The sequence below is a fragment of the Streptomyces cylindrosporus genome, from assembly GCF_022698165.1.
Taxonomy (GTDB): Bacteria; Actinomycetota; Actinomycetes; order Streptomycetales; family Streptomycetaceae; genus Streptomyces; species Streptomyces cylindrosporus.
Genome location: NZ_JALDAY010000001.1, coordinates 287,307 through 343,964, shown reverse-complemented (window position 1 = coordinate 343,964; position 56,658 = coordinate 287,307). Strand labels below are relative to the sequence as shown.

Below are 56,658 nucleotides of genomic sequence, written 5' to 3'. Positions count from 1 at the left end.
ACTACACCCGCGGCCTGCTCGGCAGCGTGCTCTCGCTGGAGTCGGCCGAGGAACGGATGACCCAGATCAAGGGTGTCGTCCCTTCCCCCGCGGACTTCCCGGCCGGGTGCCGTTTCGCCGACCGCTGCCCGCTCGCCACCGAGCTCTGCCGGACCACCCCGCCGGACCTCCTCGGCACCCCCACCCACACCGCGGCCTGTCACCACCCGGCGGTCGAGCTCGTCACCTCGGAGGCCGTGCAGTGAACGCGATCGTCGAGCTGACCGACACCCATGTGGTCCACAAGGCCCGCAGCGGCGGCCTGTTCGCACGGGACCGGGTGTACGCCCTGACCGGCGCCGACCTCGCCGTCGCGCCCGGCGAGACGGTCGGTGTGGTCGGCGAGTCCGGCTGCGGCAAGTCGACGCTGGCCAAGGTGCTGGTCGGCATCCAGCGCCCGACCGCCGGCACGGTCTCCTACCGGGGCCGCGACCTGTGGTCGATGCCGCCCGCCGAACGCCGGGCCGCCGTCGGCGCCGGAACCGGCATGATCTTCCAGGACCCGTCCACCGCCCTGAACCGCCGACTCCCGGTCCGCCAGATCCTGCGCGACCCGCTGGACGTGCACGACCGCGGCACGAAGAGCCAACGCGAGGAGCGGGTACGGGAGTTGATGGCGCTCGTCGGCCTCCCCCGTGCCCTCGCGGACGCACTGCCCGGCCGGCTCTCCGGCGGCCAGCGCCAACGCGTCGCCATCGCCCGGGCGTTGGCCCTCGACCCCGGCCTGGTGGTCGCCGACGAGCCGACCAGCGCGCTGGACGTGTCCGTGCGGGCCCAGATCCTCAACCTCCTGCTCGACTTGAAGGAACGCCTCGGCCTGGCCCTGGTGTTCGTCTCGCACGACATCCAGACGATACGGCGGATGAGCGACCGCGTGATCACCATGTACCTCGGCCGGATCGTCGAGGAGACCCCGGCCGCCGACGTCACCGACCGGGCCCGGCACCCGTACACCCGTGCCCTCTTCTCGGCCACCCCCGGCCTGCTGCACCCGATCGATCCGATCCCGCTGACCGGCCCGGTGCCGTCGGCGACGCATCCGCCCAGCGGCTGCCCGTTCCGCACCCGCTGCTGGAAGGCGGACCAGGTCTGTGCGGCGGAAATGCCCGGTTTCTCGGCCGCGTCGACACCGCCTCACCGCTACCGCTGCCACCATCCTGTGGAGGAGGACGAGGCGACCCACGACCTCGTGCGCCAGAACGCCCCCAGGGAGCCCTCATGACCTTCCCCTCCCCGCTGACCGGTGTCGTACCACCCGTCTGCACGCCCCTGACACCGGACCGCGAGGTGGACGTCCCCTCCCTGCTCAGGCTGGTCGACCATCTGGTGGAGGGCGGGGTGCACGCGCTGTTCGTGCTCGGTTCGTCGTCGGAGGCGGCCTATCTGCGCGACCGGCAGCGCAGGCTGGTCGTGGAGTCGGTCGTGGCCCATGTGGGCCGGCAGCTCCCCGTGCTCGCCGGGGCCATCGACATGACGACCCCGAGGGTCCTGGACCACGTCGAGGCCGTGACGGCGGCCGGCGCGGACGCGGTGGTCGTGACCGCGCCCTTCTACACCCGCACCCACCCCGCCGAGATCGCCCGCCACTTCCGGCTGATCGCCGCCGCTTCCCCGGTCCCCGTCATCGCCTACGACATCCCGGTCGCCGTGCACAGCAAGCTGCCGGCCGACCTGGTGCTGGAGCTCGCGGCCGACGGGACGCTCGCCGGGCTCAAGGACTCCAGCGGGGACCTGGCCGGGTTCCGGGAGGTCGTCACCGGCGCCCGGGGGCTGCCCCGCTTCAGCGTGCTGACCGGGTCTGAGCTGGTCGTCGACTCGGCGCTCGCGCTCGGCGCCGACGGTGCCGTGCCCGGGCTCGCCAACGTCGACCCGCACGGGTACGTCCGCCTCGACCGGCTGTGCCGGGCCGGGGACCGGGAGCGGGCGCGGGCCGAACAGGAGCGGCTGTGCGCCCTGTTCAAGCTGGTGGGCGCCGGCGATCCCGCGCGGATGGGCGGCAGTTCGTCGGCGCTGGGCGCCTTCAAGGCGGCGCTGCACCTGCGCGGGATCATCGACTGCCCGGCGACGGCGGAACCCCAGGTGCCGCTGTCACCGGAGGAGACCGAGCGGGTCGGCAAGTTCCTCGCGGCGGCGGGTCTCCTCTAGAAGGTGTCCGCGGGCAGGCGCCGGAACTCGATCGTGTCGTACGGCCCCGACGCCCCCGTCTCGTACAGGACCCCGACCGTCTTCCAGCCCACCTGCACCAAGTCCGAGTACGCCGCCCGCTGCTGACTGAGCGTCAGCACCTTGGTGAAGGTCGCCCCCTGGTCCGTGCTGCGCCAGATCGCCATCGACTGGCGGACCGTCGGCACGGACGGGCCGGAGAACAGCAACGGGGCGTCCGGGGCACGGAGTTGGAGGACGCTGCCTTCCACCACCGGGACGTCGTTCAGGGTGGGCTGAATGGCGTAGGGGTGGTCGAGGCTCTCCGCGCCGTCGCTGGAGTAGGCATCGAGGCGGTTGCCGACGCTGGTGCCGCTCTGGTCGCGGGAGCTGAAGTAGAGGCGGCCGTCGGGGAGTTCGGCGGCCGTCGACTCGTTGGGGTTGGCGTATCCGTCGTGGGCGCCGTCGACGAAGCCGATGTGCCAGGTGTCGCCGCCGTCGTCGCTGTAGATGGCGTGGGCGCCGTAGTACCTGGCCTCCTGGCCGGTGTCGGTGGAGCCGGCCGGCGGGGCGACGGAGTGGTTGGCGGGGACGACCAGGCGCCCGGCGTGCGGGCCGCGGGTCAGCGCGACCGCGTGGCCGGGCCCGGTGGCGTACCACCGCCAGTCCGCCCGTTTCACCTCGGCCGTGATGTCCCGCGGCGCCGAGAAGCTCAGCCCGTCGTTCCGGCTCTGCTGCACGAACACCCGGCGACTCTGCTCCGCCGTGACCTCGCCGCGCATGATCTGACCCTCGGTCACGGCTCCGCTGTTGTACGAGGTGACGAGGACGATCGCACCGGTGTGCGGGTCGACGACGGGCGCCGGGTTGCCCCGGGTGTCGCCGTTCCCGGCGGCTACCACCCGCATCGGGTCCCAGGTGCAGCCACCGTCCCGGGAGCGGCGCAGGACGACGTCGATGTGGCCGGAGTCGGCGGCGCTGTTGTGGCGCCCCTCGGCGAAGGCGAGGACGGTGCCGCGCCGGGTGGTGACGGTCGCGGGGATGCGGTAGGTGTCGTAGCCGCCCTCCCCCGACACGTACGGGACGGAGGACGCGCAGCCCGTGGAGGCGGAGGCGGGCGTGGTCGCGGTGAGGGGGGTGAGGAGGGCGAAGGTGACGAGGAGTGTGCGGCTCAGGAGAATCACGAGCCCATGGTTCCCGGAGTCACCAGTCCCGACTCGTAGGCCACCATGACCAGCTGGGCCCGGTCCCGTGCCCCCAGCTTCCCCATGATCCGGCTCACGTGGGTCTTCGCCGTCAGCGGGCTGAGGTCCAACACGTCCGCGATCTCCGCGTTGTTGAGCCCCCGCGCGACCAGTGCCAGCACCCCGCGCTCCCGGTCGGACAGGCACTCGGGGCCGCCGGTCGCGGGCGTCGACGGGCTGCGCAGGAACCGCTCGATCAGCCTTGCCGTGGGCCCCGGCGAGAGCAGTGCCTCGCCCGCCGCCACGGTACGGATGGCGTCCAGGAGTTCGGCCGGACGGGTGTCCTTCACCAGGAACCCGGACGCCCCCGCCCGCAGCGCCTCGACGATGTTCTCGTCGGTGTCGTACGTGGTGAGGACGAGCACCTTGACGCCGGAGAGCGTCTCGTCGGCGGCGATCAGCCGGGTGGCCTCGATGCCGTCGAGGTCCGGCATCCGGATGTCCATCACCACCAGGTCGGGCCGCTCCCCGCGGGTCAGCTCGACCGCCTCCCGGCCGGTGCCGGCCTGCCCGACGACCGCCATGTCCCGCGCCGACTCGACGAGCATGGCAAACGCGGCCCGCACCAGGGTCTGGTCGTCGGCGAGCAGTACCCGGATGGTCATGCGGCCCCTTCCCCCGTCGCGTCGAGCGGCAGTACGGCGGTCACCTCGAAGCCGCCCGCCGTCCGTGGCCCGGCGTCGAGTGTGCCACCCACACTGCGGGCCCTCTCCCGCATGCCGACCAGGCCGAACCCGGGGGTGCCGCCAGGGGTCGGGCCGGTGCCGTCGTCGGTGACGGACAGGCGCAGGGCGCCCTGCTCCTCGTACAGCTCGACCCGTACGGCGGGTTCGGGCCCCGCGTGCCGTACCGCGTTGGTCAGCGCCTCCTGCACGATGCGGTAGGCGGCGGCGCCGACGGCGGGCGGGGCCTCGGACACGCGTACCGTCTGCTCCACGCGCGCCCCCGCGAGACGGGCCGCCTCCACCAGGTCGGGCAGGCCGTCGAGGCCGGGGAGGGGGCCGCGGCCGTCGGCTGAGTCGTTCTCGCGGAGCACCTCCAGGGTGGTGCGCAGCTCGCCGCGCGCGGTACGGCAGGTGTCCGCGATGTCGTCCAGCGCCTTCGCCACCGTCTCCCGGTCGAGGCGCTCGGGGTCGGCGGCCAGGACGTGCGCGGCGACCGAGGTCTGCACGCCGATGAGGGTGATGGTGTGGGCGAGCAGGTCGTGCAGGTCCCGGGCGATGCGCAGCCGCTCCTCGGCGACCCGGCGGCGGGCCTCCTCCTCACGGGTGCGTTCGGCGCGCTCGGCGCGCTCGACGATGCCGGCGACGTACTGGCGGTAGTAGCGGACGTCGACACCGCAGAAGAGGACGGCGAGGGCCCAGCCGGAGATGCGCAGGAGCTCGATGCCCTGGTGGTGGTTGGCGGTGAGCACCACGGTCACGATGACGCCCATGACGGCGATCCAGGTGAGGATCGTGCGCAGGGGACGACCGGTGACGGCGACCGTGTACAGCGCCACCCAGGAGGCGGGGAGGGGCGCGCTGTGGTTGTTGTCGAGGCCGTGGTACGGCGCGACGAGGGCCGCCACCAGGGCCAGCACGAGCAGTGGGTGGCGACGCCGCCACACGATCGGGACGTGGGCGGCGAGCAGCAGCGTCCAGCCGAGGGCGTCCGGGCGGCGGCCCGGGTCGGTGAACAGCGCCAGGCACACGCCCGCCGCGGCCAGCACCGCCGCGAGGATCGCGTCGTTGCGGGTGCCGTGCGGGGCGGTGCGCGGGTCGCGGTTGATCACCGCCATGATCCGCTCGCCCCACAGGGGCCGCGGAGCTGTCGTCTGCTGCACGGGGTCCAGCCTCACACAGTCTCCGGCTGGCGCTCCGCCCGCACCGGCTCCGGCGCCCGCGACAGCCGCCCCGGCCACCACACGCGCCGCTCCAGGAGCACGCTCGCGGTCGTGACCAGGTATGTCCGCACGAGGAAGGTGTCGAGGAGCACGCCGACCGCGATCACGAAGCCGAGCTCTACGAGCCCCACGAGCGGGAGGGTGGTCAGTACGGCGAAGGTGGCGGCCAGCACGACGCCCGCGGAGGCGATGACCCCGCCGGTGGTGCGCAGGGCGGTGAGTGCCGCTGCCCGGGGTTCGGCGCCGGCGAGGGACTCCTCGCGCATCCGGTGCATGAGGAAGATGCCGTAGTCGACGCCGAGGGCGACGAGGAACACGAAGGACAGCAGCCCGAGCCCCGGGTCCGTGCCGTGGAAGCCGAGCACGGGCCCGAACACCAGCCCGCCGATCCCGAGCGCCGCGCCCCACACCGCGACCACGGCGACGAGCAGCATCAGCGGCGCGACCAGGCTGCGCAGCAGTCCGACGAGGATCACGAACACGGCGGCGAGCACGAGCGGCACGACGACCTCGCGGTCCCGGGCCTGGCTGTCGGCGAGGTCGAGCTGCTGGGCGCTGGGTCCGCCGACATAGGTGCCGTAGGTGTCGTCGAGCCCGGCGCGCAGGGCCTCGATGGTGCGGGTCTCGCCCTTCGACTCGGGAGCCGCGGTCGCGTACACGGAGATCTCGGTCCAGCCGGAGCCGCTGCGCCCGGCGCTCGCCTGCGCGACACCGGCGGTCGTACGGGCCTCGGCGAGCACGGCGTCAGCCTTGCCGGCCGGGGCGATGACGGTGATGGGCTGGCTGCTGCGTCCGGGGTAGGCGCGGGCCAGGGTCTGGCTCGCGGAGATCGACTCGGGCTTCGCGGTGAAGGAGTCCTCCTGCTTGAGCCCGCCGGGCAGGTTGAGCGCGCCCAGAGCCAGCGCGCCGAGGAGCACCGCCCCGCCGGCCAGCACGACGACCGGCCGGCGCGTGGCGGACGTACCCATCGCGGCGAACAGCGACCGGCGCACCCTGGGTTCGCTGCCGAAGGCCGGGATCAGCGGCCAGAACACGCGCCGCCCGAGCAGCACGAGCAGCGCCGGCAGCAGGGTGGTCATGGCGACCAGGGCCGCCAGTACGCCCACCATCCCGACCGGCCCCATCCCGCGGCTGCTGTTGAGGTCGGCGGCGAGCAGGCACAGCAGCCCGGCCGCCACGGTCCCCGAGGAGGCGAGGACCGCCGGACCGCAGCCTTTGAGCGCGGCGCGCATGGCCTCGTACGGGCGCTCGTGGCGCCGTAGCTCCTCGCGGTAGCGGGAGATGAGGAGCAGGGCGTAGTCGGTGCCGGCGCCGAGCACGAGGACCGTCATCACGCCGCCGCTCTGGCCGGTGACCGTGACACCGAAGGCCTCGTGGAGGCCGTATCCGGCGGCCATCGCCATGCCCGCGGCGACTCCGGCGACGGCGAGCGGCACCAGCCACAGGAAGGGGCTGCGGTAGATCAGGATCAGCAGGGCGGTGACGACGCCGAGGGTGGCGTAGAGCAGGGTGCCGTCGATGCTGCCGAACACCTTGCTCATGTCGGTCTGCAGCCCGCCGGGCCCGCCGACCTCGACGCTGAGCCCGGCCCCGCCGTCGGCGATGTCCCGCACGCCGTCGACGAAGGCGTCCCGCGCCTTGTCGTCCTGGCCGGGCCGGGTGCTGGAGACCGGGTACATGAGCGTGCTGCCGTCCTTCGACGGCACCGCCCGCGGCTTCCCGGTCAGCGGGTACGCCGTCCCGATCTCGGCGACCTGCGCGGCGGCCCTGCTCCTGTCGGCGGCCGTGAGCCCGCCGTCGCGGTGGTACACGAGGATCAGGTCGGTGGCCTCGCCGCCCGGCAACCGGTCCTGGATACGCGCGACTTGGGTGGAATCCGCGCTGTCGGGGAGGTAGTCGACGGAGCGGTTCTGCTGGATGCCGGAGAACTTCCCGGCCAGCGGTCCCGCGAGCACGAGCGCGGCCAGCCACAGGGCGAGCACCACCCAGGGCACGGCTCGCCGCTGCCGTACGGACGTCCTTGCGGCCCCCATGGACGGGCCTCCCTCCGGTCGGGTGTCTGGGTCGGTTCCAGACTCCCGGCGGGCAGGGGCGGGGTCGTCGGGCGTGAGGGCGAGCCGGGGGCTACTGCCGGGGGTGGCCCGGGTGCCGGATTACTCCCGCGGGAGTACCGGTGCGGTGCACATGGTCCCGTTCACGAGGGTGTGCGCGCCGCCTCCAGCAGGCGTTTCACGTCGTCCGTGCAGATGGTGAGGGCGGCCCCGACCGTCGCCAGGACGTCCCGCTCGGCGGGCGTGTACGGGCCGTCCGCGAGGGCGATGCGGGCGCCCTGCAGCAGGATCGATTCGCGGCCGACGGGGGCGAGGTGCGGGGCGAGCGGGTCGAGGGCCTCGTGCAGCTCTATGGCGAGGCCCGCGCCGCAGGACTGGCCGTAGACGCGGCCCGCGTCGGCGGCCAGCGCCTCGACGAGCGCGGCCAGCTGCTCCTCCGTGCAGTCGTCGAAGCCGGCCGAGCGGACGGCGGCCGCGGCTGCCTCCAGGGACGTACGGGAACAGGTGCCGCCCGCCGCCAGCACCGCCAGGGCGACGGTGTGCACGGCGTCGCGGAGCATCGCCGAGAAGCGGGTGGTGGTCGGGTGGTCGAGGGCGTCGGTGCCGAAGTGGCGGCGGCAGGCCGCGCATTCGACGACCGGGCCGGTCTCGCCGCGCGGCAGCACCGGTACGCCGAGGAGGGTGAAGCGGCGGCGGCCCGTCAGACGCTGGTAGTTGCGGTCGCCCCCGCACCCCGGGCAGAAGAACTCGCCGTCTCCGACGGGTGTCCACGCGGTGCGGGTCCCCAGAAGGCGCGCAGGCCTGGCCGCTCGGCCGTTTCGTCCCCGTACTGGCAGCACGTCGCACCTCCGTAACCGCGCGGCAACATCGTCGCGCTGGCGTGATGTTAGCCACATAAGAGAGGCCTAGTCAGCACCCCGGACGAGACCTTTCCGTGACCTCCACGGACCGGTGGCCGAAAAGGGACGGGGCCCTGATCGCCGTATACGAAGATCAGGACCCCGAAACCGCCGGTCAGAAGGGTCAGCGGGCGGCGCGATTGACGGCGGAGACGACCGCCTTCAGGGACGCACGCGTCGTGTTCGCGTCGATGCCGATTCCCCACAGGACCTTGTCGTCGATCGCGCATTCGATGTAGGAGGCGGCCTGCGCGGAGGCGCCCTCGCTCATCGTGTGCTCCTGGTAGTCCAGCAGCCGGGCGTCGACGCCGATGCCCTGCAGCGCGTGGAAGAACGCGGAGATCGGGCCGTTGCCGGTGCCCACCAGCGTGGTCTCGACGCCGTCCACCTCGGCCTCGACGGTCAGCGTGTCGACACCGTCCTTGTCGGTGGTCGACTGGCCGTTGCGGACCTGGATCCGGCCCCACGGGTCATTCGGGTTCGGCAGGTACTCGTCCTGGAAGACCGCCCAGATGTCGGAGCCGGTGACCTCGCCGCCCTCGGCGTCCGTCTTCGCCTGGATGATCTTCGAGAACTCGATCTGCATCCGGCGGGGCAGGTCCAGCTTGTGGTCGTTCTTCAGGACGTACGCGATACCGCCCTTGCCGGACTGCGAGTTGACCCGGATGACCGCCTCGTAGGAGCGGCCGACGTCCTTCGGGTCGATCGGCAGGTACGGCACCGCCCACTCGATGTCGTCGACCGTGACGCCCTTGGCCTTCGCGTCCGCCTCCATCGCGTCGAAGCCCTTCTTGATGGCGTCCTGGTGGGAGCCGGAGAAGGACGTGTAGACCAGGTCGCCCACGTACGGGTGGCGCGGGTGGACCTCCATCTGGTTGCAGTACTCCCACGTACGACGGATCTCGTCGATGTCGGAGAAGTCGATCTGCGGGTCGACGCCCTGGGAGAACAGGTTCATGCCCAGGGTGACCAGGTCGACGTTGCCGGTGCGCTCGCCCTGCCCGAACAGACAGCCCTCGACGCGGTCGGCGCCGGCCATCAGCGCCAGCTCGGCGGCGGCGACGGCCGTACCGCGGTCGTTGTGCGGGTGGATCGACAGGCAGACGTGCTCGCGGCGGGACAGGTTGCGGCCCATCCACTCGAAGCGGTCGGCGTGCGTGGAGGGGGTCGAACGCTCCACGGTGGCGGGCAGGTTGAGGATGATCTCGCGGCCGGGGCCCGGCTGCCACACGTCCATGACCGCCTCGCAGACCTCCAGCGCGAAGTCCAGCTCGGTGTCGGTGAAGATCTCGGGGCTGTACTGGTAGCCGAACTCCGTCTCCGGGCCCAGCAGCTTCTCGGCGTACTCCATGACCAGCCGCGTGCCGTCGACGGCGATCTGCTTGATCTGGTCCTTGGAGCCGCGGAAGACGACCCGGCGGAAGACCGGCGCGGTCGCGTTGTACAGGTGGACGTTGGCGCGCCTGGCGCCCTTCAGCGACTCGACGGTCCGCTCGATCAGGTCCTCGCGGGCCTGGGTCAGTACGGAGATGGTGACGTCGTCGGGGATCGCGCCCGGCTCCTCGATGATCGACCGTACGAAGTCGAAGTCCGTCTGCCCGGAGGCCGGGAAGCCGACCTCGATCTCCTTGTAGCCCATCTTGACCAGCTGGTCGAACATCCGGCGCTTGCGCTCGGGCGACATCGGGTCGATCAGGGCCTGGTTGCCGTCGCGCAGGTCGGTGGAGAGCCAGCGGGGGGCCTGGGTGATCCGCTTCTCGGGCCAGGTGCGGTCGGGGATGTCGACCTGCTCGTACTTCCCGTACTTGTGGATCGGCATGCTGCTGGGCTGCTGGCGGTTCGCCATGATTGCGGGGCTCCTCTTGGTGTCCTGAAGGACGGCCGACGACGCAACGCGAAGCTCCGCGGGGAGGGAGTCGACCTGGACTACAGGCCCTCGCCGCGGCAGCTAAGAAGAAGCAGCCCGAAACGCATGATGCGAAGCATGCTAGCCGAGCCTCTTCGGGCGCGGGGCGCCGTATCAGTATGCGGGACCCGTGGAACGAACGGGACAAAAAGTGCGCCATACCACTTCGTCACGGAGCGTGCGGCTTGCTGTCCCGATATTTCACCAATCATGGTTGCTACTAGTGACACCGGGATGACTCAGTGCAAGGGTGCCGGGCATGACGAAGACCAACGGGGGCTTCGAGCCCGTCTTCTGCACCGTCGTTCCGCCGCACATCCTCGACAAGCTGGCCCAGCACGAGGATCCCGCGCTGGCGAACCCCGCCCGCAAGACCCTGGAGCGCGACGCCTTCGAGCGCACCCACCGCCGCCTGACCACGGTGATCGGCGCCCCGGCGGTCGCCGCACCCCCCGGCGCCGCCGAAGGCAAACCGCACCGCACGATCTACGACGCCCGCCACCACACCGACCTCCCCGGCAGGAAGGTCCGCGGCGAAGGCGAGGACCCCGGCAAGGACGCCACCGTCAACCGCGCCTACGCCGGCCTCGGCGCCACCTTCGAGCTCTACCTCAAGGCCTACGAGCGCTACTCGATCGACGGCAACGGCCTCCCGCTCGACGCGAGCGTGCACTACGACAACGACTACAACAACGCCTTCTGGAACGGCGAGCAGATGGTGTTCGGCGACGGTGACGGCGAGATCTTCCTCGACTTCACCATCCCGATCGACGTCATCGGCCACGAACTCACCCACGGCGTCACGCAGTACACCGCGAACCTGACCTACTTCGGCCAGCCCGGCGCCCTCAACGAGTCCCTGTCCGACGTCTTCGGCTCCCTCATCAAGCAGTACACGCTCGGCCAGACCGCCGCCGAGGCCGACTGGCTGATCGGCGCGGGCCTGCTCGCCCCGCGCGTGACGGGCAAGGCGCTGCGCTCCATGAAGGAGCCGGGCACGGCGTACGACGACGACGTCCTCGGCAAGGACCCGCAGCCCGCGACCATGGACGACTTCGTCCGCACCGGCCGCGACAACGGCGGCGTCCACATCAACTCCGGCATCCCCAACCACGCCTTCTACCTGGCCGCGACCGCGCTCGGCGGCCACGCCTGGGAGAAGGCCGGGCAGGTCTGGTACGACGTCCTGACCGGCGGCGAGCTGAAGAAGGACGCCCTGTTCGTGGACTTCGCGAAGCTCACGGTCGCCGCGGCGAAGGCCCGCTTCGGCGACGGCGAGGAACTGCAGGCGGTCCTGAAGGCCTGGGAACAGGTCGGGGTGCGCACGGCGTAGTTCCGTACTAGACAGTCACCCATGCGTATTCGAGTACGGCGCACGGGCGGTTTCGCGGGCATCGAGCGGCAGGCCGAGGTGGACACCTCGGGGCGGCCCGATGCCCGCGAGTGGCAGGCCCTGGCCGAGCGGGCGATCGCCGGCGGCCGGGGCAGGCCCTCGGTGGGGGTTCCCGACGGCTTCAACTACGAGATCACGGTGGACGGACGGACGGTGTACGCGGCCGATCCCCGGCTCACCGAGGAGCAGCGGACGCTGATCTCCAGAGTGTTGAAGGAAGGCGCGTAAGGCCCGTAACAGGTCGTTCACGCACGGGCGTTGACTTGCTTACTGGTGGGTAAGGATGATCCGCGCATGACGATCGATCCGCTCAAGGCGGCGAACCCGATTCCGCAGTTCCCGGCCGGCTTCCTGTGGGGCGTCTCGACCTCGGCCCACCAGATCGAGGGCGCGGCGGACGAGCGCGAGCAGTCCGTCTGGGACGCCTTCACGGCCGAGCCGGGACGGGTGAAGGACGGCTCCACCGCGGCGGTGGCCTGCGACCACTACCACCGCTACGCCGAGGACGTGGCCCTCCTGGCCGGCCTGGGCGTGGACGCGTACCGCTTCTCGATCTCCTGGCCGCGGGTGAACTCCCCCAAGGGCCTCGACTTCTACGACCGCCTCGTGGACGAACTGCTCACGGCGGGCGTACGGCCGGTCCCGACCCTCTTCCACTGGGACCTGCCGGTCACGCTGGACTGGCTGGAGCGGGACACCGCCGCCCGGTTCGCCGAGTACGTCTCCGTCGTCGCCGAACGCCTCGGCGACCGGGTGAAGAAGTGGATCACCCTCAACGAGCCCGCGGAACACACCCTGTTGGGCCATGCGCTGGGCGCCCACGCCCCCGGCAAGCAGCTGCTCTTCGACGCGCTGCCCGTCGCCCACCACCAGCTCCTCGCACACGGTCTCGCGGTACGGGCGCTGCGCGCGGCCGGTGCGAACGACATCGGGATCGCCAACTCGCACGGCCCGACCTGGCCGGCCTCCGAGGAGACGGCGGACGTGGAGGCGGCCGGCTTCTACGACCTGCTGCTCAACCGCCTGTTCGCCGACCCGCTGCTGCTCGGCCAGTACCCCGAGGGTCTGGGGGAGTTGATGCCCGGGGATGTCGAGGCCGACCTCAAGGTCATCTCCGAACCCGTCGACTGGTACGGCGTCAACTACTACGCGCCGACCCGGGTGGGCGCTCCGCAGGGCGAGGACATCGAGTTCGGCGGCCTGACCATCCCGGCCGAACTCCCCTTCTCGGTACGGCAGATCGAGGGCGTCCCGGTCACGGACTTCGGCTGGCCGGTGGTCCCGGCGGGCCTGACGGAACTCCTCACCACCTTCCGCGACCGCTACGGCGACCGCCTCCCGCCCGTTGTCATCACCGAGAACGGCTGCTCGTACGAAGGGATCGACGACCAGGACCGCATCGCCTACCTGGACGGCCACATCCGCGCCCTGCACGACGCCGTCGAGGCGGGCGTGGACGTGCGCGGGTACTTCGTGTGGTCGCTGCTGGACAACTTCGAGTGGGCGGAGGGGTACGAGCGCCGCTTCGGCCTGGTCCACGTCGACTACGAGACCCAGAAGCGCACCCCGAAGGCCTCGTACGACTGGTTCCGGGACGTGCTCAGGACACAGAGATGACGGCCACCCGGCCGTCGGAGGCTCTCGCCGAGCCGGTCGATCGGGTCGGGCGCGGCTGGACGGCGTCCCTGTCGCTCGCCAACGGGGCCATCTGGGTGGGCTGGTTCGGCCCCCTGCAGATTCTGCTGGCGTCGCAGGCGAAGGACTTCGCGCCCGGCTCCGGCATGTCCAAGGAGACGATGCTGGCCTGGGTGACGGGCATCGGCGCACTGGTCTCGCTGCTCGCCAACCCGCTCTTCGGCGCGCTGTCGGACCGGACGACCGCACCCTGGGGCCGCCGTACACCGTGGATCGTGGCCGGGGCGGCGGGCGGGGCGCTGTCGTTGCTGCTGCTCGCGGGCGCGGGCGGGCTGTGGACGATGACGCTGGGCTGGTGTCTGGTCCAGCTCACCCTGAACGCGGCCTTCGCGGCGGTCACCGCGGCCGTGCCGGACCGGGTGCCGCGGCTCCAACGCGGCTCGGTGGGCGGCTGGTTGGGGGCGGCGCAGATCCTGGGCGTGGTCGGCGGGACCGGACTCGCGACGGCGGCGGGTGGGATCGGGGCCGGGTATGCGGCGTGCGCGGTGTTCACGGTGGTGGGCGTGCTGCCGTACGTGCTGCGCCATCCCGATCTGCGGCTGGCCGCGGCGGACCGGCCGCCCTGGTCCTGGCGCGGCTTCCTCGCCGGGTTCTGGCTCAGTCCGAAGCGCTATCCCGATCTGGGCTGGGCCTGGCTGACCCGCTTCCTCATCAACCTCAGCAACGCCCTGGTCCTCCTCTACCTCCTCTACTACCTCCGCGACCGCCTGCACTACCACGACCCCGACCAGGGGGTGCTGATCCTCACCGCCGTGAACGGGCTGACACTGCTCGCCACGGTCGTGGTGGGCGGTGTCTGGTCCGACCGGGTCGGACGGCGCAAACCCTTCGTGGTCTGGTCCGGGGTGCTGATGGCGGTGGCGACGGCGGCGCTGGCCGCCTGGCAGACGTGGCCCGGCGCCGTCGTCGCGGCGGCGGTGCTCGGCATCGGCTTCGGGGTGTTCACCTCGGTCGACTTCGCGCTGATGACGGACGTGCTCCCGACGGCCCTGGACCGCGGCAAGGACCTCGGCGTCATCAACGTCGCCAACGCCCTCCCCCAGGTCGCGGCCCCCGCCCTCGCCGCCCCGATCGTGACGTACCTGGGCGGCTACCGGGTGCTGTACGCCGTGGCGGCGGTGATCGGGTTGGCGGGGGCGGTGTTCGTCGACCGGATCAGGGGCGTGGACTAGAGCGCTCCGGCGTCCCGGGCCGCGTACACCGACGGATGGATGGGCCGGTACCCCAGCTCCCTCCGGATCCGCTCCGTCGACATGATCACCAGCCACGGGTCGGGGTCGGTCCGGTCCTGGAGCTCGGCCGGGACCTCCACGCCGTTCAGCTGGTGCAGCTCGACCGCCGTCACGGGCGCGTCGTCCGCGATGTTGTAGATCCGGCCGGCGATGCCCGGTGCGTGCAGGATCCGCAGCAGGCCCTGGGCGACGTCCGCGTGGTGGCCCATGTGCAGCCGCTGGGTCGCCGCCCAGTTGCCGGCCCACATCAGGGACTGCGCGAGGTGCGGGTCGCCCTCGCCGTACACGAACGGCAGCCGGGCGACCCGTACGTCCATGCCGTCGAGCGCCAGCAGCTCCCGTTCGGCCTGCGCCTTCGACTCGGGATACGCGCCCCACATCGACCCGCCGGGCCGGCTCTCGTCCTCCTCCGTCACCGGCCGCCCCCGCCCCGTGCCGTACACCAGCCCCGTACTGACCTGCACGAACCGCCGCACGCCGGCCGCCTGCGCGGCCCGCCCCAGCTCGACCGCCGCGTCGCGGTTGACGGCCCGCGCCTCCTCGTCCGGCACGCCGCGGAAGGCGGCGGCGACGTTCACGACGGCGTCCACGCCCGCGACCGCCTTGCCGAGCGCCTCCGCGTCCCGCAGATCACCGACGACGACCTCCGCGCCCAGCTCCGCGAACCGCTCCCCGCGGGCCGCGTCCCGCACCAGCACCCGCACGCGTTCGTCGCCCCGGCTCTGGGCGATCAGCCTCGGCACGAATCGGCGTCCGACCTGTCCCGTCGTACCGGTCACCAAAGTCAGCATGTCCTGCTCCTCTCGTCACGGACCAGCATTCAGCGGGGATCCCGGTACCGGGAGAGACCCCTCGATCCGGGGATCGGCAGTCCCTGGATAAGCCGGGCGGCTTCGCGCAGGGTGGAGGGGTGAACCGAGCCGAACTCGCCGACTTCCTGCGCCGTGGCCGTGCCCGCCTCGACCCGTCCGACGTGGGCCTCACGGCCGGCGCGCGGCGCCGTACGCCGGGGCTGCGGCGCGAGGAGGTGGCCCAGCTGGCGGGGATGTCGGTGGACTACTACACGCGCCTCGAACAGTCCCGGGGTCCGCGGCCGTCGCGCCAGATGCTCACGGCACTGGCCCGCGCCCTGCGCCTGACGGACGACGAGCGGGACCACCTGTTCCATCTGGCGGGCGAGGAGCCGCCGCGCAGGGGCGGGGCGTCCTCACACGTCAACCCCGGGCTGCTGCTGGTCCTCGACCGGCTGTACGACACCCCGGCGCTGGTGACGAGCGACTGCGGGGAGGTGCTGGCGCAGAACGCGATGTCGCGGGCGCTGTCCGGGGACGTGTTCGCCCGCTCGCCCGGTGACCGCAACATGCTCCGCCGCTTCTTCCTGGACCCGTCCTCGCGCGGGCTCTTCCCGCCGGAGGACGTCCCCGAGCACGCGCGCGCCCACGTCGCCAACCTGCGGGCGGTGGCGGCGGCCCGCCCCGACGACCCTGAACCGGCGGCGCTGGTGGCCGAACTGCGTTCCGGCAGCGAGGAGTTCGCGGCGCTCTGGGACGAGCACGAGGTGGCGGTGCGCCGCCAGTCCACGAAACGCTTCCGGCACCCGCTGGTCGGCCTCCTGGAACTGGACTGCGAGATCCTCGCCACCCAGGACACCCACCACATGCTGGTCATCCACACGGCCCGCCCAGGCACGCCCTCCCACGAACGCCTGCAACTCCTCCGCGTGATAGGCCTCCAGAACCTGACCCCGTCAGAACCCCAGCCGACGTAGCTGCTTGGGATCCCGCTGCCAGTCCTTGGCGACCTTGACGTGCAGATCCAGGCTGTATCAATTTGCGGCTACCGCCGCGCGGCCGACGTACCCACCAGCGCCTCGATCTGCTTGCGGCTCTTGATGCCCACCTTCTTCAGGCGTTCGCCACGACGGCCACCGCCGTACCCCCACCCGCCCCTGCTCAGAACCCCAGCCGCCGCAACTGCTTCGGATCCCGCTGCCAGTCCTTCGCGACCTTGACGTGCAGGTCCAGGAAGACCGGCGTACCAAGCAGTGCCTCGATCTGCTTGCGGCTCTTGATGCCGACCTTCTTCAGGCGTTCGCCCTTCGGGCCGATGATGATGCCCTTCTGGCTGGGGCGTTCGATGAAGAGGTTGGCGTGGATGTCGAGGAGGGGCTTGTCGGCGGGGCGGTCCTCGCGCGGGAGCATCTCCTCGACCACGACCGCGATGGAGTGCGGGAGCTCGTCGCGGACGCCCTCCAGGGCCGCCTCCCGGATCAGCTCGGCGATCATGACCTGCTCGGGCTCGTCGGTGAGGTCGCCCTCGGGGTAGAGCGCCGGGCCCTCCGGGAGGAGCGGGACCAGGAGGTCCGCGAGGAGGCTCACCTGCTTGTCGCCGACCGCCGACACCGGCACGATCTCGGCCCACTCGAAGCCGAGCTCCTTGCCCAGCTGGTCGATGGCGATGAGCTGCTCGGCCAGGGTCTTGGAGTCGACCAGGTCCGTCTTGGTGACGATGGCGATCTTGGGGGTCTTGCGGATGCCCGCCAGCTCCTTGGCGATGAAGCGGTCGCCGGGGCCGATCTTCTCGTTGGCGGGGAGGCAGAAGCCGATCACGTCGACCTCGGCCCACGTCGTGCGGACCACGTCGTTCAGGCGCTCACCCAGCAGCGTGCGCGGCTTGTGCAGCCCAGGCGTGTCGACCAGGATCAGCTGGGCGTCCTCCCGGTGCACGATCCCCCGCACCGTGTGCCGCGTGGTCTGCGGCTGGTTCGCGGTGATCGCCACCTTCTGCCCGACCAGAGCGTTCGTGAGGGTGGACTTGCCCGCGTTGGGACGCCCGACGAAACAGGCGAAGCCCGCGCGGTGTGGGGCCGCCGCCGACGGCTCGGATGACTGACTGCGAACGCTCATGCGGCCATTCTCCCTGATCCAAGAAGCCCCGCCGCACCGTGAGGTTCCGGTAACCCACACGCAACGAAACATCACGGAAACATATACGTACCCAAGCAGAAATACACAGCGGTGACCCTCTGACGAGCCCCCACCCGTTGGAGACCCGCATGTCCCTCGCCGCCGCACAGGCTGCCGCGCGCATCGACACCGGCGACACCGCCTGGCTGCTCGCCGCCACCGCCCTCGTCCTGCTGATGACCCCGGGCCTCGCCCTCTTCTACGGCGGCATGGTCCGCACGAAGAGCGTCCTCAACATGCTGATGATGAGCTTCGTGTCGATCGCGCTGGTCACGGTGGTGTGGCTGGCCGCGGGCTATTCGCTCGCGTTCGGGGACGACATCGGCGCCGGGCTGCTCGGCGGCCTGAAGCACGCCGGGATGGCCGGCCTCGGCCCGGACAGCGTGCAGGGCACGGTCCCCACCCTCCTGTTCGCCACCTTCCAGCTCACCTTCGCGATCATCACGGCCGCGCTCGTCAGCGGCGCGGTCGCGGACCGCGTGAAGTTCGGCGCCTGGCTGGTCTTCGTGCCGGTGTGGGCGCTGCTCGTATACGTTCCCGTCGCCCACTGGGTCTGGGGCCCGGGCGGCTGGATCCTGGACCACCTCGGCGCCCTGGACTTCGCGGGCGGTCTGCCGGTCGAGATCACCTCCGGCGCCTCCGGCCTCGCCCTCTGCCTGGTCCTCGGCCCGCGGCTCGGGTTCAAGAAGGACGCGATGCGCCCGCACAACCTGCCGATGGTGATGCTGGGCGCCGGTCTCCTCTGGTTCGGCTGGTTCGGCTTCAACGCCGGCTCCGCCCTCGGCGCCAACGGCCTCGCCGCCGCCGTCTTCCTCAACACCCTCGCCGCCGGCTGCACCGGCCTGCTCGGCTGGCTCTTCGTCGAGCAGAAGCGCGACGGCCACCCGACGACTCTTGGCGCGGCTTCCGGCGCGGTCGCCGGCCTGGTCGCCATCACCCCGTCCTGCGGCTCGGTCTCGCTCCTCGGCGCCCTGGTCGTCGGCCTCGCCGCCGGCGTCGTCTGCTCGTACGCCGTGGGCTGGAAGTTCAAGCTGAATTACGACGACTCGCTCGACGTCGTCGGCGTCCACCTGGTCGGCGGCGTCATCGGCACCCTGCTGATCGGCGTCTTCGCCGAGAAGGCGATGACGGGTGGCACGCAGGGCCTGCTGTACGGCGGCGGGCTCGCGCAGCTCGGCAAGCAGCTGGTGGCCGTGGTCGCGGTGGCGGCGTACGCCTTCGTGGTCACGTACGGGATCGGCAAGGTGATCGACCGGGCGATGGGCTTTAGGGCGAGCGAGGAGCAGGAGCACACCGGCCTGGACCTTACGGTGCACGCCGAGACCGCATACGATCACGGCGTCCTGGGCCACGGCGCCCCGGTCAGCTCCTCCGTCGTCCCCTCCGCCCAGAAGGTCAAGTCCCAGGCATGAAGCTCATCACCGCGATCGTCAAGCCCTACCGCCTCGACGAGGTGAAGACCGCCCTCCAGGAGATGGGCATCAACGGTCTGACCGTGAGCGAGGCCAGCGGTTACGGCCGTCAGCGCGGCCACACCGAGGTGTACCGGGGCGCCGAGTACCAGGTCGACCTCGTGCCCAAGGTCCGTATCGAGGTCGTCGTCGACGACGCCGACTGCGACGCCGTGATCGACGCGATCGTCAAGGCCGCACAGACGGGGAAGATCGGGGACGGGAAGGTGTGGGCGCTGCCGGTCGAGACGGTCGTACGGGTACGGACGGGAGAGCGCGGGCCCGACGCGCTCTGAGCAGCAGGACCGTCCCCACCACGGCCACCACCAGCAGGATCACCGCGACCAGCCAGGGCAGGGCGAAGAAGGACGCGCTCGCCGATTCCTCGGTGTCCTTGGCGCTCGCGGTCAACGTGACGTCTCCCCAGTCGAGTTGGGGCGCGCCGCGCCACGGTTCGGTGAGCTGGACGCGCTGGCCGGGCAGCAGCTCGGCGGGGATGCGGGTGAGGTCGCGGGAGAGCAGCGTTCGGCCGAACAGTCCGCTCGCGCGCAGCTCCACCTTGGGGTTCAGGGTGACGTTGCCGGTGTTGTGCAGGGTGTAGGAGATCGTCGCCGTGCTGTCGCCGAGGCCGGGGACGAGGGGCTGGTGGTGGACGACGTGGACGTGCTCGACCGCGATCGCGGACAGGGTCGGGCCGCCGACGCGCAGATAGACGCGGGCGGCGACCGCCCGCTGGACGCCGAGCGCGAGTGAGCCGTCGCCCCGGTCGACCTGTTCGTCGAGGGCGACCAACGCGCCTGGGTGGTCGCCGGGTTCGGCGCCCTCGGGCACGGTGAGCGTGAAGGGGACGGTGACCTTGCCGTGCGCCGGGACGGTGATCCGGGACTTCGCGGGCTTCGCCCAGGCGCCCACGCCCCGCTGCTTCTCCTTGACCGTCTTCACGGCGAACCCGCCGTCCCGCGCGGTGTTGTAGGCGTCGGCGGCGTACATCCGGAAGGTCAGCGGCTTGCCGGTCTTGTTGGCGACGACCACCTTGTCGGAGATCGTCGTGCCGGGATCGGCGGAGAGATAGAAGTACGGCCGTGCGCCGAGCTTCGACGCGGCCGGGTAGACGGACCAGCTGCCGTTGTCGGCGGCGTGCGCGGGCGCGGCCGGCAGCGCGGCCAGGACCAGGCCCAGGAGGAGGACGTACAGCTTGCGCATGGGTGCGGACCCCCACGTGTGGATGAGGTGGACGGGCGGGTGCGGACGCCCGTGCGGCCGGTCAGCTGAGCGTGAGGGTGAGGACCCCGGAGTACGAACCCGGAGGTGTGAACGCCGGTACGTCGAGGGAGAGCCCCGCGTCCGCCGTGAACTCACCGCCGGTGAGCGTGCCGTTGGGGGTCGACGCCAGTGTCGCGCCCGCCTTGCCCACCACACCCGGCGAACCGGCCTGGCAGGTGCTCGGGCTGCCCGCCTTGGTGGCGCAGGCGGGGGTCCAACTCAGCTTCTCGGCATCGATCTTGGCGCCGGGCGCGGTGAAGTCGGTGACCTTCCCGGTCAGCGACCAGCCGGCCGGCCCGCCGCGGAAGTCCTTGACGGTGACCGTCTTCAGCGCGCCGGTCGAGGCCCCGCCCGTTCCGAAGTTCACCGCCGACAGCGCGACGGAGTCCCCGGCCTGGGACATGGACAGCGTGCCGGCGTTCACGGTCGTCGTGATCTTCTGACTGCCGTCCGGAACGGGCGTGTTGTCGATGACCGTGTACGCGGCGACCGGGGAACCGAGGGCCTCGGTCCACGCGCCGCCCTCGTACGCCACGATCCCGGTCGTCGTCTTGTCGTTGACGACGAGGGGAGCGCTGATCTTGCCGTCGGCGCCCGCGGTGGTGGTCGCGGTGTCCCCGGTCTGGCTGCCGCCGGACCGGCCGGCCAGGGTCACCGTCGCGCCCGCCGTGAACCCGGTGCCGCTGACGGTGACGCTGTCACCGGGGTTGCCGGAGGCCTTGTCGAGCGTGATGGCACGGTTGTTGACCGGTGTGCTGGTGTCCGTCGCCGTGAGGGTCTCGGAGACCGGCGCGGGCGGGTTGGTCACCGTGCACGGGGTGTCCAGCTCCAGGATGTAGCTGGTGTGGATGTTGTAGTCGCCGGGCGAGAGCGTGATCGACCCGGCGGTGGTGACCTTGAAGGTGCCGGTCATGGAGAACGACGGGAAGGCGCCGTTGCCCGGCACCGGGTCGTTCTTCTTCGGTCCCGCGACCGTGATGTCACCGGTCTGCGCCCCGCCGAGGGTGACCTTTCCGGTCGGCGTCATGATGTCGGCCGGCAGGGCGATCGCGGTGGGGTTGCTGGCGGCGGGCTTGACCACCGTGTAGGTCACGGTGACGGTGTCGCCGACGTCCGGGGTGGTGTCGCTCACCGCGATGTTGGCGGTCGTGGTGCCGTCGATCGGCGGGATGCCGGCGACCGCGGGCGGGATGCAGTGCGTGGCGAAGTCCACGTCCGTGGCGGCGCCGGCCGGGCAGGCCAGCGCACCGCCCGCGGTGACCGCGAGCGCGGTCGCCCCGAGCACGGACGCCCAGCGGCGTCTTCGGTTCTGCGTTCCCATGGGTGTGCCCCCTCTCTTCTGCGCCTCACTGGGGGCATTGATGTGTGGATCGCGTGAGAAGTCAATGGAGAGGGCGAAATGAACTGATGGACCGTCAGTTCCTGTATGGGGCCCAGGAACTGACGGTCCGTTTGCTGTGAACGAACCGGGAGCGGCTCAGTCGAAGACGAACGGGCCCGGGGACTGCGCCGCGGTCGCGGTGCAGGTGACGGTGATCCCGAAGACGGTCAGCTGCAGCGAGCCGCCGTACGCCTCCAGGCTGTCGCCGGAGGCGACGGTGCCGTCGAGGGGACCGACGGTGACGGGGTCGCCGGCCGCGATGGCCGGGTTCTCCGTGCCGGTGAAGACACTGGTCCCGCCGGTGGTGTTGTTGACGAGGGTGAGGGTGGAGGAGATCGAGTCCTCCGACAGGGCGATCGGCGCGGTGACGGCCGAGGTGACGGTGATGGTGGCCGCCGTGCCGTCCTGGGTGGCCGTGAGTGTGGCCTCACCGCTGCCGAAGCTGCCGCAGTCGGCGTTGATCGTCGCCGTGTCCGGAGTGACGGCCGCGGCCGTCGGCGCGAAGGCGAGTCCGGTGACCGCGAGGGCCCCGACCGCCAGTGCCGCACCCATACCGATGCGCTTGCGTCTCATGGGGGTTCAGCTCCCTTCCCGCAACGGGAATTTCTGGGGGGAAATGGGGGGTGGCTGGAGGTGCGCCCCGACGGAACGCCCACGGCAGGCGGGTGCGGTCGCACTGCGCGGCTCGAAATCTGACGGCCCGTCGGAACCAACGTTCCCATTGATACGCGAGGGAAGAGGAACTGCAAGCCGGAATTCCGGCCAAGTGTTACCGGGGGTATCAGCCCTGGGGCGTGGCGATCTGTGCGCGCTGCGTCGAACCCCTGTCACGAGCGCCGGAGTCCCGACGCCGGGCCCCCGGCCGACCTGCCTTTCTGCTGGGGGTCCGGGGGCCCGCGGCGAAGCCGCTGATGTCACAGCCCCCGGAATGATGCACCGGGGGTATCAGCCTGCGGTCACGGTGGTACGTACATTGCCGTCGACCCCCGCCAGCAGCACGGGAGTCCCCGCGCCGCCCAGGTCCCGGACGGCCGCGCGGTCCTCCTCCGTGACCGATTCCGCCTCGGTCACCACGGCCGCCGCCTCCAGCGACTTCGCGCCGGACGCCACCGCCATCGCGACCGCCGTGCGCAGCGCGCTCAGCTTCAGTGACGGCAGCTCGACGCTCCCGGCGACATACGTACGTCCCGTCTCGTCCCGTACGGCCGCCCCCTCGGGCACACCGTTGCGGGCCCGCGCGGAACGGGCCAGGGTGACGATCTTGCGGTCCTCGGGGTCGAGCGCGCTGCTGTCGGTCATGAGCCGAGCATACGTACCGGTGGGACCGCTATCCGGCCACGGGGTACATCGCCTCCGGGGAAGCGAGCCACTCCAGCTCGGCCGCCTCGACCGCAGCCCCTCGCCCATGCCCCGTCTGCCCGGCGCGACCTCGGGCGCGGGCGGGTTCAGCCCGGCCGGTACAGGTGCCGCCGCTCGGCGTCACCCATCCGTAGCACCCGCACGACCGAGTCGGGGCCGCGCGACGACACTGAGATGGCCCGCCCCACGGGGCGGGCCATCGCTTCACAGGTCTGTCGTCGTCCTCCCGGAGGGCGGGAGGTCCGAGACCGTGCCGAGAAATCCCTCCCAGGCGGCCGGTGTGAACGCTACCACCGGACCCGGCCGGTTCTTGGAGTCGCGAACCAGCACGGTACGGCCGGTCCAGGCGACTTCCACGCAGTCCTTGTCGCCTCCAGTGCTCGTGCTCCCCTTGCGCCACGACCATGAGCCACCCACGCCGTCCCCTCCAACCTGGGTGTGGACACGTAGCACCTCTTCCAGAATAGCCGCGCGCGATACGGATATGACTGAGAAGTTTCCCGCCAAGTTCCGCGAATGAAAAGGTATGCACTACTCCGTTTCCGCGAGCAGACTCACCAGGTCATCTCGCCCCTCCCCCAGCCGGCCGGCGAGGCGGAGCAGCAGAGTGTCCACGTCATCCTTGACGGCCGCGTCCTCCAGCTCCCAGAAACTCTCCAAGTAACGCCCGGTCTCCTCCGGGGAGTTGCTCAGGTACGAGTCGCCGCGGGGGTTCTCCAGATAGATCGAGTCCGGCATCTCCTCGGCCTCGAACTCGAAGAGCGTGAAGGGACCCTGCATGCCCGGGTGCGCGCCGACGCTGAACGGGAGGATCTGGATGCTGACCCGCGGACCGGCCGCGAGTTCCGCCAGCCTCTCCAGCTGGGTGCGCATCACACCACGGCCGCCGACCTGCCTGCGGACCACCGACTCGTCGATGACGAAGAACAGTTGGGAGCCCTCGTCCCCCTGAAGCAGGTCCTGGCGGGCGAGCCGGCCTTCGATGTACCGGTCCATCAGTTCTTCGGACATGCCCTGGCTGTAGGAGCTCATCACGGCGCGCGCGTACTCCTCGGTCTGCAACAGCCCAGGAACGACCAGGGGGTTGAAGTTACGGATGATCGAGGCCGACGACTCCAGCGCCAGATACTGGAGGAACTCCTTGGAGTAGATGTCACGGAATTCGGTGAACGGCATCTTCCGGCTGCCCCGGGCCAGATCGAGCAGTGTCTCGATCTTCCGTCGGTCCGTGATGTCGTAAGTCGTCAGCAGCGGCCGGAGATCGTTCACCGAGATGCCGACCTCGCCGGCCTCAATGCGGATCAACTTGGAGGGGCTCCACTCCATCTTCTGCGCAACCTCGCGCTGCGTCAGACCGGCCTTGATCCTGGCCTTGCGGAGTTCCGTACGGAGTCGCAGCCGCTGCAGGGCCGCGCTCGGCGCACCAGGCGCACTCATGATTGGTCTACCCCCAATGGGACCACTCGGTTTGCAACATAGCAGATTGACGTGCTACTCATCGACACCTCTCCCTAGGGAACTTTTCACCGGGAGCGACACAGACCTCCCAGGCCCTGCACGTGCAGCGGCACGTGCGAGCAGTCGAAGTGCTATGTCGCAACTGGCTGCCAACCTATCTGAGAACACACTTAGCGGATGCAGCCGTTAGGGCTATTCACCCGACTGCGAGCCAGCTACGCTGGTTCGGAGGTACGTTGTCGACTTGACGGCACCTCAACTCCGGTTCGCCCGAAGGAGGTTCGGTCACACATGTGGACCGCCGCGGTGTCCACAAGGTGTGGGACCACTGGAAGGAGGACAGGCCCCATGGCCACAGAGCCGGAGGGGCGCCGTAGCACGTGGACCGAACGGGTGACGAACGTCGTCCCGTGGATCACCCTCATCGTGCTGATCTACAAGATCGCCGAAGAGGTGCTCCGCCACGTGTGACGCAAGCGACCCCGGCTGAAAGAAGCCGGGGCCGGATGAGCGAGCGCCAGTAGAAGCAGGCTCCACTCCGAGTGTGCTTGGACCGCGTACAAGGAGTGGGCCTGTTAAGGACCCGCTGAACTCTCTATTCTGCCGCGATCCTTCGCGCCTGGCGAGGTCTCGGCATCACTTCCGTCGATGCACGGATTCACTTCCGGTCGAGCCGCAGCCGCTCCGCGCGCGGCAGCCCCGCCACCACGAGGTCGTACGAGTCCTCGATGAGCTCGCGCACCAGCCGGTCGGACAGCCCGCCGTCGACGGTGACGGTGTTCCAGTGCCGCTTGTTCATGTGATACCCGGGAACGATCAGGCCCGGGTGATCGGCCCGCAGCCGGACCGCGTCCTCGGGATCGCACTTGAGGTTGACGGTCAGAGGCCGCGCCCCGAGATTCGACAGAGCGAACAGCTTGCCCAGCACCTTGAAGACGGACGTCTCCGGGTTGAACGGAAAGTCCTCCACGACGGCATTGAAGGACAGACAGAATCCGCGCAGCTCCTCAGGGGTCATACGGGGGTCTCCTCACCGGTCTCCGGGCGGCCGTGCGCGCAGTCGACCTCGTCACCGAGGAGGTCGGTCACATACCCGTGTCCGCCGACGTGCACGGTCACCACCGCGGGTTCGTGCTCGACCTCGAAGGGTTCGTCGTCCTCGCCGAAGCCGTACGTCACGACCACGAACGTCTCTCCGGGGCGCAGCCAGTGGTCGCTGCCGTACGGCTCCAGGATCAGTTCCAGCATGTCCGTGCCCCGGTTGCTCACCCGCATCCGGGCCACCGGACCCCCGCCGGACTCCGTCACTCCTCTTTCGCCTCCTCCGCGGGCGGATCCGTCGGGCCCAGGGGCTCGACCAGGACCGTGACGATCTTGTTGCGGCGGCCGGAGCCGGCCTCCGCGGTCAGGCGGAGCTCGCGGCCGTCGGGGAGTTCCACGACGCTCGACGCCTCGGCGATGGGGACCCGGCCCAGGGCCTTCGCGAGGAGGCCGCCGACCGTCTCCACGTCCTCGTCGTCGTACTCGTCGAGGCCGTACAGCTCGCCCAGGTCCGTGATGTCGAGGCGGGCCGTGACGCGGTAGCGGTCGTCGCCGAGGTCCTCCACCGGCGGGAGTTCACGGTCGTACTCGTCGGTGATCTCGCCGACGATCTCCTCCAGGATGTCCTCGATGGTGACGATCCCGGCCGTGCCGCCGTACTCGTCGATGACCACGGCGACGTGGTTGCGCTCCTGCTGCATCTCGCGCAGCAGGTCACCGGCGTTCTTCGTGTCGGGCACGAACGCGGCAGGCCGCATGGCCGTCGAGACCAGCTCGGACTCGGCGTCGCGGCTGATGTGCGTCTTGCGGGCCAGGTCCTTGAGGTACACGATCCCGACGATGTCGTCCTCGCTCTCCCCGGTGACCGGGATGCGCGAGAAGCCCGAGCGGAGCGCGAGGGTGAGGGCCTGGCGGATGGTCTTGTAGCGCTCGATGACGATCAGGTCGGTGCGCGGAACCATGACCTCCCGTACGAGGGTGTCGCCCAGCTCGAAGACCGAGTGCACCATCCGGCGCTCCTCGTCCTCGATCAGCGACTCCTTCTCGGCGAGGTCCACCAGCGCCCGCAGCTCCGCCTCGGAGGCGAACGGGCCGCGGCGGAAGCCCTTGCCGGGGGTCAGCGCGTTACCGATCAGGATCAGCAGGTTCGGGATCGGGCCCATGATCCGGGCCAGCGGCAGCAGCACGTACGCCGCCGCCGTCGCGGTGTTCAGCGGATGCTGCCGGCCGATGGTGCGCGGCGAGACACCGACGGCGACGTACGAGACGAGCACCATCACGCCGATCGCCGCGAGCAGGGCACGGGTGGTGCCGGAGAACTGCTGGAGACAGGCGTACGTCACCATCGCCGCGGCCGCCATCTCGCAGGCGACGCGGACCAGCAGGGCGACGTTGAGGTAGCGGGTGGGGTCGGCGGCGACCTGCGCCAGCTTCGCGCTGCCGCGCCGCCCGGACCGTACCGCCTCCTCGGCGCGGAAGCTGGAGACACGGGCGAGACCCGCCTCCGCGCAGGCGGCCAGCCACGCCACAACGACCAGGGCGATGGCGCCCGCGACGATCTGAGGACTCATGAGGCGGCTCTACGAGACGGTGGGAGCCGGGGACGGGCCGGTCAGGCCCTTCTCGGCCCGCCAGCCGTCCACGATGGCCGCCTGCAGACCGAACATCTCGGCCTTCTCGTCGGGCTCCTCGTGGTCGTACCCGAGGAGATGCAGCACTCCGTGGACGGTGAGCAGCTGGAGCTCCTCGTCCATGGAGTGCTGGGTCTCGGCTTCCTCGCCCTGCTTCTTTGCGACCTCGGGACACAGCACGATGTCCCCGAGCAGCCCCTGCGGCGGCTCCTCGTCGTCCTTGCCGGGCGGGCGCAGCTCGTCCATCGGGAAGGACATGACGTCCGTCGGCCCCGGCAGGTCCATCCACTGGATGTGCAGCTGCTCCATGGCGTCGGCGTCCACGACGATCACCGAGAGCTCGGAGAGCGGGTGGATGCGCATCCGCGCGAGCGCGTAACGGGCGATGTCGAGGATCGCCTGCTCGTCGACCTCGGTTCCGGACTCGTTGTTGACGTCGATCGACATGGTGCTGGCTTGTCTACTTCCGCTTGTTGCGGCCGCCCTTGTGGGTGCCGTTCTCCGTGCCGTGCTTGCTGTCGTACTTCTCGTACGCGTCGACGATACGGCCGACGAGCTTGTGCCGTACGACGTCCTGCGACGACAGGCGGGAGAAGTGCACGTCGTCGAGCCCCTCCAGGATGTCCTGGACCTGCCGCAGCCCCGACTTCGTCCCGTTCGGCAGGTCGACCTGCGTCACGTCACCCGTGATCACGATCTTCGAGTCGAAGCCGAGCCGGGTGAGGAACATCTTCATCTGCTCGGGCGAGGTGTTCTGGGCCTCGTCGAGGATGATGAAGGCGTCATTGAGGGTGTTGTGGGTCAGCAGGTAGTCCTGGGTGACGTAGAGGGAGTCCTCGGCGGCCACCTGGATACAGACGGTCTCCTCCCTGCCCGCGGGCTCGATGCTGTCGATGAACCGCATCGGGCGTCCGCCGCCTCCGGCCGCGTGGTACTTGTCGCGCTTGCGGGCGAGGCGGAAGGGCTCGATGCCTTCGGGGAGGCGGATGTCGACGACGTGGCTGTCGTGACGGTGAGCCGCAAGGGCGGTCCCCTGCTTGCGGTCCTGAGCGAGACGGCGCCGAGTGTAGGCAACGCCACCGAGCGACTGGACCAGGGCGATGATGTCGTCCCGCAGGAGAATTGACGCGGTCGAGAACTGAACCCGGCAGGTGCGGTCCTTCTGTGTGACCGGTCCGCCGTCGGAGTCGAGCAGGCCCTGGAGAACGGCCAGCCGCACCTCGGCAGAGTTGTACAGGTAGTCATCCGGGACGAACTTGGTGTGCGAGCGCGTCCGCAGCAGATCCAGCTCACGCAGGACTCGCGTGACCGGATTCTCCAGCGTGACCACATCGCCGGGGGACTTGATCCGGTTGAGGACGTAGTCGGGCCCGCCCTTGTGCCGGACCGTGACGCCGGGCAGTCCGGCCTCCAGGGCCTCCGCCAGCTCACGATCCTCCGTCGCGAAGGACGGCGTGGTGGAACCCGTGAGGCAGCCATCGCCCAGCAGCAGTCCCAGCGCGTACGGGTCCATGGGAACCTCACGCTCGGGGAACTCCACGGGCGCGGTGAGCATGGGCAGCTCGTACCGGCGATAGTGCGCCGCCCGGAGGTTGCCGATCATCTCCTGGGTCTCCAGAACCCGCCACGGCTTGTCACGGCGCGCGTCATCACGGGTCCGGACCGTCCACAGGTGCTCACCGCAGGCCAGGGTCCAGGAACCGTCCTGGGCCGTGACGCGGTAGATGTCCCGCTCGCCCTGCGGATAGACGCCGAGGACCGGGGTCGGCTCGCCATTGGAGCCAATCACCAGGTCACCGACCTGAAGGTCGCCGATGGGGCGCCAGCCGTCCGGCGTAAGGACGTTCGTGAACACGGGTTGGCTGCGGCCACGCATATATGCCAGCGGCGCCACCTCGATCGTCCCCGCCGCCATCAGCCGTGGGATCGAGTCCGGGTCCAGCATGTCGTGCAGCGCGTCGTACAGCGGGCGCAGGTACGGGTCGATCTTCTCGTAGAGCGTGCCCGGCAGGAAGCCGAGGCGCTCTCCCGCCTCCACGGCGGGGCGGGTCAGGATGATGCGGTTGACCTGCTTGGACTGGAGGGCCTGCACCGCCTTGGCCATGGCGAGGTAGGTCTTGCCGGTACCGGCGGGGCCGATGCCGAAGACGATCGTGTGCTTGTCGATCGCGTCGACGTACCGCTTCTGGTTCAGGGTCTTGGGGCGGATCGTGCGACCGCGCGAGGAGAGGATGTTCTGGGTGAGGACCTCGGCCGGGGTCTCCTGGCCGTCGTTCGTCCCGTTCTCACTCGCTCTGAGCATCGCGATCGAGCGTTCCACTGCGTCCTCCGTCATCGGCTGTCCGGTGCGGAGCACCAGCATCATCTCGTCGAACAGGCGCTGGACGATGGCGACTTCAGCGGCGTCGCCGACCGCGCTGATCTCATTGCCCCGGACGTGGATGTCGGCCGCCGGGAAGGCCTTCTCGATCACGCGCAGGAGGGAGTCGCCGGAACCCAGCACGGTGACCATCGGGTGCTGGGCAGGGACCGTGAACTGTGCTCTCGCCTGCCCCTGCGCGGGGGTGTGAGCTGTGGGTGTCTGAGTCATGGGCCGGCTCTGTAGGCCTTGCTCGTCCTCCTGAAAACGGCACGCTGCCCCGGTGGGCCGCCTGGCGGTTTCAAGGGTACGCCGGGGGACTGACAACGCCGTAGGACTTTTCACGGCCCCAGCCACGGTCCCGGTTGCGGCCTCGGTCGCGGCCCGGGGAACTCCGGCCTACGCGCCTACGCGCCTACGCGGACCTGAACCCGATCGTCGGCACCGCCCGCCGCAGCGGCCACGGTCTCGCCGCCGTCTCCTCCGGGACCAGGTCGTCCAGGAACGCGTACCGCCGCAGCGCGGCCGGCTCCTGGCTCTCCACCGACTGCACCTTGCGCCACCAGGCCCCGATCTCCGACCAGCCGGGCGCCGACAGCGAGCCGCCGAACTCCTGGACCGACAGCGCCGCCGTCAGCCCCGCGAAGGCCAGCCGGTCGGCCAGCGGCCAGTCGGCGAGCGTGCCGGTGACGAAGCCCGCCACGAAGACGTCGCCGGCGCCGGTCGGGTCGAGGGCCGCCACCTCGATGGCGGGGACCTCGGCGCTCTCGCCGGTGCGCCGGTCCACGGCGTACGCGCCCTCGGCACCCAGGGTGACGACGGCGAGCGGTACGTGCTCGGTGAGGGCGTGGGCGGCGGCGCGCGGGGAGCTCGCGCCGGTGTACCGCATCGCCTCCTCCGCGTTCGGCAGGAAGGCCTCGCAGTGCTCCAGGTCGGCGAGGCCGGCCAGGTCCCAGGCGCCGGTGTCGTCCCAGCCGACGTCGGCGAAGACGCGGGTGCCCCTGCTCGCGGCCTGGGCGATCCAGGGGGCGCGCTTGCCAGGCGTGAGGGAGGCGATGGCGGCACGCGCGCGGGGCGGGCAGTCGGGGGCGGGCTCCTCCGGGGGCGGCTCGTGGCCGTGGGAGACCATCGTGCGCTCGCCCTCGTACGCCATCGAGACGGTGACCGGGGAGTGCCAGCCGGGCACGGTGCGCGAGGTGGCGAGGTCGATGTGCTCGCCGGTCTCCAGGGCGTCCCAGCAGTACTCGCCGTAGTGGTCGTCGCCGAAGGCCGCCGCGAGGGACGTCTTCAGGCCGAGCCGGGCCAGTGCGGTGGCCATGTTGGCGACGCCGCCGGGGCTGGAGCCCATCCCGCGCGCCCAGGACTCGGTGCCGCGCACGGGGGCGGAGTCGAGGCCGGTGAAGATGATGTCGAGGAAGACCGTGCCGGTCAGGTACACGTCCCAGGGGGGATCGTCCGGTGTGCGCAGGGCGGCGAGCGGGTCGACCTGGACCTGGCAGGCCGCTCCCTCGGCGGCGGACGACGGTCCCTTCCCGGTGGACGCGCTCGACGGGATCACGGTGCACTCCCTGGATGGTGCGGATCAGGCCAGTGTGCACCACCCCACTGACAACCGGCCGTCACGCACGCCGCGGCGGACGGCGTTCACCAGCGGGGCACCGTCGGCGTCACCCACTGCGGATCGGCCACCCGCATCGCCGCCGCGTCGTCGCGTTCGCGCAGCGACCCGTCGTCGTCGAGCCACCGCTGGTGCAGGACCCGCAGCTTCTCGCGGTCGAGTTCGACGCCGAGACCCGGCGCGTCCAAGACAGTCACCCTGCCGTCCTCGAAGGTGAGCCGGGACGTCAGCACGTCCTCCGACTGCCAGGGATAGTGCGAGTCGCAGGCGTGGTGGAGGTCGGGGACGGTGGACGCGACGTGAGTCATCGCGGCCAGGCTGATCCCCAGGTGGGTGTTGGAGTGCATGGACACGCCGACCCCGAACGTCCGGCAGATCGCGGCGAGTTGCTGGGTGTTGCGCAGGCCGCCCCAGTAGTGGTGGTCGGAGAGCACGACCTGCACGGCGTCCTTGACGAACGCCTCCTTGATCTCGGCGAAGGTCGTCACGCACATGTTGGTCGCGAGCGGCACGCCGGTGGCGGCGGAGACCTCGGCCATGGCGGGGGTGCCGAGCGCCGGGTCCTCCAGGTACTCCAGGACGTCCCCGAGTTCCTTGGCCACCTTCAGCGAAGTCTCCACGGACCAGGCGCCGTTGGGGTCGAGCCGGAGCGGATGCCCGGGAAAGGCCTCCGCAAGCGCCCGCACCGCGGCGATCTCCTCGTCCGGCGGGAAGACTCCGCCCTTGAGCTTGAACGAGGTGAACCCGTACCGCTCCTTGAACAGCCGCGCCTGCGCCACCACCCCCGCCGGATCGACCGCGGCCCCCCAGTCGTCCTTCTCGCTCGCCACGCCCTCGGGGTGGTCGGCCCACTTGTAGAACAGGTACGCGCTGTACTCGACCGCGTCCCGGACCTTGCCGCCGAGCAGCGCGTGCACGGGCAGCCCGAGTGCCTTGCCGAGGGCGTCGAGGCAGGCGACCTCGAAGCCGGAGACGACGGACAGGCGGAGCTTGTCGGCGGTCTGGACACCGCGCAGCCCGCCGACGTCGACCTGTCCGGAGACCCGGGCGTCGTCGACGGCGACCTCGTCGGCGACCGTGAACAGCCCATTCAGATCACTGACTTGACGACCTTTCAGCTTCTCGGCGAACGGCCGGGCGAGTTCCAGGTACTTGGTGTCCCCGTACGTCTCCCCGACGCCCGTGACCCCGTCGGCCGTCTCGACCTCGACGATCAGCCGGGGCGTGTACGGCTGGTGCACGCCCTGCGTGTTGAGCAGCGGCGGGTCGGCGACCAGGATCGGGGTCAGCCGTACGTCGGTGATCGTGAGGTTCACGGTCGGGCTCCTACGAGGTCGAGGCCGGTGGCGAGCAGGGACTCCAGTTCGGCCAGGTCGGCGGGGGACGGGTCGGTGAGCGGTGCGCGGACCGGGCCGACGGGTCGGCCACGGAGCCGGGCCGCCGCCTTGACCAGGGAGACCGCGTATCCCGGTACCCGGTCGCGGAGTTCGACCAGCGGGACGTAGAAGTCGCGCAGGAGCCGGTCCAGGGTCTTGTCGTCGCCGGCCCTCAGTGCGGCGAAGAAGGTGTTGGCGATCTCGGGTGCGAAGGCGTGCACGGCGGAGGAGTAGGCGGGGACGCCGACGGTGGCGTAGGCGCGGGCCTGGATCTCGGCGGTGGCGGCGCCGTTGAAGAAGAGGAAGCCCTCGGGGGCGGCCAGGGTGAGGCGCTGGAGCCGGTCGAGGTCGCTGTGGCCGTCCTTGAGGCCGATGACGTTCGGGAGTGCGGCGATGCGCCTCAACGAGGCTGCCGTATAGGCGACTTGGCCGCGCTGGTAGGCGATGAGCGGGAGCCGGGTGCGGGCGGCGAGCTGCTCCAGTTGGGCGACCAGGCCCTCCTGCGGGGCGGCGACCAGATAGTGCGGCAGCACCAGCAGGGCGTCGGCGCCGGCCTCCTCGGCGATGCGCGCGAAACGGGCGGCCTGCGCCCAGCCGTACCCGACCCCCGCGACGACGGGCACCCGCCCGCCCGCCTCCTCGACGGCGATGGTCACCACCTGCCGGTACTCGTCCTCGTCCAGCGAGAAGAACTCACCGGTGCCGCAGGCCGGGAAGACCGCGCCGGGCCCGGTGGCGAGCTGCGCGGCGGCATGGGCGCGGAAGCCCTCGGGGTCGAGGGAGCCGTCGTCGTGGAAGGAGGTCAGCGGGAAGGAGAGCACGCCGTTCGCCATCCCGTCCCGCAGCCTGCCCGCGGTCGTCTCCGCCGCACCGGCCATGAGGTCTCCCCATATAGATGTCATCTACGTATGAAGACAGAGCCTAGATATGCGAACCACGACAGTCAACGGGCGCGCACCGGCCGACTACCATCGCCCCATGTCGGAGACAGGTGGCGGCGTCCGTGAGGTGAAGTCGGCCGCGCGGACGGTGGAACTGCTGGAACTGCTGGCCGCGCGCGGCGACCGGCCCGCCCGGCTGCAGGAACTGGCGGACGCGCTGGGCGTGCCCCGCAGCTCGATGTACGCGCTGCTGCAGACCCTGATCGGCCGGGGCTGGGTGCGCACGGACATCACCGGCTCCCTCTACGGCATCGGCATCCACGCCCTGCTGACCGGCACCAGCTATCTGGACTCCGACCCGCGGGTACGGGCCGTACGCCCCTACCTCGACGAGGCGTCGGAGGCGCTCGGCGAGACGATCCACATGGGCCGCCTGGACGGCCGGGACGTGGCGTACCTGGCGACCCGCGAGTCGCACGAGTACCTGCGCACGATCAGCCGCGTCGGCCGCCGCCTCCCGGCCCACGTGGGCGCGCTGGGCAAGGCGCTGCTGGCCGAGCGCCCCGACACGGAGCTGCCCGAGGGCCCGTACGAGTCCCTCACCCCCAACACCCGTACGACCCGTGAGTCCCTCGCCGCCGACCTCGCGTCGGTGCGCACGCGCGGCTACTCGGTCGACCGCGAGGAGGGCGTCCTCGGCATCGTCGGCTTCGGCTTCGCGCTGCGTTACGAGACTCCGGCGCAGGACGCGATCAGCTGCTCGGTGCCCGTGGCCCGGCTGACCCCGGAGCACGAGGAGCGGATCGTGGCGGTCATGCGGGAGATCAGGGCGAAGATCGAGGCGACGGCCCCGGGAGCGGGCGGCTCGGCCCACTGGCGTTAGCCCACGGTCCCACGGCTGTTGACGCGCGCTTCTACCCGGCCCCTCTCACCCCAAACGCAACGTGTGCCACATCACACCCCCGGCCCTTCTTCCACAACCGGGTGCTTGATACAAATTCCTCGCGCGTTCCTGTCCGTCGACGGTCGTCGCCCAACCCCCTTTTCCGAGCCGTCTCTTTCGCATGCCCTGGGAACGCCCGTGTTCGCCCCCCGCACCATCGCCTGGCCCCTCGTCGCCCTTTTCACGGCCGGGTACCTCGCCCCGTACCTCCTCCCGACCACCGTCGGCCGCCTGGACTCGGGGCTTCCGCTGACCGCCACCCAGGCGGGTGCCATCGGCAGCGCGCTGCTGCTGAGTTCGGCGGCCGCCGGGTTCGCGCTGGCCTCCCGGGTCGACCCGATCGGCCCCCGCGCCCTCGCCCGCATCGGCCTCGCCCTCGCCGTCCTCGGCTACGGCACCGCCGCGCTGACCGGCAGTGTCTGGATCGTCGTCGCGGGGGCCCTCGTCGGCGGGTTCGGATCCGGTACGGCGACGACGGTGGCCGCGACGGGAATCGCCGCGCAGCCGGATCCGCACCGGACGACCACGCTCGGGCTGCTGGGGGTGTCCGCTCTGGCCGGCGCGGTCTATCTGACCGTCCCCCACCTCGGGGCCGGGCACGGGCAGCCAGTCGCCGCGATCGCCCTGACGGCGCTCGCGGTCTGGCCGCTCACCGGTCGGCTCCCGCTCCGTACGGCGGTTGCGCACATGCCGCTCGACGGCAGCCGGCTCCCCCATCGCCGCTCCGGTCTCGTCCTCGCCGCGGCGATGCTCTGCTGGTCCCTCGTGCAGAACTCGCTGTGGGGTGTCAGCGGGCGTATCGGGCTGGAGCAGGCGCATCTGGCGGAGGCGACCGTTGGTGTGGTCTTCGCGGTGGCGCTCGGGGCGGGGTTGTTCGGCGTGACGGTCGCGGGAGCGGTGGGACCGAGGTTCGGGCGGGCGGTGCCGGTGGGGGCGGGGACGGTGGTCATCGCTGGCTGCATTGTGCTGAGCGCGTCGGCGACCGGGCTTAAGTCCTTCGCGGTCGGGGAGATCGCGTGGAACCTGATCTATCCGGTGGTGCTTTCGTACGTCATCGGGCTGGCCGCTTGTTTGGATCCGCGCGGGCGTTGGGCTGTGCTGGTGGGGTCGGCTTCGTCGCTGGGGACGGCTGCGGGGCCGCTGACCGGGAGTTTGCTGGCGGCTCGGGCTGGGTTTGCCGTGATGGGTGTTGTGTTGGCGGTGGGGTTGGTGGTGATCGCCGTACCTATGACGGTTGTTGCCTTGCGTGCCGGTCGGTGGGGGCTTGTCGCGCAGTTCCCCGCGCCCCTATCGGGGCGCGAGACGGCGCCGGACGTTGCCAAGGCGGCCTAGAACTCGTACGCCTCTACCTCGGCCAAGTAGCGGGAGCGCCGTTCCTCGTCGTCCTCCAGGAAGGATGCGAGGAAGGAGTTGCGGGCCAGTTCCCGGAGGCGGTCCTCCGACAAACCCAAGCTCTTCTGAACGGCCTCGAAGTTGTCTCCCGCGTAACCCCCGAAGTACGCCGGGTCGTCGGAGTTGACCGTGCACATCAAGCCCGCGTCCAGCATTGCCGGCAAGGGGTGGTCGGCGAGGGTGTCGACAGTCCGCAGGCGGACGTTGGAGAGGGGGCACAGGGTCAGCGGGATGCGGTCGCGGGCCAGGCGCTCGACCAGTTCGGGGGACTCCATGCACCTGAGCCCGTGGTCGATCCGTTCGACGCCGAGGACGTCCAGGGCCTCCGTGATGTACTCCGGCGGGCCCTCCTCTCCGGCGTGCGCGACCCGGCGTAGGCCCAGCGCCGCCGCGGCCTCGTACACCTCGCGGAACTTCGCCGGCGGGTGGCCGACCTCGGCGGAGTCGAGGCCGATGCCGGTGATGCGGTCGAGGTGGGGCTTCGCGGCCTCCAGGGTCTCCAGGGCCGACTCGGCGGACTCGTCGCGCAGGAAGCACATGATCAGCCGGGTCGACACGCCGTGGTTCGCCTCGCTGCTCCCCAGCGCGCGCCACAGACCCTCCACCACCGTGGCCATCGCGACGCCCCGTGCGATGTGCGCCTGCGGGTCGAAGAAGATCTCCGCGTGCCGGACGCCCTGCGCGGCGGCGCGGGCGAGGTAGGCGTTCGCCAGGTCCTCGAAGTCCCGCTCGGTGCGCAGGACGGCCATGAGCTCGTAGTACAGGTTCAGGAAGGACTGGAGGCCGTCGAAGTCGTACGCCTTGCGGAGCGCGTCCGTGTCGGCGTACGGCAGCTCCACGTCGTTGCGGGCGGCGAGCTCGAAGGCGAGCTCGGGCTCCAGGGTGCCTTCGATGTGGAGGTGCAGTTCTGCTTTGGGGAGGGGCATCGCAGTATCGTACGGGTGTTTTACAGCCGTTTCGGAACCGGGATGCGGAGCAGGTCGTGCGCGACCGTCAGCTCGCCCTCGAAGCCGGCCGCTCTCGCCTGGCGCTCGAAGTCGTCGGGGTCCGTGTAGCGCTGGCTGAAGTGCGTGAGCACGAGATGCCGTACGCCCGCCTCGCGCGCGACCGTCGCCGCCTGGCCGGCGGTGAGGTGGCCGTGTTCCACCGCGAGGTCGGTGTCCTCGTCGAGGAAGGTCGACTCGATGACGAGCATGTCGCAGCCGTCCGCGAGGGCGTACACGCCGTCGCACAGCCGGGTGTCCATGACGAAGGCGAAGCGCTGGCCGCGGCGGATCTCGCTGACCTCGTCGAGGCGGACGCCGTTCAGCACGCCCTCGCGCTGGATGCGGCCCACGTCCGGGCCCTTGATGCCGTGCGCGGCGAGGCGGTCGGGGAGCATGCGGCGGCCGTCGGGTTCGGTGAGGCCGTAGCCGTAGGACTCGACGGGGTGCGAGAGGCGGTGGGCCTGGAGGGTGTAGGAGGGGGTCACCGCGAGGTCGCCGTCCTTGTCGACGGGGGCCTCCGTGAGGTCGACCGTCTCGCGGTACGCCGTGGCGTGGCGGAGGCGGTCGAAGAAGCGCTGGCCGGACTTCGGGTAGTGGGCGGTGACCTCGTGCGGGACCCGGTCGAGGTTGATGCGCTGGATGACGCCCGCGAGGCCGAGGGAGTGGTCGCCGTGGAAGTGGGTGACGCAGATCCGGTTCAGGTCGTGCGCGGCGACACCGGCGCGGAGCATCTGGCGCTGGGTGCCCTCGCCGGGGTCGAAGAGGATGCCCTCGCCGTCCCAGCGCAGGAGGTAGCCGTTGTGGTTGCGGTGCCGGGTGGGAACCTGGCTGGCTGTGCCGAGGACCACCAACTCGCGTACGGACACGGCGGGTTGCCTATCCGGGAGGCCACTGGAGGCCGCGGCCGCCGAGGACGTGGGCGTGCGCGTGGAAGACGGTCTGGCCCGCGCCGGCGCCGGTGTTGAAGACGATGCGGTAGCTGTCGAGCTTGTCCTCGTCGGCGACGGACTGGGCCTCGCGCAGGACGTCCGCGGCGATCGCCGGCTCGGCGGCGGCGAGGGTCACGGCGTTGGGGTAGTGGACCTTGGGGATCACCAGGACGTGCGTGGGGGCCTGGGGGTTGATGTCCCGGAAGGCGACGGTGGTCTCGGTCTCACGGACGATGGTCGCGGGGATGTGCCCCTCGACGATCTTGCAGAACAGGCAGTCGTCCTGCGGTTCCCCGGCCATGTGGATTCCTCCAGGTGGTTGATCGTCTGTGGGGGCATCGTATCGTCGTCAGGTCGGCACGCCGGGCGGGGTTTTCGCGGGGTTGTTCTCCAGTGCCTCCAGCGCCAGCCGCACCGCCTCGTCCAGCTGGGTGTCCCGGCCCGCCGCGTGGTCCTGCGGCGTCTGGACCACCTCCACGTCCGGCTCCACCCCCCGGTTCTCCACCCCCCACCCGTAACCCTCCAGCCAGATCGCGTACTTGGGCTGGGTGATGAGCGTGCCGTCGACCAGGTGGTAGCGGCTGTCGATGCCGATCACCCCGCCCCAGGTGCGTGTGCCGACCACCGGGCCGATGCCCAGGGCCTTGATCGCCGCGTTGACGATGTCGCCGTCGGAGCCGGACCACTCGTTGGCGACGGCGACCACCGGGCCGCGCGGGGCGTCCTCGGGATAGCTGTACGGGCGCATGCCGCGCGGCACTCCCCAGCCGACGATCCTGCGCGCGAGCTTCTCCACGACGAGCTGGGAGGTGTGGCCGCCCGCGTTCTCCCGGACGTCCACGACCAGGCCCTCGCGGTTCACCTCGACGCGCAGGTCGCGGTGGATCTGGGCCCAGCCGGGGGCCTGCATGTCGGGGACGTGGAGGTAGCCGAGGCGGCCGCCGGAGCGTTCGTGGACGTGGGCGCGGCGGTCGGCGACCCAGGCGTGGTAGCGCAGCGGCGTCTCGTCGGCGACCGGCACGACCACGGCGTGGCGGACGTCGCCGCCGCCGGAGGGCGAGATGGTCAGCTCGACCGGCTTGCCCGCCGTGCCGACGAGGAGCGGGCCGGGGCCGGTGACCGGGTCGACGGGGTGGCCGGCCACCGCGACGATCGCGTCACCGGGGCGGACCGCGACGCCCGGCGCGGCGAGCGGGGAGCGGGCGTCGGGGTCGGAGGTCTCCGCGGGCAGGATGCGGTCGACCCGCCAACTGCCGTCCTCGTGGCGGGAGATGTCCGCGCCGAGCAGGCCCTGCCGGGCACCGTTGCCGTGGCCGCCGTGCGCGACGACGTACGCGTGCGAGGTGCCCAGCTCGCCCTGGACCTCCCAGAGCAGGTCGACGAGGTCGCCGTGGGTGGCGATGCGGTCGAGGACGGGCCGGTAGCGCTCCAGGACGCCGTCCCAGTCGACGCCGCCCATGTCGGGGCGCCAGAAGTGGTCCCGCATGATGCGGCCCGTCTCCTCGTACATCTGCCGCCACTCGGCGGCCGGTTCGACGGTCTGGCGGACCCGGGTGAGGTCGACGGTGACGTTGGTGTCGCTGTCGTCGTCGCCCGAGGCGCGCCGGTCGCTGGGCACGACCTTGAGCCGGCCGTCGGTCATCAGCAGCACCCGCTTGCCGTCGCCGCTGACCTCGAAGTGGTCGGCGTCCGAGGCGAGGTACTCGACGCGCTGCTGGACGAGGTCGTAGCGCTCCAGCTCGGTCTTGGGCTCGGGGGCGTCCGGGGTGGCCCGGGAGGAACCGAGGACGCCGCGCACCGGGTGGCGCAGCCACAGCACGCCGTCCTTGGCGGCGCGCAGGCCGGTGTAGCGGGCGGCCTCGACCGGGAAGGGCACGATCCGGTCGGCGAGGCCTTCGAGGTCGATACGGGTGGCGGGGGTGCCCTCGCTGTCGGGGGTCTCGTCCTTGTCGGGGGCGTCGAAGGGGCGTCCGTGCCGCTGCGGGCCGAAGGGCGAGGGGGTCGTCGCGGCCAGCGTGATCAGGTGCGGGCGGTCGCCGGTCACGAAGGCCAGGTCGAAGACGTGCTCGTCGTAGACCGGGTCGAAGGAGCGGCTGGAGAGGAAGGCGAGGTGCTTTCCGTCGAGGGTGAAGGCGGGGTCGTAGTCCTGGAAGCGCAGCGGGGTGGCCTCGGTGACGGAGAGGTCGGTGGTGTTGGCGAGGCGGAGCTGGCACAGGGGGCGCGGGCCGGGGTGGGACCAGGCGAGCCACGCCGAGTCGGGTGAGAAGGCGAGGCCGGAGACCTCGCCGTCGGCGCTGCGGTCGACCTCGCGGACCTCGCCGGACTCGCGCTCGACGAGCAGCAGCCGTCCGTCGTGCGAGGCGACGGCGGTACGGCTGCCGTCCGGGGCGACCTGGAGCTCCAGCACCCGGCCGAGCTGCCCGGCGGCGATCCGGCGCGGCCGGGATCCCGGCGCGAGCCCGGTGGCCGGGGCGAACTCCAGGGCGTCGTCGCCCTCGGCGTCCGTCACCCACACCACCCACTCCTCGCCCTCGACCCGGAAGGTGCGCGGCAGCCGGGCCCGTACCCCGGGTTCGGCGGCGAGGGCGCGGGCGGGGCCGGAGCGGTGGGTGATCCAGTGGACGGCGCCGCGCACCTCGATGGCGCTGCCGCGCGCGGTGCGGTCGGGCGCGGCCGACTCCAGGCGCCGGGCGGCGTTCACCGGGAACGGCTGAAGTCCCGGGCGCGGCCCGCCGAGCCGGACGTCCAGGCGGCGCGGCTCGGCCCCGTCGAGGTCGTCAAGCAGCCACAGCTCACCGGCGGCCGAGTACACGACACGGGTGCCGTCACCGGCGGCCTGGCGGGCGTAGAAGCCGTCGAGGGGGGTGTGCCGCCGTAGATCCGAACCGTCGGCGAGGGAGGAGTACAGCGCGCCGGTGCCCTCGTGGTCGGAGAGAAAGGCGATCCGCTCCCCCGCCCACACCGGGTGCTCGATGTTCCCGTCGAGCCCCTCATGCAGGCGTACGAACTCCCCGTCCCCCTCCCGGTCGATCCACAGCTTGCCCGCCGTACCGCCCTTGTACCGCTTCCACCAGGCGGCCTCGGACTGCATCGGCACGGTGACGAGGACCGTGTGCGGGCCGTGGGCGACACCGCCGACCGGGCCGTACGGGAGGGTGGTGGCGGGGCCGCCGTCGAGGGGGACGGCGTAGGCCCAGGTGCGGCGCGAGCCGGCTCTGCCGTGGGCGCTGGTGACCAGGACCTGTCCGTCCGGGGTCCAGCCGCGCACCCGGGCGCCCCAGCCGCCCCAGTACGTCAGACGTCTGCTGGGTCCGCCGTCCACGGGCGCCACGTGCACCTCGGCGGCGCCATCGCGGGTGGAGCTCCAGGCGACGGTGGTGCCGTCGGGCGAGATGCGGGGCTGGTTGACCGGTACGTGGTCCGCGCTGACCCGCCGGGCCCAGCCGCCGTCGAGCGGGGCGAGCCACACGTCGTCCTCGGCGGTGAAGGCCACCAACTCGCCGTGCACATGCGGGAAGCGGAGATACGCCGAAGCTGTGGGCTGCGTCACGCGATCACCCTATGCAGCGGTGGCGTCGCGGGTCGGCGGTTCTGATCACTTGCCCTCGACGGGCCAGCACTTCGGGTCGCCCTTGCACCAGATGGTCCTGGTGACGGTCACCGTGACGGTGGGCCCGGGCTGCTGTCCGTTGCCATTGCTCGGGTTGGAGATCGGCGAGGGGGTCGCGTTGCAGTTGCCCAGCCCACTGACATGGAACCAGGTCTTCCCGCCGACCTTGGCGGTGAGATCCCCCCGCACACACGCACCGTCGACAGCCCGCGTGACCTTCCCGGTGACGGTGATCTCCTTGCCGTCCTTGGTCTGCCCCTGGCAGTCCACATCGGCGACGGTGGTCTCACTCGCCGAGGGCGTCGACTTCCCCGGCGTATAGGCCTTGTTGTTGTTCCCGTAGTTGGCGGTACAGCTGAGCCACTGCACGTCGACGTGCTGGTTCTCCAGCTCCTTGGTCGCGGTCTGGTCGGTCGTGTACGCCACGGCCGCGGAACTCATCCCGGCCGGATCACACGCGACGACCCCACCTACGGCGATCACCGCAAGCCCCGCCACCGCCGCGACCCTCGCTGCCCGCGGCCGACGCCAAAGCTGCCTCAACGCCCCCATGAAGGGCAGCCTGCCACCGAGTCCGCGCCGGCGGTAGAGCGCATACGGTCACGAAAGCGCCCCGGAAAGGCCCCCTCACCCCCGCAGCAGCAACCACTCCTGCAACTCCACCAAGTTGCCCTCGGGATCCTTGAGATGGGCCACCCGCATCCGGTCCGTCATGGGCGCGGGGCCCTGCAGCAGGATCGCCCCGCGTCCGGTGATCTGCTCGCAGTAGGTGTCCAGGTCGTCGACCCGCAGCACCACCAGCGACCGGTGTCCGGTGGCCGTGTCGCCCAACTCGCCCAGCACCTCGGCCATCATCGCGCGGTCCTGCAGGGCGATGCCCGCCGAGCCGGTGGCCGGGCTGAACTTCTCGTACGGCCCCTCGGTCGCGCCCGACTGCGGCTTGAGGCCCAGCGTCTCGGCGTAGAAGCGGTAGCAGGCGGCGAAGTCGCTCACGAGGAGCCGGACCTGGGCGAGTTCCACGGTTGTTTCCCCTGTCGTCAGGACCAGCGGCCGGTACGGCCCAGGAGCAGGGCCGCGGCGGCGGTCCCGGCGGTCGATGTACGCATCACGGTAGGCCCCATCACATAGGCCTTCGCGCCCGCCTCCTCGAAGAGCGCCAACTCGTCCTTCGCGACGCCCCCTTCGGGCCCCACGACCAGCACGATCTCGCCCTGGGCGGGGAGTTCGGCGGTGGCCAGGGAGGTACTCGCGTGCTCGAAGTCCGAGTGGAGTACGGCGGCGAAGTCGGCTTTGGCGAGAAGTGCGGCAACCTGCTTGGTCGTTGCCGCGTCCGCGACCTCCGGGAAGCGCACCCGGCGGGACTGCTTGCCGGCCTCCCGGGCCGTCGCCCGCCACTTGCCGAGCGCCTTCAGTCCCCGCTCGCCCTTCCACTGGGTGATGCAACGGGCCGCCTGCCAGGGCACGATGCCGTCGACGCCGACCTCGGTCATGGTCTCCACGGCGAGTTCGCCCCGGTCACCCTTGGGCAGCGCCTGCACGACGGTGATCCGGGGCGCGGGTTCCGGTTCCTCGGTCACCGGCCCCGGACGGACGGTCAGCCGGTCCTTGCCCTCGGCCGCGAGCACCTCGCACTCCGCCCAGCGCCCGGCGCCGTCGGTGAGCACGACCGTCTCGCCGGGCTGGAGCCGCTTCACGGAGACGGCGTGCCGCCCCTCGGGCCCGTCGAGCACGAACTCGCCGCCCGTGTCCGCGAGTTGGTCGACGACGAACACCGGCGCGGTCATCGCAGGTCCCCCTTGCCCGACAACGCTGTCCTGGCCGCGTCGAGTTCGGCGGCCAGTACCTCGACGAGCTGACCGGCGGGCAGCTCACGGGCCATGCGGTGGCCCTGCCCGGCCCACAGCGCCATGCCCTGCGCGTCGCCCGCCGTGGCGGCCTTCTTGCGCAGCGGCGAGGTGATGTGGTGGACCTCGGGATAGGCGGCGGGCGCGTACGGACCGTGCTCGCGCATGAAGCGGTTGACCAGGCCGCGGGCCGGGCGGCCGGAGAAGGCGCGGGTCAACTCCGTACGTGTGAACAGGGGGTTGGTCAGCGCCTGCTTGTGGACCGCGTCGGCGCCGGACTCGGGGGTGGCGAGGAACGCGGTGCCGAGCTGGGCCGCGGTCGCGCCGGCGGCGAGGGCGGCGGCTATCTGCGAGCCGCGCATGATGCCGCCGGCGGCGACGATCGGCAGGTTCACGGTCTCGCGGACCTGTGCGATGAGGGACAGCAGGCCGATGCCGGAGCCGTCGTTCTCGGGTACGTCCCGGTGGGTGCCCTGGTGGCCGCCGGCCTCCACGCCCTGCGCGATCACCGCGTCGGCGCCGGCCCGCTCCACGGCGAGGGCCTCCTCGGGGGTGGTCGCGGTGACCAGGGTGAACGTCCCGACGCGGCGCAGGGACTCCAGGACCTCGCTGCTCGGGACGCCGAAGTGGAAGGAGACGATCGGCACCGGGTTGTCGAGGAGTACGGCGAGCTTGGCGTCGTAGCCGTCGTCGCGGCCGCTGTCCGGGTCGCCGAGCTCGGTCTCGTACCAGGCGGCCTCGCCGGCCAGCTGGTGCGTGTAGATCTCCACCGCGCCCCGGTCCGCGTACTCGGGCTGCGGCATGAAGAGGTTCACGCCGAAGGGGCGGGTCATGAGCCCGCGGAGCTGCTTGATCTCCTGGTACATACCGTCGGCCGTCTTGTACCCGGCCGCCAGGAACCCCAGCCCGCCGGCCTCGGACACGGCCTGGGCCAGATGCGGCACGGAGACGCCGCCCGCCATGGGGGCCTGCACGATCGGATGCGGAAAGAGATCGGTCAGAGCGGAGGACATGACCGCATGTTGTCACGTCCTCCGAACAAGTCCGAATCGGGCCGCCCCCATGGCCTGGACCACAGGGACGGGTGCGAATCAGCGACCGTTGAACGCGTCCTTCAGCCGCGAGAACAACCCCTGCTGCCCCGGCTGGAACTGCCCCTGCGGGCGCTCCTCGCCGCGCAGCTTGGCCAGTTCGCGCAGGAGCCTCTCCTGGTCCGGGTCCAGCTTGTTCGGGGTCTGGACCTCGACGTGGACCACCAGGTCGCCCCGGCCGCCGCCGCGCAGATGCGTGACGCCCCTGCCGTGCAGCGGGATCGACTGGCCGGACTGGGTGCCGGGCCGGATGTCGACCTCCTCCAGGCCGTCCAGGGTCTCCAGCGGGACCTTCGTGCCGAGGGCCGCCGCCGTCATCGGGATCGTCACCGTGCAGTGCAGGTCGTCGCCGCGCCGCTGGAACGTGGAGTGCGGCAGCTCGTGGATCTCGACGTACAGGTCACCGGCGGGACCGCCGCCCGGCCCGACCTCGCCCTCACCGGCGAGCTGGATCCGCGTGCCGTTGTCCACACCGGCCGGGATCTTCACCGTGAGCGTGCGGCGCGAGCGGATACGGCCGTCGCCGGCGCACTCGGGACACGGCGTCGGGACGACCGTGCCGAAGCCCTGGCACTGCGGGCACGGCCGCGAGGTCATGACCTGGCCCAGGAAGGACCGCGTCACCTGCGACACCTCACCGCGGCCGCGGCACATGTCACAGGTCTGCGCGGAGGTCCCCGGCGCCGCCCCCTCGCCGTTGCAGGTGTTGCAGACGATCGCCGTGTCGACCTGGATGTCCTTGGTCGTGCCGAAGGCCGCCTCGTCGAGCTCGACCTCCAGCCGGATCATCGCGTCCTGGCCCCGGCGCGTGCGCGAACGCGGGCCACGCTGCGACGCCGTACCGAAGAAGGCGTCCATGATGTCCGAGAAGTTCCCGAAGCCACCGGCGCCGAAGCCGCCCGCGCCTGCGCCGCCCGCCTGCGAGAGGGGGTCGCCGCCGAGGTCGTAGACCTGCTTCTTCTGCGGGTCCGAGAGCACCTCGTAAGCGGCGTTGATCTCCTTGAACCGCTCCTGGGTCTTCGGATCCGGGTTGACGTCCGGGTGCAGCTCGCGGGCGAGCCGACGGAACGCCTTCTTGATCTCATCCTGCGACGCGTCGCGGCGCACGCCGAGAACGGCGTAATAGTCCGTGGCCACTTACGACTCCGCCAGGATCTGTCCGACGTACCGTGCCACTGCGCGTACCGCTCCCATCGTTCCCGGGTAATCCATGCGGGTCGGTCCGACCACGCCTAGCTTGGCGACTGCCTCGCCGCCCGAACCGTAGCCGACCGACACCACGGAAGTGGAGTTGAGTCCCTCATACGCGTTCTCATGACCAATACGTACGGTCATGCCCGAATCCCCGGCCTCGCCAAGGAGTTTGAGGAGCACCACATGCTCCTCCAGCGCTTCGAGGACCGGTCGGATGGTGAGGGGAAAGTCATGCGGGAAGCGGGTCAGATTGGCGGTGCCGCCGATCATCAGCCGCTCCTCGTTCTCCTCGACGAGGGTCTCCAGGAGAGTGGAGAGCACCGCCTGGACCGTGCCCCGGTCCTCGACGTCGAAACCCTCCGGGAGGTCCTCCACCAGCCGCGGCACGTCCGAGAAACGGCGTCCCGCGACCCTGCTGTTCAGCCGCGCCCGCAGATCGGCGAGCGAGGTCTCGCCGAAGGGCGCCGGGCAGTCGACCATGCGCTGCTCGACCCGCCCGGTGTCCGTGATCAGCACGAGCATCACGCGCGCGGGGGCGAGCGAGAGCAGCTCCACGTGCCGCACGGTCGAGCGGGTGAGCGAGGGGTACTGCACGACGGCGACCTGGCGGGTGAGCTGCGCGAGCAGCCGTACGGTCCGCGCGACCACGTCGTCGAGGTCGACGGCGCCCTCGAGGAAGTTCTGGATCGCGCGCCGCTCGGGTGCGGTCATCGGCTTGACGCCGGCGAGCTTGTCGACGAACAGCCGGTAGCCCTTGTCGGTGGGGATGCGCCCGGCGCTGGTGTGCGGCTGGGCGATGAACCCCTCGTCCTCCAGGGCGGCCATGTCGTTGCGCACCGTCGCCGGGGACACCCCGAGGTTGTGCCGCTCGGTCAGGGCCTTGGAGCCGACGGGCTCCTCGGTCCCCACGTAGTCCTGGACGATGGCGCGCAGCACCTGGAGCCGTCGTTCACTCAGCATCGCGCACACCTCCAGATGTCGTCCCCTGTGTTCCCGCCTGGCACTCTGTCCGTCCGAGTGCCAGCCGTTACCGGCCAGTGTACGGCGGTGGGGTACACCCGGGGCAAGGTCGACCCCTGTTGAACGGGTCGTACCGCTAGCGTCGCCGTATGACGGTGACTTGGGAAGAGTTCGGGTGGGAGCGGGTGGCGGGCGGGGTCGGGCGGTGTCGGCTTCCGGGGTGGGACTGTACGACGGGGCTGGTCGTCGGGGGCGGCACGGCGCTGGTGATCGACTCGGGGTCGAGCCTGGCGGAGGGCGCGCTGCTGCGCACCCAGGCCGCGGCGCTCGCCGGTCACCCTGTGACCCATCTCGCGCTCACCCACCCCCACTTCGACCATGTCCTCGGCACGGCCGCGTTCGAGGGCGCGGAGGTGTACGGCGCGGTGGGCATCGAGACGGTGCTGGGCACCCGGCACGCGCGCCAGGAGCTGCGGGCGGACGCGGTCTCCCAGGGCCTGGACGCGCAGGCGGCGGACGAGGCGACGGCCGCCCTCGTCCCGCCCCGGCACCACGTCTCCGGCGAGTGGACCCTGGACCTGGGCGGCGGCCGGCAGGTGCTGCTGGCGAACGTCGGCCCGGGCCACACGGCCCACGACCTCGCCGTCCTCGTCCCCGGCTCCCCGGAGGTGGTCTTCTGCGGCGACCTGGTCGAGGAGTCCGGCGAACCGCAGGCGGGCCCGGACGCCGTGCCGTCCCACTGGCCGGCCGCCCTGGACCGGCTGCTGGACCTGGGCGGCGAGGACGCGCTGTACGTGCCCGGTCACGGAGCGGTGGTGGACGCGGCGTTCGTACGCGCCCAGCGCGACACCCTCGCGGCCCGTTTCGGCGTGTCGCGCTAGGCGGGGGCCCGCTTCTCCTATCGTCATCCGAATGCGCCAGTACTCCGCCGACCTGACCCCTCCCTGGAAGAAGCCGAAGCCCGTCCCCGAGATCGCGGCGGAGCCCGGTCTGGTGGTGGAGGAGCCCGGCACCGGTTTCTGCGGGGCGGTGATCCGCTGCGAGGCGGGCACGGTGACCCTGGAGGACCGCTTCGGCAAGCACCGCGTGTTCCCGCTGGAACCCCGCGGCTTCCTCCTGGAGGGCCGGGTGGTGACGCTCGTACGCCCCACCGGTCAGGCGCCTGTACGACCATCCCGTACCGCGTCCGGCTCGGTGGCCGTCCCCGGCGCACGCGCGCGCGTGGCCCGCGCCGGCCGCATCTACGTCGAGGGCCGCCACGACGCCGAGCTGGTCGAGAAGGTCTGGGGCGACGACCTGCGCATCGAGGGCGTGGTGGTGGAGTACCTGGAGGGCGTGGACGACCTCCCGTCGATCGTCGCCGACTTCGCCCCGGGCCCGGACGCGCGGCTGGGCGTCCTGGTGGACCACCTGGTGCCCGGCACGAAGGAGTGGCGCATCGCGGAGTCGGTGACGAGCGAGCACGCGCTGGTGGTGGGCCACCCGTACATCGACATCTGGGAGGCGGTGAAGCCGTCGTCCGTCGGGATCGAGGCGTGGCCGCGCGTCCCGCACGGGCAGGACTGGAAGACGGGCGTGTGCAAGGCGCTGGGCTGGCCCTCGGACAACACGGGCGCGGTGTGGCAGGCGATCCTGAAACGGGTGGGGTCTTACAAGGACCTTGAGCCGGAGCTGCTGGGGCGGGTGGAGGAACTGATCGACTTCGTCACGGGTAGCGGTGGGGCCTGACCTTCTCGTAGGACTCGAATTCACTTGTGTCCAGTTCGATGCCAACGGGTTCCAGCGGCGTGATGTCACCGAACTTGGTGATCCGCTGGCACCGATAGTCCGCGTCCTCTCCCTCGCCTGTCGGCTCAGTGAGCAGAACGCACTGGGCCATGACAGGGTCGATGATCAAGTAGGCGGGCACTTTGGCTGCCGCGTAGATTGAGCGCTTGACTACGTAGTCGCGGTCCACGCTCGTCTTGGAGACCACCTCTACCAGCATGGTGATGACCTGTGACGGCATCAACCTGCCGTGCCCCGGTCCGGCACCTCGCTCCACCACCACAAGGTCCGGCTGCGGCTCGCTGGTCTCTTCCAGCATGGCGATGTCCTGAGTCTGAAGCCGCCGCCAGCGCTGCCGGGGAATCTGGTCCTGGATCGCCTCCACGATGTCGTTGTGGGCGACGTCGGGCCCCGCCATCATCACGATTACCCCCCGGAGGAGCTCGACTTTGAAGCCCTCGGGAACCTCAAGGTTCTCGAAGATCTTCACGATGTTGGTGGTCGTCGGTCGGTCGTCCACAGCGGTCATCTCCGCGGCCCTCCGGTTTCCGCCACCGTGTCAGTACGGCGGCAGCCTACGAACCAGGTTAGGGACCGAACCGACGTTCCGCACCGATTCACTCGCCCGAGTGATCAGTCCACCAGGTCCCGCACCACCGCGTCCGCCAGCAGCCGCCCGCGCAGCGTCAGCACCGCCCGGCCCTCCTCGTAGGGGCCCTGTTGCAGCAGCTCGTCCGCGAGCGCCCGGCGGGCGGCCTTCAGGCCCTCCTCGCGCAGGAGCGACAGTGGTACCCCCTCGCGCAGCCTCAGCTCCAGCAGGATCCGTTCCACTCGCCGGTCCTCGTCGGACAGGAGCTCCCGGCCCGCGCCCGGCGACTTCCCCGCCGCCAGGGCCGCCGCGTACGCGCCCGGGTGCTTCACGTTCCACCAGCGCACCCCGCCGACGTGGGAGTGCGCGCCCGGGCCCGCGCCCCACCAGTCGGCGCCCCGCCAGTACAGCTCGTTGTGCAGGCAGCGGGCCGCTTCCGAGGTGGCCCAGTTGGAGACCTCGTACCAGTCGAAGCCGGCCGCGGACAGGACGTCCTCCGCGATCAGGTAACGGTCGGCGTGGACGTCGTCGTCGGTCATCGGGACCTCGCCCCGGCGGATCCGGCGGGCCAGCTGCGTGCCCTCCTCGACGATCAGGGCGTATGCCGAGACGTGGTCCGGGCCCGCGCCGATCGCCGCCTCCAGCGACGCCCGCCAGTCGTCGTCCGACTCCCCCGGCGTGCCGTAGATCAGGTCGAGGTTGACGTGCTCGAAGCCGGCCGCCCTCGCCTCCGTCACGCAGGCCTCCGGGCGGCCCGGGGTGTGGGTGCGGTCCAGGATCTTCAGTACGTGCTGTTTCGCGCTCTGCATGCCGAAGGAGATCCGGTTGAAGCCGCCCTGCCGCAGCACGGACAGGTACGCCGGGTCCACCGACTCCGGGTTCGCCTCCGTGGTGACCTCGGCGTCCGGCGCGAGGCCGAACTCGTCGCGGATCGCGCCCAGCATCCGTACGAGATCACCGGCGGCCAGCAGGGTCGGCGTACCGCCGCCGACGAACACGGTCCGCACCTCGCGCGGGTCGTCGCCCAGGACCTTGCGGGCCAGGCGGATCTCGTCGATCAGGGTGTCCGCGTAGTTCTCCCGGGAGGCGAGGACACCGCCCGTGCCGCGCAGCTCGGTCGCGGTGTAGGTGTTGAAGTCGCAGTAGCCGCAGCGGGTCGCGCAGTACGGGACGTGCAGGTAGAAGCCGAGGGGGCGGGTGGCCGACCCGGTGAGCGCGGACGGGGGCAGTGCGCCGTCGGCGGGGACCGGCTCGCCGTCGGGGAGTGCGGAGGGCATGCCCTCCATTGTCCAGCACGCGTGCGCGTACCTGCTCCGCCCTACTCCGCCTGCAGCACCAGCAGCGCCAGGTCGTCCTCCGGCGGCCTGCCGCCGAACTCGTGGACCAGCCTCTTGATGCGCTCCGCGATCAGCTGGGCGCTCAGGCCCGCGCAGCCCGCGAGGGCGGTCGCCAGGCCGTCGGAGTCGTCGAACTGGCGGGAGCCGGAGCGGCGCTCGGTCACGCCGTCGGTGACGCAGAGGAGGGTCTCGCCGGGGAGCAGTTCGAAGGTCTCGCTGGTGTACGTCTCGTCCTCGATGACGCCGAGGAGGGTCTGCGGGCGGGCGGCCGTACGGACGGTCCCGTCGGGGCCCAGCAGCAGCGGCAGCGGGTGGCCCGCGGAGGCGAGGGTGACGCGGACGCCGCCCTCGAAGGGGGCGAGCTCGCCGTAGAGGAGGGAGAGGAAGCGGGTCTGCGGGCCGTCGCCGGGGGCGACCGGGTGGACCAGGGCGCGGGCCGCCGCGTCGGCGGCCTCCGTCGCGTCGTCGAGGAGGAGCCGGTTGAGGCGGTCGAGGACGTCGGCGACCCGGTAGCCCTCGCGCGCGAGCAGCCGCAGCCAGGGGCGCGCGAGCCCGATGACGACGGCGGCCTCGGGGCCCTTGCCCTGGACGTCGCCGACGGCGAAGCACCAGCGGCCGTCGCCGGCCGGGAAGAGGTCGTAGAAGTCGCCGCTGGGGCCGCCCTTGTCGCAGGGTTCGTGGACGAGCGCGCTGTGCACCCCGGGGATCTCGGCGACGGCGGTGGGCAGCAGGCCGCGCTGGAGGACCCGGCTGATGGTGGCCTGGCGGGCGTACTGGCGGGCCGCGCCGATTGCGAGGGCGACCCGGCGGCTGAGGTCCTCGACCAGGCCGGTGATCTCGTCGGGGAAGCGCAGCAGGCCGGAGCGGCCGATGACGAGCGTGCCGAGCGGACGGCCGCCCGCGATCAGCCGGTACGCGAGCGCGGTGCCGTGCGCGTCACGCAGGTCGAGCGCCTGACCGGGCCAGGGGTACGGCACCGGTCCGCTCCGTAAGCCGTCCCTCGGGTGGGGCGGGTCCTTCTCCAGGGCCCGGCGCAGCTGCTCGATGCGGTTCTCGCTGCCGTGCCAGACGCGGGCGAGGCGCGGCCCCGTACCGCCCGTCCCGTCGGCCGCCCAGCCGCCCGCGCTGTCGCTGCCGCCCGAGCCCCAGCGGCCCATGACCTCGTCCTCCAGCCAGACGGCGCACCAGTCGGCGAGCCGGGGGACGATCAGCTGGCCGGCGAGCGCGGCGACGAGGTTCTCGTCGAGCTGGCCGGCGAGCAGGTCGGAGGCCTCGGCGAGGAAGGAGAGGGCGCCCCGGTCGAGCCAGTCGCGGTCGCGCTCGGGGCGGCCGGGCTCCGGGGCGAGGAACCCGGCGACGTCCAGGCCGCGTTCGCGTGCCTGCCCGCTGTCGTACGCCGTTGTCTCGTCCTCTTCCGTGCGCTCCCCGCCCTCCTCGTCCTCGTGGGACAGCCGCGCCCACACCGTCTTGGCGCCCTTGCGATAGGTGACGCCCCAGGATTCGGCGAGCGTGGCGACCAGGCGCAGTCCGCGGCCGTACTCCGGTGTCTCGTACGGTGATTCGGCGTCCGAGTCGCGGGGCGCGCGGGAGGGATGGCGGTCGCACACCTCCAGGACGAGTGCGCCGGTCGGCTCCTCCAGCCGGCACACCACCTCGACGTCGGTGCCCGCGTGCACGACGGCGTTGGTGACGAGCTCGCTTGCGACGAGTACGGCGTCGTCGGCCAGGCCGTCGGTGAGGTGCTCGGTGCCGGGCAGGCCCAGGCGGGCCCAGTCGGTGAAGGCGGTGCGCAGGAGCGTGCGGGCGGACCCGGGCGCGGCAGGGCTTCCGGGCAGCGTCGCGTGCGCCCGCGCACGCGGGTTCGCGGGGCCGTGCGGGAGCGCGTGCAGGTGCGCGGGCGCGTCGGAGACACGGCGAGCGGTCTCCCGTTGCGTCGGAATGGCCCCCATCGACAGCTCCCCGAGCGGTTCGGACGATTACGCCTCAAGTGATGCCGACAGAGTGACAGACTGGCCACGCCCATAAGCGCCGAGTTACCGAAGTGGGCCGCCATGAGTGAGAACAGTGCTACGCGTGTGCTCGAAGACGGACAAAAACCGGAACAAGTCCGAGCATCGGAGCTGCGCCCGCTGCTCGCCGCGATGACCGCGGCTCGGGACGGCGACTTCACGAAGGTTCCGGAGACGGGCCACGGGATCGTGGCCGAGCTGACGGCCGTCTTCAACCAGATCACCGACCGCAACACCCACTTCAACACGGAAGTGCAGCGCGTCAAGCGGGAGTTGGTCCGGCACGGGCGGCTCGACGAGCGGCTCGCGGCGAGCCCGGGACAGGGCGCGTGGACGGCCCGTGTCAACGATGTCAACCAGCTGCTCGACGCCCTGGTGGCCCCGGCGGCGAACGCGACGCGGGTGCTGGACGCGGTGGCGGGCGGCGATCTGACCCAGCGGGTCGACCTGCACGACGGCAACCGGCAGTTGCGCGGTGATCTGCGCCGGCTCGGCCGGGCCGTGAACAAGATGGTCGATCAGTTGTCGCTGTTCACCGGCGAGGTGACCCGGGTCGCGCGCGAGGTGGGCACGGAGGGGCGGCTCGGCGGGCGGGCCAAGGTGCAGGGTCTGTCCGGGAGTTGGCGGGATGTGACCGAGGCGGTCAACACCATGGCGTCCCGGCTGACCGCACAGGTGCGGGACATCGCGCTGGTGACGACGGCGGTGGCGCGCGGAGACCTGACCCGTACGGTGACGGTCGAGGCAACCGGCGAGCTGCTCGAACTGAAGCTCACCGTGAACACGATGGTCGACCAGTTGTCCGCCTTCGCCGACGAGGTGACGCGGGTGGCCCGCGAGGTCGGCACGGAGGGTCAGCTGGGCGGTCGGGCCCAGGTGCGAGGTGTGTCGGGGGTCTGGAAGGACCTGACCGACAACGTCAACTTCATGGCCTCGAACCTGACTTCACAGGTGCGCAACATCGCCCAGGTGACCACGGCGGTGGCCAACGGCGACCTGTCGCAGAAAATCACCGTCGACGCCCAGGGCGAGATCCTGGAGCTGAAGTCGACCATCAACACGATGGTGGACCAGCTCTCCGCCTTCGCCGACGAGGTGACGAGGGTCGCCCGCGAGGTCGGCACCGAGGGGAACCTGGGCGGGCGCGCCCAGGTGCGGGGCGTCTCCGGCGTTTGGAAGGACCTCACCGACAACGTCAACTTCATGGCGGACAACCTGACTTCGCAAGTCCGCAACATCGCGCTCGTCTCCACGGCCGTCGCCCAGGGCGACCTCGGCAAGAAGATCACGGTGGAGGCGAAGGGCGAGATCCTGGAGCTGAAGTCCACGATCAACACGATGGTGGACCAGCTCTCCGCCTTCGCGGACGAGGTGACCCGTGTCGCCCGCGAGGTCGGCACCGAGGGAAACCTCGGCGGCCAGGCGCAGGTGCGGGGTGTGAGTGGCGTCTGGAAGGACCTCACGGACAACGTCAACTTCATGGCGCTGAACCTGACTTCGCAGGTACGGAACATCGCGCAGGTGACCACGGCGGTGGCCAACGGCGACCTGTCGAAGAAGATCACCGTCGACGCGCGCGGCGAGATCCTGGAGCTGAAGGACACCGTCAACACGATGGTGGAGCAGCTGCGCGCCTTCGCCGACGAGGTGACCCGGGTCGCCCGCGAGGTCGGCACCGACGGCCGGCTGGGCGGCCGGGCCCAGGTGCTCGGCGTCTCCGGGGTGTGGCGGGACCTGACCGACAACGTCAACTACATGGCGGACAACCTGACTTCACAGGTGCGGAACATCGCCCAGGTGACCACGGCGGTGGCCAACGGCGACCTCTCCAAGAAGATCGACGTGGACGCGCGCGGCGAGATCCTGGAGCTGAAGACCGCCATCAACACCATGGTCGACACGCTGTCCTCCTTCTCCTCGGAAGTGACGCGGGTCGCCCGCGAGGTGGGCTCCGAGGGCCAACTCGGCGGCCAGGCACGGGTGGAGGGCGTGTACGGCACCTGGAAGCGCCTGACGACGAACGTGAACGAACTCGCCTCCAACCTGACCACCCAGGTCCGCGCGATCGCCGAGGTGGCCTCCGCGGTGGCGCAGGGCGACATGTCCCGCTCGATCACGGTGGAGACCCAGGGCGAGGTCGCCGAGCTGAAGGACAACATCAACCTGATGGTGGCCAACCTCCGCGAGACCACCCGCGCGAAGGACTGGCTGGAGTCCAACCTGGCCCGGCTGGCCGCCCTGATGCAGGGCCACCGCGACCTGATGGAGGTCGCCGACCTGATCCTGCGCGAGCTGACCCCGCTGGTGAACGCCCAGTACGGCGCGTTCTTCCTGGCCGACCCGGACGAGGACGGCGCGTCCATCCGAGCGACCGTTCCCACGAAGGGACTGGCGTTCATCGCCGGCTACGGCTCGGCCCAGGGGGCGACCGTCGAGACCGGCGGTCTGCCGGTGCACGGCCTGGTCCGGCAGGCGGCCCGGGAGAAGAAGCGGATCCTCGTCGAGGAGGCCCCGCCGGACTACATCAAGATCAACAGCGGTCTGGGAGAAGCGGCGCCCACCAGTGTCGTCATCATCCCGATCCTCTTCGAGGACAAGCTCCTCGGCGTCATCGAACTGGCCTCCTTCTCCCGCTTCTCCGACGTCCACCTGGCCTTCTTCGACCAGTTCGTGAACACCATCGGCGTCGCGATCAACACCATCATCGCCAACTCCCGCACCGAGTCCCTGCTCGGCGAATCGCAGCGGCTGGCCATGCAGTTGCAGGAGCGCTCGGACGAACTTCAGAAGCAGCAGGCGGAGTTGCAGCGCTCCAACGCCGAACTGGAGGAGAAGGCGGCCCTGTTGGCCACCAGCTCCCAGTACAAGTCCGAGTTCCTGGCGAACATGTCGCACGAGCTGCGCACCCCGCTCAACTCCCTGCTGATCCTGGCCCGGCTGCTCTCCGACAACCCGGACGGCCATCTCACCGACCAGGAGGTCCAGTTCGCGACCACGATCCACCGCTCCGGCTCCGACCTGCTCCAGCTGATCAACGACATCCTGGACCTGTCGAAGATCGAGGCGGGCCGGATGGACGTACGCCCGAAGAAGCTGCCGCTGATCAAGCTGCTCGACTACGTGCACGCCACCTTCCGCCCGCTCACCCTCGACCGGGGGCTCGCCTTCGACGTGGCGGTCGGCGAGGACGTGCCGCGCGAGATGTACTCCGACGAGCAGCGCCTCCAGCAGATCCTGCGCAACCTGCTGTCCAACGCGATCAAGTTCACCGCGACCGGCCGGGTGGAGCTGCGCGTCAACCGGCTCGTCGACGCCGAGCGGCGCTACGTCCGGGACAGTGACGAGGTCATCGCGTTCGCCGTCACCGACACCGGCATCGGCATCGCGGCCGAGAAACTCCCGGTGATCTTCGAGGCGTTCCAGCAGGCCGACGGCACCACCAACCGCAAGTACGGCGGTACCGGCCTGGGCCTGTCCATCAGCCGCGAGATCGCGGGCCTGCTGGGCGGCCGTATCGTCGCCGAGAGCGAACCCGGCAAGGGCTCCACGTTCACGCTGTACGTCCCCGTCGTCAGCCCCGGCCACTCGGCGACCGGTCCGGTGCCCGAGGACCGTCCGGTGCCGGTGCCGGAGCAGCGGTCGGCCGAGTCGTACCCGGCGGCCACGCACGACGTGGACGACTCCTGGCCGGCCCCGACCAAGCTGGAGGCGTGGAAGTCCGGGCGGGCCGGCCAAGTGCTGCCCGGGCGGCGGGTGTTGATCGTCGACGACGACATCCGCAACGTCTTCGCCCTCACCCATGTCCTCGGCCGCGTCGGCATGCCGGTCCTGTACGCGGAGAACGGCCGCGAGGGCATCGAGACCCTGGAGCGCAACCCGGACGTCGAACTCGTCCTGATGGACATCATGATGCCGGAGATGGACGGTTACGAGACCATCGCCGCCATCCGCCGCACCCCCCGCTGGACCGGTCTGCCGATCGTCGCGCTCACCGCGAAGGCGATGCCGGGCGACCGGGAGAAGTCCATCGCCCGGGGTGCCAACGACTACGTACCGAAGCCGGTGGACGTCGACCAGCTGCTGACCGTCGTGTGCGCGCTGCTCGATCCGGAGAGCGCGGCTCACGGGGACCAGGCGGACGTCGAGGCGACGGCGGCGCCGACGCCCGAAACTGAATGAGGCACAGTCACCATGAGCGCTGAGGCAACGACCGACGAGCGTGCCAGCATCCTCCTCGTCGACGACATGGAGGACAACCTGATCGCGCTGGAGGCCGTCCTGGGGTCCCTCAACGAGCCGCTCGTACGCGCGCGTTCGGGCGAGGAGGCGATGAAGGCACTGCTGCGGCAGCAGTTCGCCCTGGTCCTCCTCGATGTGCGCATGCCGGGCATGGACGGCTTCGAGACGGCCGCGAACATCAAGCGGCTCGACCAGACCAAGGACGTCCCGATCATCTTCCTGACCGGCGCGGAGGACGACTCCGGCTACGCCTTCCGCGGCTACGCCACCGGCGCCGCCGACTATCTGACCAAGCCCTTCGATCCCTGGGTGCTACGCGCGAAGGTGACCGTGTTCCTGGACCTGCACCGCAAGAACCAGCAACTGGAACGCCTGCTGGCCCAGCAACAGGCGGACTACGGGGAGGTGAGCGCGAAACTAGCCGGCCTGGAGGAACAACTCGACGCCGACGAGCCCCCGGACCTGGACACCTTGCGAGACCGGATCCGGGAACTACGC

52 protein-coding genes and 1 pseudogene (2 of these 53 running past the window's edge) are annotated in these 56,658 nt (G+C 71.0%); 17 read left to right on the top strand and 36 right to left on the bottom strand.

From position 1 onward, the window contains the following. The 3 genes in view from MQP27_RS01470 to MQP27_RS01460 are tightly spaced (each overlapping or abutting the next) and all read left to right on the top strand, a layout consistent with a single transcriptional unit that may run on beyond the window. Window positions 1-245: the end of a dipeptide/oligopeptide/nickel ABC transporter permease/ATP-binding protein gene (locus MQP27_RS01470; protein ID WP_242759586.1), read on the top strand. It extends 1,726 nt beyond the left edge of the window; only the last 245 of its 1,971 coding nucleotides appear in the window; its start codon lies beyond the left edge, outside the window; it ends in the stop codon at window positions 243-245. Next, window positions 242-1,261 carry an oligopeptide/dipeptide ABC transporter ATP-binding protein gene (locus tag MQP27_RS01465; RefSeq protein WP_242759583.1) on the top strand — a complete coding sequence of 340 codons (1,020 nt, stop codon included), beginning with the start codon at window positions 242-244 and terminating at the stop codon, window positions 1,259-1,261. Before MQP27_RS01470 ends, MQP27_RS01465 begins: the two co-directional genes overlap by 4 nt. Further along, a complete protein-coding gene (locus tag MQP27_RS01460; protein ID WP_242759580.1) occupies window positions 1,258-2,184 on the top strand; it encodes a dihydrodipicolinate synthase family protein in 927 nt (308 codons plus the stop codon). Before MQP27_RS01465 ends, MQP27_RS01460 begins: the two co-directional genes overlap by 4 nt. Here the strand turns inward: MQP27_RS01460 and MQP27_RS01455 are convergent. From MQP27_RS01455 to leuA, 6 genes are all read right to left on the bottom strand, one after another. Further along, a complete protein-coding gene (locus MQP27_RS01455) occupies window positions 2,181-3,365 on the bottom strand; it encodes a sialidase family protein (RefSeq protein ID WP_242759578.1) in 1,185 nt (394 codons plus the stop codon). The two genes, MQP27_RS01460 and MQP27_RS01455, sit on opposite strands and share 4 nt — an antisense overlap. Continuing rightward, window positions 3,362-4,030, bottom strand: a complete 669-nt coding sequence (locus MQP27_RS01450; protein WP_242759575.1) for a response regulator transcription factor — start codon at window positions 4,028-4,030, stop codon at window positions 3,362-3,364. The genes MQP27_RS01455 and MQP27_RS01450 overlap by 4 nt, the downstream gene beginning before the upstream one ends. Further along, complete coding sequence (locus tag MQP27_RS01445) at window positions 4,027-5,205, bottom strand: sensor histidine kinase (RefSeq protein WP_242761331.1); 1,179 nt, start codon at window positions 5,203-5,205, stop codon at window positions 4,027-4,029. Before MQP27_RS01445 ends, MQP27_RS01450 begins: the two co-directional genes overlap by 4 nt. 56 nt (window positions 5,206-5,261) lie before the next feature. Further along, window positions 5,262-7,343, bottom strand: coding sequence for an MMPL family transporter (locus MQP27_RS01440; protein ID WP_242759572.1), 2,082 nt, complete (start codon window positions 7,341-7,343; stop codon window positions 5,262-5,264). A gap of 161 nt (window positions 7,344-7,504) precedes the next feature. Continuing rightward, a complete protein-coding gene (locus tag MQP27_RS01435) occupies window positions 7,505-8,200 on the bottom strand; it encodes a TerB family tellurite resistance protein (RefSeq protein WP_242759569.1) in 696 nt (231 codons plus the stop codon). A 184-nt stretch (window positions 8,201-8,384) separates the two neighbouring features. After that, window positions 8,385-10,106 carry a 2-isopropylmalate synthase gene (leuA, locus tag MQP27_RS01430; protein ID WP_242759567.1) on the bottom strand — a complete coding sequence of 574 codons (1,722 nt, stop codon included), beginning with the start codon at window positions 10,104-10,106 and terminating at the stop codon, window positions 8,385-8,387. A 319-nt stretch (window positions 10,107-10,425) separates the two neighbouring features. On the opposite strand from leuA, the gene MQP27_RS01425 reads away from it, so the two are divergent. From MQP27_RS01425 to MQP27_RS01410, 4 genes are all read left to right on the top strand, one after another. After that, window positions 10,426-11,499: a M4 family metallopeptidase gene (locus MQP27_RS01425; protein WP_242759564.1), complete on the top strand. Its 1,074-nt coding sequence runs from the start codon at window positions 10,426-10,428 to the stop codon at window positions 11,497-11,499. A 21-nt stretch (window positions 11,500-11,520) separates the two neighbouring features. Then, window positions 11,521-11,787: a protealysin inhibitor emfourin gene (locus MQP27_RS01420; protein ID WP_242759562.1), complete on the top strand. Its 267-nt coding sequence runs from the start codon at window positions 11,521-11,523 to the stop codon at window positions 11,785-11,787. Between the two features lie 66 nt (window positions 11,788-11,853). After that, on the top strand, window positions 11,854-13,176 hold the full coding sequence (locus MQP27_RS01415) for a GH1 family beta-glucosidase (RefSeq protein WP_242759559.1): 1,323 nt from the start codon (window positions 11,854-11,856) through the stop codon (window positions 13,174-13,176). Continuing rightward, complete coding sequence (locus MQP27_RS01410; RefSeq protein WP_242759556.1) at window positions 13,173-14,426, top strand: MFS transporter; 1,254 nt, start codon at window positions 13,173-13,175, stop codon at window positions 14,424-14,426. The genes MQP27_RS01415 and MQP27_RS01410 overlap by 4 nt, the downstream gene beginning before the upstream one ends. Here MQP27_RS01410 and MQP27_RS01405 read toward each other — a convergent pair. After that, window positions 14,423-15,277, bottom strand: coding sequence for an NAD-dependent epimerase/dehydratase family protein (locus tag MQP27_RS01405; protein WP_242759553.1), 855 nt, complete (start codon window positions 15,275-15,277; stop codon window positions 14,423-14,425). The two genes, MQP27_RS01410 and MQP27_RS01405, sit on opposite strands and share 4 nt — an antisense overlap. A 119-nt stretch (window positions 15,278-15,396) precedes the next feature. Between MQP27_RS01405 and MQP27_RS01400 the strand changes: the two genes are divergently transcribed. Further along, entirely contained in the window at window positions 15,397-16,254 is an 858-nt protein-coding gene (locus tag MQP27_RS01400; RefSeq protein ID WP_242759550.1) for a helix-turn-helix transcriptional regulator, read from the top strand. Here MQP27_RS01400 and MQP27_RS51880 read toward each other — a convergent pair. Continuing rightward, window positions 16,234-16,412 (bottom strand): annotated as a pseudogene (locus tag MQP27_RS51880) (KH domain-containing protein); the annotation flags it as partial. The gene MQP27_RS01400 and the pseudogene MQP27_RS51880 overlap by 21 nt on opposite strands. Before the next feature lie 26 nt (window positions 16,413-16,438). Continuing rightward, a complete protein-coding gene (era, locus tag MQP27_RS01395; protein ID WP_242759548.1) occupies window positions 16,439-17,392 on the bottom strand; it encodes a GTPase Era in 954 nt (317 codons plus the stop codon). Window positions 17,393-17,541: 149 nt separating this feature from the next. Between era and MQP27_RS01390 the strand changes: the two genes are divergently transcribed. After that, entirely contained in the window at window positions 17,542-18,864 is a 1,323-nt protein-coding gene (locus tag MQP27_RS01390) for an ammonium transporter (protein WP_242759544.1), read from the top strand. Beyond that, complete coding sequence (locus MQP27_RS01385; protein WP_242759542.1) at window positions 18,861-19,199, top strand: P-II family nitrogen regulator; 339 nt, start codon at window positions 18,861-18,863, stop codon at window positions 19,197-19,199. The genes MQP27_RS01390 and MQP27_RS01385 overlap by 4 nt, the downstream gene beginning before the upstream one ends. Here MQP27_RS01385 and MQP27_RS01380 read toward each other — a convergent pair. The 6 genes from MQP27_RS01380 to MQP27_RS01350 all read right to left on the bottom strand — a co-directional run bounded on the left by MQP27_RS01380 (window position 19,093) and on the right by MQP27_RS01350 (window position 24,343). Next, complete coding sequence (locus MQP27_RS01380) at window positions 19,093-20,106, bottom strand: WxL protein peptidoglycan domain-containing protein (protein WP_242759539.1); 1,014 nt, start codon at window positions 20,104-20,106, stop codon at window positions 19,093-19,095. The two genes, MQP27_RS01385 and MQP27_RS01380, sit on opposite strands and share 107 nt — an antisense overlap. A gap of 61 nt (window positions 20,107-20,167) precedes the next feature. Next, on the bottom strand, window positions 20,168-21,487 hold the full coding sequence (locus tag MQP27_RS01375) for a beta-xylosidase (protein WP_242759536.1): 1,320 nt from the start codon (window positions 21,485-21,487) through the stop codon (window positions 20,168-20,170). 156 nt (window positions 21,488-21,643) lie between these two features. After that, window positions 21,644-22,120, bottom strand: a complete 477-nt coding sequence (locus MQP27_RS01370; RefSeq protein ID WP_242759533.1) for a hypothetical protein — start codon at window positions 22,118-22,120, stop codon at window positions 21,644-21,646. Between the two features lie 372 nt (window positions 22,121-22,492). Next, on the bottom strand, window positions 22,493-22,846 hold the full coding sequence (locus MQP27_RS01365) for a cytidine deaminase-like protein (RefSeq protein ID WP_242759529.1): 354 nt from the start codon (window positions 22,844-22,846) through the stop codon (window positions 22,493-22,495). Window positions 22,847-23,110: 264 nt separating this feature from the next. Beyond that, entirely contained in the window at window positions 23,111-23,323 is a 213-nt protein-coding gene (locus MQP27_RS51325; RefSeq protein WP_242759527.1) for a DUF397 domain-containing protein, read from the bottom strand. Window positions 23,324-23,437: 114 nt separating this feature from the next. After that, window positions 23,438-24,343 (bottom strand): helix-turn-helix domain-containing protein, encoded by a 906-nt coding sequence (locus MQP27_RS01350; protein WP_242759526.1) that lies wholly within the window; start codon window positions 24,341-24,343, stop codon window positions 23,438-23,440. Window positions 24,344-24,712: 369 nt separating this feature from the next. Between MQP27_RS01350 and MQP27_RS50800 the strand changes: the two genes are divergently transcribed. Continuing rightward, window positions 24,713-24,835, top strand: a complete 123-nt coding sequence (locus MQP27_RS50800; RefSeq protein ID WP_278195544.1) for a hypothetical protein — start codon at window positions 24,713-24,715, stop codon at window positions 24,833-24,835. 187 nt (window positions 24,836-25,022) lie between these two features. Here the strand turns inward: MQP27_RS50800 and MQP27_RS01345 are convergent, their stop codons facing one another. The 8 genes from MQP27_RS01345 to MQP27_RS01310 form a co-directional block, all read right to left on the bottom strand. Continuing rightward, window positions 25,023-25,382 (bottom strand): MmcQ/YjbR family DNA-binding protein, encoded by a 360-nt coding sequence (locus MQP27_RS01345; RefSeq protein ID WP_242759512.1) that lies wholly within the window; start codon window positions 25,380-25,382, stop codon window positions 25,023-25,025. Continuing rightward, window positions 25,379-25,672 carry a hypothetical protein gene (locus MQP27_RS01340; protein WP_242759510.1) on the bottom strand — a complete coding sequence of 98 codons (294 nt, stop codon included), beginning with the start codon at window positions 25,670-25,672 and terminating at the stop codon, window positions 25,379-25,381. Before MQP27_RS01340 ends, MQP27_RS01345 begins: the two co-directional genes overlap by 4 nt. Further along, the gene (locus MQP27_RS01335) at window positions 25,669-26,976 is read right to left on the bottom strand and encodes a hemolysin family protein (protein ID WP_242759507.1); all 1,308 of its coding nucleotides are present in this window, start codon (window positions 26,974-26,976) and stop codon (window positions 25,669-25,671) included. The genes MQP27_RS01340 and MQP27_RS01335 overlap by 4 nt, the downstream gene beginning before the upstream one ends. Before the next feature lie 9 nt (window positions 26,977-26,985). Then, window positions 26,986-27,483 carry an rRNA maturation RNase YbeY gene (gene ybeY / locus MQP27_RS01330; protein ID WP_242759497.1) on the bottom strand — a complete coding sequence of 166 codons (498 nt, stop codon included), beginning with the start codon at window positions 27,481-27,483 and terminating at the stop codon, window positions 26,986-26,988. Window positions 27,484-27,496: 13 nt separating this feature from the next. Further along, window positions 27,497-29,626, bottom strand: a complete 2,130-nt coding sequence (locus MQP27_RS01325; RefSeq protein WP_242759488.1) for a PhoH family protein — start codon at window positions 29,624-29,626, stop codon at window positions 27,497-27,499. A 184-nt stretch (window positions 29,627-29,810) separates the two neighbouring features. Next, window positions 29,811-30,953 carry a carbohydrate kinase family protein gene (locus tag MQP27_RS01320; protein WP_242759485.1) on the bottom strand — a complete coding sequence of 381 codons (1,143 nt, stop codon included), beginning with the start codon at window positions 30,951-30,953 and terminating at the stop codon, window positions 29,811-29,813. 86 nt (window positions 30,954-31,039) lie between these two features. Then, window positions 31,040-32,329 carry a glucarate dehydratase family protein gene (locus MQP27_RS01315; protein ID WP_242759482.1) on the bottom strand — a complete coding sequence of 430 codons (1,290 nt, stop codon included), beginning with the start codon at window positions 32,327-32,329 and terminating at the stop codon, window positions 31,040-31,042. Next, window positions 32,326-33,267, bottom strand: coding sequence for a 5-dehydro-4-deoxyglucarate dehydratase (locus tag MQP27_RS01310; protein ID WP_242759479.1), 942 nt, complete (start codon window positions 33,265-33,267; stop codon window positions 32,326-32,328). Before MQP27_RS01310 ends, MQP27_RS01315 begins: the two co-directional genes overlap by 4 nt. Window positions 33,268-33,367: 100 nt before the next feature. Between MQP27_RS01310 and MQP27_RS01305 the strand changes: the two genes are divergently transcribed. Next, window positions 33,368-34,153, top strand: a complete 786-nt coding sequence (locus MQP27_RS01305; protein WP_242759476.1) for an IclR family transcriptional regulator — start codon at window positions 33,368-33,370, stop codon at window positions 34,151-34,153. Between the two features lie 198 nt (window positions 34,154-34,351). Continuing rightward, window positions 34,352-35,545 carry an MFS transporter gene (locus MQP27_RS01300; RefSeq protein ID WP_242759473.1) on the top strand — a complete coding sequence of 398 codons (1,194 nt, stop codon included), beginning with the start codon at window positions 34,352-34,354 and terminating at the stop codon, window positions 35,543-35,545. Here MQP27_RS01300 and MQP27_RS01295 read toward each other — a convergent pair. From MQP27_RS01295 to hrcA, 10 genes are all read right to left on the bottom strand, one after another. Then, window positions 35,542-36,531, bottom strand: coding sequence for an adenosine deaminase (locus MQP27_RS01295; RefSeq protein ID WP_242759470.1), 990 nt, complete (start codon window positions 36,529-36,531; stop codon window positions 35,542-35,544). The genes MQP27_RS01300 and MQP27_RS01295 overlap by 4 nt on opposite strands. 20 nt (window positions 36,532-36,551) lie before the next feature. Then, window positions 36,552-37,457 (bottom strand): ribonuclease Z, encoded by a 906-nt coding sequence (locus MQP27_RS01290; RefSeq protein WP_242759466.1) that lies wholly within the window; start codon window positions 37,455-37,457, stop codon window positions 36,552-36,554. Window positions 37,458-37,467: 10 nt separating this feature from the next. Then, window positions 37,468-37,821 carry a histidine triad nucleotide-binding protein gene (locus MQP27_RS01285; RefSeq protein WP_242759463.1) on the bottom strand — a complete coding sequence of 118 codons (354 nt, stop codon included), beginning with the start codon at window positions 37,819-37,821 and terminating at the stop codon, window positions 37,468-37,470. A gap of 48 nt (window positions 37,822-37,869) precedes the next feature. Beyond that, the gene (locus tag MQP27_RS01280; RefSeq protein WP_242759461.1) at window positions 37,870-41,070 is read right to left on the bottom strand and encodes a S41 family peptidase; all 3,201 of its coding nucleotides are present in this window, start codon (window positions 41,068-41,070) and stop codon (window positions 37,870-37,872) included. Window positions 41,071-41,115: 45 nt separating this feature from the next. Continuing rightward, complete coding sequence (locus MQP27_RS01275; RefSeq protein WP_242759458.1) at window positions 41,116-41,682, bottom strand: hypothetical protein; 567 nt, start codon at window positions 41,680-41,682, stop codon at window positions 41,116-41,118. A 75-nt stretch (window positions 41,683-41,757) separates the two neighbouring features. Continuing rightward, entirely contained in the window at window positions 41,758-42,150 is a 393-nt protein-coding gene (locus MQP27_RS01270; protein WP_242759455.1) for a VOC family protein, read from the bottom strand. 17 nt (window positions 42,151-42,167) lie between these two features. Beyond that, window positions 42,168-42,914, bottom strand: coding sequence for a 16S rRNA (uracil(1498)-N(3))-methyltransferase (locus MQP27_RS01265; RefSeq protein WP_242759453.1), 747 nt, complete (start codon window positions 42,912-42,914; stop codon window positions 42,168-42,170). Continuing rightward, complete coding sequence (locus MQP27_RS01260) at window positions 42,911-43,987, bottom strand: nitronate monooxygenase (protein ID WP_242759451.1); 1,077 nt, start codon at window positions 43,985-43,987, stop codon at window positions 42,911-42,913. Before MQP27_RS01260 ends, MQP27_RS01265 begins: the two co-directional genes overlap by 4 nt. A 78-nt stretch (window positions 43,988-44,065) precedes the next feature. After that, on the bottom strand, window positions 44,066-45,202 hold the full coding sequence (gene dnaJ / locus MQP27_RS01255) for a molecular chaperone DnaJ (RefSeq protein ID WP_242759449.1): 1,137 nt from the start codon (window positions 45,200-45,202) through the stop codon (window positions 44,066-44,068). Continuing rightward, complete coding sequence (gene hrcA, locus MQP27_RS01250) at window positions 45,203-46,219, bottom strand: heat-inducible transcriptional repressor HrcA (protein WP_242759447.1); 1,017 nt, start codon at window positions 46,217-46,219, stop codon at window positions 45,203-45,205. Between the two features lie 149 nt (window positions 46,220-46,368). Between hrcA and MQP27_RS01245 the strand changes: the two genes are divergently transcribed. Together MQP27_RS01245 and MQP27_RS01240 are read left to right on the top strand one after the other, a co-directional pair. Further along, window positions 46,369-47,100 (top strand): MBL fold metallo-hydrolase, encoded by a 732-nt coding sequence (locus tag MQP27_RS01245; RefSeq protein WP_242759445.1) that lies wholly within the window; start codon window positions 46,369-46,371, stop codon window positions 47,098-47,100. Between the two features lie 31 nt (window positions 47,101-47,131). After that, entirely contained in the window at window positions 47,132-47,947 is an 816-nt protein-coding gene (locus MQP27_RS01240; RefSeq protein ID WP_242759443.1) for a DUF3097 domain-containing protein, read from the top strand. Here the strand turns inward: MQP27_RS01240 and MQP27_RS01235 are convergent. From MQP27_RS01235 to MQP27_RS01225, 3 genes are all read right to left on the bottom strand, one after another. Continuing rightward, window positions 47,925-48,515, bottom strand: coding sequence for a Uma2 family endonuclease (locus MQP27_RS01235; protein WP_242759441.1), 591 nt, complete (start codon window positions 48,513-48,515; stop codon window positions 47,925-47,927). The genes MQP27_RS01240 and MQP27_RS01235 overlap by 23 nt on opposite strands. Window positions 48,516-48,619: 104 nt before the next feature. Next, window positions 48,620-49,852 (bottom strand): radical SAM family heme chaperone HemW, encoded by a 1,233-nt coding sequence (hemW, locus tag MQP27_RS01230; protein ID WP_242759431.1) that lies wholly within the window; start codon window positions 49,850-49,852, stop codon window positions 48,620-48,622. Between the two features lie 41 nt (window positions 49,853-49,893). Then, on the bottom strand, window positions 49,894-51,861 hold the full coding sequence (locus MQP27_RS01225; protein WP_242759403.1) for an ATP-binding SpoIIE family protein phosphatase: 1,968 nt from the start codon (window positions 51,859-51,861) through the stop codon (window positions 49,894-49,896). A gap of 102 nt (window positions 51,862-51,963) precedes the next feature. On the opposite strand from MQP27_RS01225, the gene MQP27_RS01220 reads away from it, so the two are divergent. After that, the gene (locus MQP27_RS01220) at window positions 51,964-56,100 is read left to right on the top strand and encodes a HAMP domain-containing protein (protein WP_242759400.1); all 4,137 of its coding nucleotides are present in this window, start codon (window positions 51,964-51,966) and stop codon (window positions 56,098-56,100) included. A gap of 12 nt (window positions 56,101-56,112) precedes the next feature. Beyond that, a protein-coding gene (locus tag MQP27_RS01215) for a response regulator (protein ID WP_242759396.1) crosses the window boundary here: on the top strand, window positions 56,113-56,658 show its 5' portion. Its footprint extends 27 nt past the window's final position; the window shows 546 of its 573 coding nt (coding positions 1-546); its start codon is at window positions 56,113-56,115; the stop codon falls past the right edge of the window.

Coding starts and splice junctions, on each gene's coding strand:
- MQP27_RS01460 (WP_242759580.1), top strand. CDS start 1,258: ATGACCTTCCCCTCCCCGCTGACCGGTGTCGTACCACCCGTCTGCACG.
- MQP27_RS01450 (WP_242759575.1), bottom strand. CDS start 4,030: ATGACCATCCGGGTACTGCTCGCCGACGACCAGACCCTGGTGCGGGCC.
- MQP27_RS01445 (WP_242761331.1), bottom strand. CDS start 5,205: ATGGCGGTGATCAACCGCGACCCGCGCACCGCCCCGCACGGCACCCGC.
- MQP27_RS01440 (WP_242759572.1), bottom strand. CDS start 7,343: ATGGGGGCCGCAAGGACGTCCGTACGGCAGCGGCGAGCCGTGCCCTGG.
- leuA (WP_242759567.1), bottom strand. CDS start 10,106: ATGGCGAACCGCCAGCAGCCCAGCAGCATGCCGATCCACAAGTACGGG.
- MQP27_RS01425 (WP_242759564.1), top strand. CDS start 10,426: ATGACGAAGACCAACGGGGGCTTCGAGCCCGTCTTCTGCACCGTCGTT.
- MQP27_RS01420 (WP_242759562.1), top strand. CDS start 11,521: ATGCGTATTCGAGTACGGCGCACGGGCGGTTTCGCGGGCATCGAGCGG.
- MQP27_RS01415 (WP_242759559.1), top strand. CDS start 11,854: ATGACGATCGATCCGCTCAAGGCGGCGAACCCGATTCCGCAGTTCCCG.
- MQP27_RS01410 (WP_242759556.1), top strand. CDS start 13,173: ATGACGGCCACCCGGCCGTCGGAGGCTCTCGCCGAGCCGGTCGATCGG.
- MQP27_RS01405 (WP_242759553.1), bottom strand. CDS start 15,277: ATGCTGACTTTGGTGACCGGTACGACGGGACAGGTCGGACGCCGATTC.
- era (WP_242759548.1), bottom strand. CDS start 17,392: ATGAGCGTTCGCAGTCAGTCATCCGAGCCGTCGGCGGCGGCCCCACAC.
- MQP27_RS01390 (WP_242759544.1), top strand. CDS start 17,542: ATGTCCCTCGCCGCCGCACAGGCTGCCGCGCGCATCGACACCGGCGAC.
- MQP27_RS01385 (WP_242759542.1), top strand. CDS start 18,861: ATGAAGCTCATCACCGCGATCGTCAAGCCCTACCGCCTCGACGAGGTG.
- MQP27_RS01380 (WP_242759539.1), bottom strand. CDS start 20,106: ATGCGCAAGCTGTACGTCCTCCTCCTGGGCCTGGTCCTGGCCGCGCTG.
- MQP27_RS01375 (WP_242759536.1), bottom strand. CDS start 21,487: ATGGGAACGCAGAACCGAAGACGCCGCTGGGCGTCCGTGCTCGGGGCG.
- MQP27_RS01370 (WP_242759533.1), bottom strand. CDS start 22,120: ATGAGACGCAAGCGCATCGGTATGGGTGCGGCACTGGCGGTCGGGGCC.
- MQP27_RS01365 (WP_242759529.1), bottom strand. CDS start 22,846: ATGACCGACAGCAGCGCGCTCGACCCCGAGGACCGCAAGATCGTCACC.
- MQP27_RS01350 (WP_242759526.1), bottom strand. CDS start 24,343: ATGAGTGCGCCTGGTGCGCCGAGCGCGGCCCTGCAGCGGCTGCGACTC.
- MQP27_RS50800 (WP_278195544.1), top strand. CDS start 24,713: ATGGCCACAGAGCCGGAGGGGCGCCGTAGCACGTGGACCGAACGGGTG.
- MQP27_RS01345 (WP_242759512.1), bottom strand. CDS start 25,382: ATGACCCCTGAGGAGCTGCGCGGATTCTGTCTGTCCTTCAATGCCGTC.
- MQP27_RS01335 (WP_242759507.1), bottom strand. CDS start 26,976: ATGAGTCCTCAGATCGTCGCGGGCGCCATCGCCCTGGTCGTTGTGGCG.
- ybeY (WP_242759497.1), bottom strand. CDS start 27,483: ATGTCGATCGACGTCAACAACGAGTCCGGAACCGAGGTCGACGAGCAG.
- MQP27_RS01325 (WP_242759488.1), bottom strand. CDS start 29,626: ATGACTCAGACACCCACAGCTCACACCCCCGCGCAGGGGCAGGCGAGA.
- MQP27_RS01310 (WP_242759479.1), bottom strand. CDS start 33,267: ATGGCCGGTGCGGCGGAGACGACCGCGGGCAGGCTGCGGGACGGGATG.
- MQP27_RS01305 (WP_242759476.1), top strand. CDS start 33,368: ATGTCGGAGACAGGTGGCGGCGTCCGTGAGGTGAAGTCGGCCGCGCGG.
- MQP27_RS01295 (WP_242759470.1), bottom strand. CDS start 36,531: ATGCCCCTCCCCAAAGCAGAACTGCACCTCCACATCGAAGGCACCCTG.
- MQP27_RS01285 (WP_242759463.1), bottom strand. CDS start 37,821: ATGGCCGGGGAACCGCAGGACGACTGCCTGTTCTGCAAGATCGTCGAG.
- MQP27_RS01275 (WP_242759458.1), bottom strand. CDS start 41,682: ATGGGGGCGTTGAGGCAGCTTTGGCGTCGGCCGCGGGCAGCGAGGGTC.
- MQP27_RS01265 (WP_242759453.1), bottom strand. CDS start 42,914: ATGACCGCGCCGGTGTTCGTCGTCGACCAACTCGCGGACACGGGCGGC.
- MQP27_RS01260 (WP_242759451.1), bottom strand. CDS start 43,987: ATGTCCTCCGCTCTGACCGATCTCTTTCCGCATCCGATCGTGCAGGCC.
- hrcA (WP_242759447.1), bottom strand. CDS start 46,219: ATGCTGAGTGAACGACGGCTCCAGGTGCTGCGCGCCATCGTCCAGGAC.
- MQP27_RS01245 (WP_242759445.1), top strand. CDS start 46,369: ATGACGGTGACTTGGGAAGAGTTCGGGTGGGAGCGGGTGGCGGGCGGG.
- MQP27_RS01240 (WP_242759443.1), top strand. CDS start 47,132: ATGCGCCAGTACTCCGCCGACCTGACCCCTCCCTGGAAGAAGCCGAAG.
- MQP27_RS01235 (WP_242759441.1), bottom strand. CDS start 48,515: ATGACCGCTGTGGACGACCGACCGACGACCACCAACATCGTGAAGATC.
- hemW (WP_242759431.1), bottom strand. CDS start 49,852: ATGCCCTCCGCACTCCCCGACGGCGAGCCGGTCCCCGCCGACGGCGCA.
- MQP27_RS01225 (WP_242759403.1), bottom strand. CDS start 51,861: ATGGGGGCCATTCCGACGCAACGGGAGACCGCTCGCCGTGTCTCCGAC.
- MQP27_RS01220 (WP_242759400.1), top strand. CDS start 51,964: ATGAGTGAGAACAGTGCTACGCGTGTGCTCGAAGACGGACAAAAACCG.